Source organism: Mesorhizobium sp. ArgA1, assembly GCF_053714375.1.
Map to the genome: position 1 here is coordinate 1 of NZ_JBSKBQ010000008.1, position 57671 is coordinate 57671.

The following is a 57671-nucleotide window of genomic DNA, read 5'->3' on the forward strand; positions in this document are numbered from 1 at the left end:
CAACGCGGTTCCAATCCATGGCCTTGGCCTCCTTGGTTGCACACCAGTTGAAACGCCATATCGAGCGCGAGGTTCCGGAATTGAGGCCGTTGCGTCCACTATGGCCGAGGTTTTTGGCAGGCGCGCATCGACGCTGGCGATTGCAGCAAATTAGCGAAGCGTGATCCAGAGCTTCGCCTAAAATGAAACAGGCGGGGCATTCCCCCCGCGCGGCGCCACCTCTGGTGGGGACCGAAATCGCCTGCCGCGTCACGTTGTTGAAATTGCTGGTACGCCCAAGGGGAATCGAACCCCTGTTACCGCCGTGAAAGGGCGATTTTTTCGCCTTATGAGAGGCCTTGGCCGTCTACACGTGTCTATCAGCGTTTAGCATAAGCGCTTGTGTTTGTTAGATAATTAGACAGCTTGATCCAAGCTTGTCTTCACGCGTCCGCAGGTGTATTTCGGTACCGATTTCGGGTCCATTTCGCTGAGAGGGGGACACGCCAGATGGCGCGAACCAGGACAGATGCAGCAATAACGACGCGCAATGCCCGCAAGCAGCTCAAGCCGCGCAAGAAGCCGTATTGCCGATCACTCGGCCCGACTGCTGCCATCGGCTACCAGCGGAAACCGCGGGGAGGGGTCTGGCAGGCCATAGAGTCGCTCGGTGACAAACGCTATCGCGTTGAGCAGGTTGGCATCGCTGACGATTTCTTGGACGCAGACGGTGTCAATGTTTTCGACTATGAGCAGGCAAAAAGCGCCGCGCTGGTGAAAATTTCCTCGTGGCATGCAGAGGAAATTGCGTCCGCAGAGGGTCCATCGCCAACGGTCCATTCGGCCGTAAAGAGCTACATTGAATCGCAGGCGGCACGGGAACGCGCGGTAATGGGCAAAGGAAGGGTGCGGGCAGACGCAAGGCTAAGGCTTTCACGACATGTGCTATCTGACCCACTCGCTGAGATCGCGCTCCACGAACTGAAAGAGACACATTTCGACCAATGGAGAACCCGTCGATCGTCCGATCTTTCGGTATCGACTGTTCGCCGTGTGATTAACGATCTCAAAGCAGCGCTCAACGCGGCCGCCGTCAAAAATCGCTCCCGCCTTCCGGCTGAAGTCGCAATCATTATCAAGAATGGATTGTCGGCAGGCGAGGCGGCGGCGCCGATTGCTCGCGACCAGGCCGCACTGCCCGACGCCGATGTCCGCCGGATTATCGAAGCGGCGAGGGCAGTTGATATCGACCAGGGCTGGGATGGTGACCTTCTGCGCATGGTATTAGTGTTGTCCGCAACCGGGGCTCGCTTTTCGCAGGTAGCTCGCATGGCCGTGGGCGACGTCCAGATACCACAAAGCCGATTGATGGTGCCGACGAGTCGCAAAGGGAGAGGCACGAAGAACACGACGCACATTGGGATCAGAGTTGGCACGGACGTCATTGATCAGTTTCGCGCTGCGATTGCAGGAAAGCAGCGGGGTGAAGCGTTGCTTCAACGGTGGCGCCATGTTCAAACGAAGGCCACTGACACTCGGCCACCCCAGTGGGTTCGCGATGCTCGTGGTCCGTGGATTGCAGCGAGCGAACTCGCCCGGCCTTGGCTCGACATCATCACCCGTGCTGGCCTTTCGCGCGAAGTCGTGCCTTACTCATTGAGGCATTCTTCCATTGTTCGCCAGCTTCGAGCAGGTCTTCCTGTTCGGCTCGTGGCCGCCCTGCATGATACCAGCACTACGATGATTGAACGCCACTATGCGTCGGCTATTGTCGACCTGCTCGACGAGCTATCTGCAAGCGCAATCATTCCTCTGATGGCTAACCAACCGGGAACGAACGTGGTGCCGCCTCACGCTGCCCAGCAATAAGCTACATCAATTTCGACATGCGCGAACGTGACCGGCCTGCTTGTCAATCGTGCAAGGCTGGCACCGGCAATTGACGAGAATTTCACGTGTCAAGGGTTCGTCAATAACGAAGTTGTCAAGTTGCTGCAGATCGAACCGTGAACGCCTGTGTATATCGGGGAAAATGTTTGGAAAGAAATGACACGATTATTAGACACAATTGAACGCGAATGAACGAACCGAGGATTCGTGGAAGCCGTAAAAGGTGGCTTTTCACCCGGCCTCGGTATCGAATTATGTAGAATTTTGTCTTGTTTACACCCGTCTAAGCGTGGGCATAAGTGGCTGTTGGCTCAATTTTCAGATGAGGCAACATCATGTCGTTCCAGAACTTCACGAACAACGAGTCTGCCAGCCAAGCACCAACCCGCCCTCAACTCGCGACCGACGTCAAGGGCGCGGTGATCTACACCGGGCTGTGCCGCGCGCAGCTCTACAAGGACATGCGCGCCGGCCTGCTCGTTGCTCGCAAAAAGGGCTCCCGCACGATACTGCTTTACGAGGAGTTGGATCGCTACCTCAAAGCCATGCCTGAGGCGAAGTTCAAGCCCCTGAGCAATGACGCCTTGAACTCGTAATTCGCAACCTCCCCAACAGACAATCTGGACCAAGATCGTGCTGAAGAGCCCGATCTGTGGAAGGACTTTGCCATGGGACGCCGCTCCGACTTCCCCCGCATCGCCAAAGATCTCTACAGCACGCCCGCGATGGCGCTTCCGCCCCTGTTGTTCCACCTTCCTCGCCCTGTTTCCTACCTTGAGCCAACGGCAGGCGATGGCGCTCTGATCCGCGGACTGGCCGAGCACGGCCATATCTGCCAGCTCGCGGTCGACCTGGATCCTGGCGGTCCACATATCGCCCGACGCGACGCGCTGTCTCTGACGCCGGCTGATCTCCTGGACATAGATATGATCATCGGCAACTTGCCGTGGTCGTGGTCGTCGTTCCAGCCCCTCGCAGAGCATCTGCTGGCTCTCGGTCGTCCAATGTGGATGCTGCGCGACACAGCATGGCTATTCAATCTCCGCTCCGCATCGCTGGTTGATCGCTGCGCGCTTGTGCAGCCGACGCGGCGTCTGCGCTGGATCCCGGACACGAAAGACTGCGCGAAGGACGATTGCGCCTGGCACTTCTTCCCGCCTGGTCACCGCGGAGGACCAAAGATCCTTCCCCGTATCGAGGTGCCGAGGCTCACGTGGTGCCTGCCGTGATAGGCAATAGCGACAAGGGCAAGAGGTGCCGCCGCGCTACCGCGGAACTGCCCGCGTACCAGTCGGTGCCTGGCCCGGCGATGGCATCAGCCAGGATGGCTTGCAGATGCCTGCTCGATGCGCAATCGCGTCTGAAAAACCAAGGATACTATTGCAGACTTCTCGACGATGCGTGTGGCGCTGCCAGCACCCTGCTGACCGGCCGGGTTGGCACATGCCAGCCCGCCTGCGACGTCCCGAAATACATTGCGGAGTCGGCCAAAGAATACCGACGCGCGGCCGGGAGAAGCTACTGATGGCCAAGCCGCAGCCGCTTCACATTCTCTCCTACGCCGAGATGCGCGAGCTGCCTGAACCCGAATGGCTCATCGAGGGGCTAATTCAGAAAAACGCAGCCGCTCTCATGTTCGGCAAATCGAACTCGTTCAAGTCGTTTCTCGCAATAGACATAGGCCTCTCCGTGGCTTCTCGACGTCCGTGGCACGGACATGAAGTAAAGCCTGGCTCCTCCACACCCGACATTCTGCCAGCAGTGCTGTTTGTTGCAACCGAGGGCGGAAATGGCATCGGCCGCCGGCGCATTCCTGCCTGGTATGAGCACCACGGCATAACCGAAAAAGAGCGCACAGCATTTCTCTATCCCCAAGAAATCCGGCTCGATCAACCCGATGACGTCTCCGGCTTGATCGCTGCAATCGCCAACGTCGAATTACACGCTCGACCAACCTTGAAATTCGCGTTGGTCGTCATCGACATCTTCGGTGGCTCGATGGCTGGATCTGAGATCGAAGACAGAACGGCCAGGGCTTGGGTGCATGGGGTTCAGCGGATCATGCGCGAAGCCGGTGTCGCGGTGCTAACCGTCGCGCATACCGGCTGGCAGGACGATAGCCGCGCCCGCATGCACACGCATTTCTGGGGCAGCTTTGATACGCGTCTGAAGGTCGTAGGCGATAAGGAGGCCATGACGGCAAGCTTGACCGTCGACAGGCACAAGGACGCCGACAGCAGCGGAGCCTGGGGAGTGAAGCTGGTGAGGGCCGGTGAGAGCCTGGTTCCCGAACTGGATGCCACCGTGAAGATTGGCCCGAGGAAGCCCATACTCTCGGCCAAGAATCGCGTCGCGCTGAATGCGCTCGATGACGCCTTGGTCGAGGCCGGCGTGCGCAAAGTCGGCTCCGATTGGCCGCCGTGCAAGGTCGTACCTATCGACGTCTGGCGCCAGCACTTCTACCGCCATTCCGCCGACGACGAACCAGGAGCCAAGAAAAAGGCATTCCAGCGAGCCCGCGAAGCATTGAGGGAGCGTGGTGATGTCGAGTTCTATGACGACCATGCATGGCGCTGTCATGGGTAGATCCGCGACCGGGGCCGGGACAACGGGACATACCTATAGGTATATGTCCCGTTTTGTCCCGTCTCCCTGCCCCTCGGGACGCCCCGGGACGTGTCCCGCAATGTCCCGCTATGTCCCGCTGTCCCGCGTTGGTCGGAACAAAATCGTAACCGACGCCCGGCGGATCCTGGCAAACCATGGAGGTAGCAAAGATGTCAGATAACACGAGTTCTGAAATGAGCGGGTTTATGCGGAAAATACGAGCCAAGCCGCCAGTATGGAGCGATTCAGCACATGGCAGGGCGCCAGATGTTCTGCCAAACCTGCCGCAAGAGATTGAGCCATTGCTCCGCGCAATCGAGAAATATCGCGCCACAATACAGGTGCTCGACCAAGAAGAATTGGACGAGTTATGCTCACACTTAGTCGGCCAGATGCTGAACTGGCGCTATGGCGAAGACTGGAGATGCACCGCGATGGCCTTGTACCATTTGGTGAATGACGAGTCGTTTCGCCGCGCTGATGAAGGCGAATAGCTAGAAACTAGGGGCTCCCCACGAGAGCAGTCGCAGGTAGCAGCGCCCAAAGCCGCTACCTGCTTTCGATAGAAGCGATGACACTGGCGGGCAAATTCTTGAGCGCTACCGAGCTTGAACGCATCGAGCCTCTTAATTTTGAGCTTCTCACCATAGTCTGGTGCAAACCAACCGAGCGGTATTATAATACCTCCATGCCGAACGCCAAATTGAACATGCGCCAAGAACGCTTCTGCCTCGCCCTTGCCGAGGGCCTCCCTCAATCCCGAGCCTATATCGAGGCCGGCTATATGGCGCGCGGCAATGCGGCTGAGGTGAGCGCTTCGCAGCTTCTAAGGAATCCTAAGGTGGCCATCCGTGTCGCTCAGTTGCAGGCTGCTGCTGCGAGGCGGTCGGAGATCACCGTCGACGATTTGGTTGCCGAACTCGAAGACATGCGAAAGCTTGCAATCGCATGCAAGAACCCGGCCGCTGGCGTCGCGGCAGTCATGGGCAAGGCCAAGCTGCTCGGTCTGATCGTTGACAAAGCCGAAGTCGCAACGACGCCGCGCAAGCCTCTCCGCGAGCCCAGCGATACTGAGCAGATGAGCCTTGACGAGTGGCAAGCCAAATTCGCGCCAGGATCGCTGCAGTAGGCCTGTTCTCGCCCTGGCGACCGGGCCACTTCTTCCAAATCCCACGTTGACTTTCCGGCTCAAAATTATCAAATGCTGAAGCAAATGATAATGCCAATGGGTTCTAAGGCATGAACGGCAAGGCCCTCAGGAAAGTTGTGGCTTATCTTCGCACCTCGTCTGCAGCCAACGTGGGTGCCGACAGAGATAGCGAGAGGCGACAGCGCGAGGCAGTCGACTGCTACGCTCGATCCGCTGGCCTAGAAATTGTCGAAACATACTATGACGCGGCCGTCAGCGGCGCAGACCCAATCACCGCCCGACCTGGCTTTTCGGCAATGTTGGAGCGTCTGCTGTCGAACGGGCTGCGTGCCATTCTGGTTGAGACGGCTTCTCGGTTCGCACGTGATCTCATCGTCCAAGAGACGGGATACGAGATGCTCAAGGCGCGTGGCATCGATTTGATCGCCGTCGACAGCCCTGAAAGCTTTGTGACGGACACGCCCACGGCGAACCTAATCAGGCAGGTGTTGGGTGCCGTTGCCGAGTTCGAGAAGGCGATGCTCGTCGAGAAGCTGCGAGGCGCGCGCGAACGCAAGCGCATAACAACCGGTATGAAAGTTGGCGGTCGGAAGAACTATTCGGAAATCGAGGGCGGCGTGGAAATGATTGCGCTTGCAAAGAAGCTGCACCGTTATCCGGTCAATGGCAGACGCCGAACATTGGCTGAGATCGCGGAAGCATTGGAAAACGGAGGATTCCTATCGAGTGCCGGAACGCGATTTACGCCGACGGCGATTTCCAGAATGGTGGCATCCAAAGGCAATGCAGTCACGAAACAAGAGCAGGTCGAGCCCATGCCGGGAGCAACTGCCACCGCTCCCAATGTCATTATCGACGAAGCCATCCCCCCGATCCGCACTCCGCTCGGTTCGCGTTGGTAGCGAGGTGGACTATGGCGGAAATAGTCCTTCAGCGGGGTGGCGATTATCTGGAGGCGTTCAACGAGGATGCAATAATCGTGGGCGATGTCCTCGGCCTGGCGGTGACGCGGGCACCGGAGGACGGCGCCGATATGGTCGGCATACCCATCCACGCCCAAACCGAGAGCTTCGCGGCTTTGCACTCCGCCGGCTATAAGTCGCATCTTATCGCGAAGCCCGAAGCGCTCGACGAGGTGTGGCAGCGCACCCACGCCGAATTTAAGGGCACAGTCGACGGCAGGCGGACGTTGATTGTGGTTCGTCACGACGGCCCGACGCTCGTTCTGCTGGTCGATCTCACGCCAGCCGAGATGGCGCGGCTCTATCCGAGGAGCGAGTTATGACGCGCCCGGTATCCTGTACTCCGGGGTTTGTCGACACGGGGGTGGGGTGGCCTTGTGGGGCCCCGCGCATTGCACCTTCCAAGTATGCAGAGATTGGTGAGCCATCAGCGTCGATGTAAACTCGTAATCGTCAGGGGTGCTTTTGATCCGACCTCGGCCTGTGCCGAGGCGCGAGCCAAATTCCCTGGAAAAACTCGCTTCCCCCTTCGGGATGAAAGGGGAGCGACGATTTGAAAAAAAGCAATGCGTTCTGTCGGCCCGGGAGGGAAAGAGGAGGGGAAGATATGAAATCCGCGGGGAGAGACCCAGAATGCGGAGGTGACAGCCGGGTGATGTGCTCCGCCAAGCAGGCCTGCCCCAGATATGACCGGGCTAATTAGTACCCATCGAGACAAGAGCAAAGCGCCTACAGTTCGCAGTATCTATCCCGACAAGCGGCTCGATCAGACCATCGCTCCCGGGATATTGGTATAACGTTCAATGGAGCTGCTGCCTTCAGTACCAAGAAGGAAAATTCTAGACCACAACTGCTGACCAAGCTCCAGTCGCGCCTAAGAAATCATAATTTTGCAAAGGTATTTACTCGCCCATCCTAATTTCTAGAGGCTCCATATTGTAAGGATCCATCAACTGCTCATGGGTTTTCACGATGCGGTCCCATATGCGGAAGGGTGAGATAGCAATGCCGGCTGAAAATTGGCGTCCAATATAGGCATGGGCACCAAAACCTTCCCCCTCTATTCCCGCGCTTTTCTCTACAAACCTCGCCAAGTTATTCGGCGATGGTGACGCGCCGACTTCTTGATCAGAAACATTCACGGCGAGTCCATAGGAGGGACCAAATCCGGCATTCCCGCCGACTTCTGTATTGGAGCCGCCCGCGAATCCATAGCCATACTTTCCTAGCGGATCATTTGGGGACAGAGGCTTCGTCAGACTAGTCCCTCCTGTGCCTCCGACGCCTAAGTATGCCCCAGCGCCTCCACCCAGCATGAACTGACCTTTCACGGCTAGGGTGAATGTAGAGAGATTCAACTCCATGGCGCCACCCAGACTTACGGTAACGCCTGGCCCGAACAATAGCATTCCGACCGCTAACGTCCCACTTAACCCAGCAGAAATCACAACTTGTCCTTCGTCGGAGGTTGGATTGGTCACGGGCTCACTCAATAACCCGTCCTGATCATGGAATCCCAATGGGTTCGACCATCCAAACCCGTAACCGTTCAGATTTTTTGGCCTGAAGATACCTCCGAAGTGCTTACCTTCCAGATACGTTGGTAGGGCCGGATCGGCCGATAGCCAAAGCGCGGTTCTGTTGTCGAAATAACGGACACCGAAATAGGTCAGACCGGTATTCCGGTCGAGTTCCTTGCCGTTGAAGCGCCATTGCGGGGCATTCGCCAACCCCGTCGCCGATTGCGGAGCCTGGGACTTCAGTGCGCCCGATGCTGTACGCGAATTTAGGATCTCGCCGTAAGCCGCATAGCCAAACTGCTGATAAACCCTCGTATGCCCACCATGGTCGCGGTCGCCATAGACGATGTCGGTAGTGTTCTGGTTCCCCAATGTCGGGTGATAGGTGAAGAGACCGGTCTGTCCGGCCCATTGCGAGGCGAGGCGATAGTTACCGGCGTAGAAATGCCACATCGCCCCAGGCTGGCCATTCTTCGGAAAATAGACGCTGAGATTTTCGTCCGCGTAGAGAACGCTGTTCTGCAGGCTCGAGGCGCCTTTTTTGGAGACGTAGTAATTGGACTGACTGTTGCGCCGGCTTTGGCGATCGTAGGTCATCTCGGCGCGCAGATGCTCCTCACTGACGGTGCTGTCGGTGACGTCAAGCGCGGTCTTTACCTCACGCATGGTGTTGTCGCCGTTCCAATTATACGTCTGGAGCGAGCAGCTTCGGCAGTGTTGCTCCGTCAGCCGGCCAAGCTCGTCATAATCCGACGTGCGCGATAGGTCGCCATCGCCTTGCAGGTCGATGCCTTTTGGCGCGTGCGTGAGCGTGTTCTGGTAGCTGTAGATCGCGCTTGTCACTTGTCGCGGCGAAACCGGGGTCTTGTCGAGTATGCGCAGCCATTGGCCCATCTCGTTCAGCGAGGTGTAGGCGAACTTCTCCGTCAGCGTCATGACAACGGACTTTGCGCCGCTGATGTCGCCATCCAGGGTCTGATCGGACGCGAAGGGTTTCTTGTAGGCCAGTGAAGCCGTCGTTTGCGATTGGACGAGGCGGTTTAGTTCATCATAAGCGAAGCCGGCATCGCTGTGGTTGACCATGATCCCCCATTTGCCGGGTTCGACCGCGTCTACGCCGCTCGCCGCATCGCGCGAAGCGTTGAGATAGTGAACCACGTTGCCCGCCGGATCGTAGGTGTAGGCGACGTCCTGAAAATTGACGGGCGGCGCCGGGTCGGGACAGAACGATCCCAGCGGCGCGCACCACTGGCCGATCATCGATTGCAGCTTGGTAAGGCGATTGGAGGCGTCATCGAAGCGCTGGAGGGTGGTTACCCCGCTTCCGAGTACAGAAACCACATTGTTGCCGCGCTCGTCGAAACCGGAGCCGACAAGAACTGCGGCTTTGTCCGGCGATTGGCGATCGGGACCGGTTCGCACCGACCTGATCTCGCCGGTGGGGCCGTAGCTATAGGCAATCGCGATCTTCGCCTGCAGCGGGGCTCCGCCAGCAAGCGGCGTGAAGGCGCCATCGAGTTCCTTTATATGCAACATGCCCCAGGCGTCACGCTCGAATGAGGTGGTAAGTTTTTGGTCGCGGTTGCCGAGTAGGTAATCGCTGACGATCTGTCGCGGCTGACCAAGTGGACCGTAGGTGATCGATTGGCTTCCCGCTCCGTCGCTGACTTTGACGATCCGCGCGCGGCTGTTGTTGCCGATGGCGTCTCCCGGCCCGCCATATTGAAGCAGCACATCGGGCGCGCTCGGCTGGTATTTCGTGCTGGTCATCAGGTTGAAGAGGAAGGTCGCCTTGACAATCGGCTGACCGGCCCGTTGTCCAACAGCGGCTTGTCGCTTTTGCAGCGCGTTTCAAGTGCTTGGGTGTCAACCGCGCCGACACCCCGATAGGCGCTCGAAAGTGTGCATATGGCATTCGAGACAAGGTCGAGAAGGTTGAAGCTGAAGCCGTGATCGGGGTCGTCTAGCCAGGTCCGGCGACCGAAGGCGTCGTAACCGACTCGCGTCGTGGATCTTTCGCTCGTCGCTTGGCCCGGCGCGCAAAGAGTGATCGCGCTCGAGGAAGAGAAATTGCACCGCGCCGGCCGGTAGATGGCAACAAGCTGGCCAAGCGAATCGTAGTCATAACGGGTGACCGCGGCATAGATCTCACTTGTTTCGGGATGCTGGAGAGATGCGACAACCTCGCCAAGCGAGTACGCGCAGGTCGCGACCTGCTGGGCCTTGCCGGCAACCGCCGCGATCCAGGGCGAGTGCATGCCGGCCTGGTCTCGGCCCGAACTGCCAACCTGCACGGCGGCAAGCAGATCGCCCGTCTTGCCGGTCTGATGCCAGTATTCGCTCACGGAGACGATATTGCCGCGTATGTTCCGAGCCACGCGCGTGGGCACGCAATCGGCGTCGCGTGCATAGACTTCCTGCAGTGGTGCGCCGTTTTTTAGCGCGATCCGATAACTGAAATCATAGGCGTTGCCATCGGGATTGGCGATGTGGGCAGGCCGATCGAAACCGTCATAGCCTGCCTGAAGCGACTTGCTTCCCGGATCCTGCTCGACCTTCAGGTCCGAAACCGCCGGCCGCGTTTCGACCCCGACCGGGTAGCTTGTGACCGCGGCCCTGCCCAAGCGGTCCTTCTTGACCAGTCCCGAAGCAATCGAGGCGAAATGGCGCTGGCAAAGCGTTGTCGGCCTGGTTTGCTCAAGCACCTTGCAGGCATCGCCGTCGGATATCGTCTGCACAGGCGATCCGATCTGGTCGAAGAGGAAGTTCGTGAGGATGGTTCGTTTGCCGCTGGCATCGTTCGTCGCCTCGAACACCGTCGGATCGACATATTGCTGCAGCCGCGCGATCAAGCCCGAGAAATTGGCGCTGTTGGCCTGCGGATAGTCGAACAAGGCCATCATGCCGAAGTCAGGCTTCTCATTGGGTACGGCACTATCGTCACCGCCACCGCCGAACCCATAGTCCGACCATTGCGACTTGCTGTCCTTGTCGCTGGCCCAGGAGGCTCTGATCGTTTGCGGTCGGCCAAAACCATCCCATTCGGTCATGGTCATGTTCCGGTTTGCGTCGATACTAACCGCCATCCTGGCGAGACGATAATCAAGGCCGTAATTGTCGGTTATGAACGCGTCCATCACCGGTCCCGCATCCGAACCGATCTTGATGTTCGGTGCCGGGCTGCTGCCGGCCAGACATGCGCCCGCAAGCGTGTTGGCGGCGAATTGGACGCTGCCGCTGAGCAGGTTGGCGGCCTTGAAATAGTTCAACTGCGCCGGTTTCGGGTATTTTGCCTGGCGCGCCTGCGCTTTCGTGTTGGCTTCGATGCCAAGTGCCAGCTTCGACAGTTCAAGTGCGAAGCCGGCATTGTCGATGCGACAGAAGACTGTGCTCTCCTGCGCAACGACCTGGTCAAGGTATTTATCGTAAACGTAATGCTTATGGACATAGTCGCTGGCGGCGCTCAGTGGGCTGATCATGTCCTTGACGTTGCCGCGATCGTCATAAGCGAAGTAGGTTTCGGATATTGAATTCACCAGCGGCCGCGCCTGTAGCATTGCCTCGGTGTTTCGCGGGAACGTCTGCTCGTCCTCGCATGGGTTCTCATCGCCGCTGTTGTCGGGCAAGTATTTGTAGCCGATCGCCTGCGGCTTGATGAAATTGCAGGTCTTGACCAGCTTGCCGGTTGAACTGTCATACGACGCGGTGGCGGCGCGGACGATGGACGCCTTGCCTTTGCCGGCCGGTCCCTTCTCACGCAGTTCTTCAATCGTCGTGGCGGCCACCAGGCCGAGCGCCCGCGTGCTGCTTTGCAGCGTCGCTGCGGCATCGAACTTCGCCGTTACCGTCACGTGATCGGCGTACTGCATGTTGGAACAAAGATCGTCCTCGACTTGGTCGAGCGCGCCATAATCGCAAGCCAGGACTGGGCGACCAAGAAAATCAGGCCGGTAAGCGAGAGCTGTCACAATCTCGACACTGTCGTCTTGGTCCTCGCGCACACTCTTTTGCGTGACCAGCAGGAACGGCTGCAAAGAACGGCTGGCCGCGTCGAAGGTGGTTTGTGCCGGATCCGATAGCGCGACCTTGAACTCCGTACAGGTGGGTCCTTCGAAGCGCCGCATCTCCTTTGGGATCGCGTCAAAGGATGATGTCGCCGGATAGTCGTGGCCGGGCAGGGTAAAGCAAACGATGTCGCCGGCGATGTCGCCGGAGTTCGGTGCGGATGCCGCCAGGTCTATCAGCACATAGCGGTTGGTGGTCGTGCGAACGGCCCGGCTATTGAAACCGGATACCTTCTCCTCGAGCAACAACCCATTTTCATAAATCGACCAGTTGGCGTAGGTGCGATCGATCTTGCGGTCCCATGACGATCCGTTGTCGCGGCAGCCTTGGAGGATATCGACGTGCTGGAATCCCAGGAACCGCCGTTCATACCGGTCAAACCGGCCCCCGCCATAGGTTATGCAGGTGCGGCGGGTATTGTCGGCGACGTCGACGTCATCCTCGGCAACGCCGTCCCGCTCGGCGAACGCGCTCAACACCCAATGGTTCGACGGATCGTCATTGCTGAGCCCAACCCGGTCGAAGTCGAATTCGAGATTGGCCTCGACGCCTGGATTCGTGGCCTGAAAGACTTTGCGCAACAGATTGCGCGTTCCCAGACCGTTGTAGAAGATGGTTGCTTCCTTGTTGCTGAAACCGAGCTTGCCTGAGGCGATGGCGCCGCCATCGGCGATGTCGGGCAGGCCGTCGCCGTTGAAGTCACGCAACGCAATTGTCTGACGCGACAGGCTATTGGACTGCTGGACGCCCGGATTGAGCACAACCGACAGCGGTGTGAAAGGAATCCAGAAGCCAAAGGTCACATAGGCGCCAATCCAACTATTGTCCGATTCGCTCGCGCCCATGCCAAACAAGTTGGTCCCGACCGTTCCGATATCGAGGGTGCCGGTGAAGCCATGGCCGTTGTTCAGCTTGGCGCGGATGGTGCCCTTGTCGTTTGAGACGAGGTCTGGAAGTCCATCGCCATTAATGTCGGACAGGACCTGAAAACCGCGTGAGGCCCCGACATCAGCGCCCACGCCGCCGGCATAGTCCAGCCGATTATCGCTACCGCCATAGCCAGCCTGGATACCAACGCCGAAGTTCTGGCTTTTTTCTGATGGAACCGCGTCACCGCCAGTTGACCATTGCCTCGGTGCGCTCAGCTCATAGCCGTGATTGAGTTCCACGCTAAGCACGCAGGACCCGCTAATTTCTAGGCTCTTGCCATTAGAGGGGAACCGCTGGAGAGCGCAATCTTTGCCAGATCCGGCGGATTGTTCGGTGCTTATGCGATCGGGCAATCCGTCGCCGTTCATGTCGATAAATTCATAAGACCGCAAAGAGGTGTTGGCCCCAAATGACAGGCCGGGCGGCGAGAAGGCGAAATTCGGCTCGAGGCTGGTATTGCCGAATCGCGCCGGTGCCCCAGTCTGATTGCCGCCAATAAGGCCGATGCTCGAGGCCACGACCTTGGTCAGGGATTTGACGGTGCTGAAGGAAATATTGAATTGCGAGGTTGCGCCGATGCTCCTGCGAGGATTGTTGCGCCCCGCCATGAGCATGTCCGCCTTCACATTTCCGACGTCGTTCCACGCATTTCCGGGCGTCTTTCGGTAGAGGCCAAGCGGGCCGGTCAGGATCACCTTGTCGCCGGATATTTGGTCGGGGTAGCCATCGCCGTTCAGGTCGAGCAGGTCGGTAGACGCCTGGGTATGCGCGCTTGAAACCGTGCCGCCGGCGCCAAACCCGCCGATTGAAATGGACTGGCTATCGGTTTTGGAACTTCGCGGCAGTGCCCGCAGTCCGATTGTCGCCATTGGCGCCAGATGGACGGGCGGACCGAGGTAGCCCGGATCACAACTGTTTGGATCGCCACCGATGAGGTTCTGGACGCTTTCACAGCGCCGGTTCGTCAGGTCCTTCAATCCAACCCGTGAGGCACTCATAAGCTTGCCGCGGATCCAAATGCTCGGGTCAGGCCCATTGCCGCAGGCGGGATTGTAAGGAAAAGACGCCTCGCCATCGTCGAGTTTTTGCGTCTGGCATGACGCCGTCATGTCCTCCACATCGCGAGCGCTTGTTTTGCTGTCGACTAACGAACTCTGTAATGGCAGCGATTCAAGGCCTGGGTGCTGGTTGGCGGCTCCCCCCGTCCCGTCGGCGACCTCGTGCTTCGAACCTATGCTTCCACAGCCGCCGATCGCCAAACAGAGCCCATTTTGTGCGCCGGCAACCCCGTTTGTCAGATCGGCCGGTAGCCGAACCAGTTTGAGCAGCGCGGCGACATCGTCGCTCTTGACGGCCCTGTCACCGACCTCGGCCTTAGCCGAGAGCCATGATGCGCCGCGCGGCGAGTGGCTATCGAAGCGCGCGTAGCGCGGAAGGTAGACTGAACTGCTGGCTGTCTGCATCCCGTCTGCGCCTTGGAAGCCAAGAAGAAGGGCACCGCCGGTGATGCGGCATGCACTGTTGCCGCCGCCAGGTGCGTCGGCCTGGCATTCATCGGCCGTCCAAAGCTTCTCGAAACGGGTAATTGCTTGCACGTTTTCCTGATCCGAAGGCTTTTGCGGCGCTGCCGCGGCGGTTTCGATCGCGATGGTCGCGCCTGGAGATGCACAAAAACGTAAGCCGATCGTCTGCGATTGGGCCCAGTCATACCCGCCAGTGCCGGAAGAAAACCGGCTCACGACATCCGTGCCGGCCTTGTCTGCTGTCGCCGTGACCTGCTGCAGGAGCGTCACGGCCAAGGCAGGCGTGCTGCCCGCAAACTGGCGATCATCGACCTGCCGTTCGCCAGCCTGCGGATAGAGACCACTGCCCTGTGCCAAAGCTCGAACCTTGAATTGCCCAGGCATGCCGGGCACCGGCTGCTCGATGCGGTAGCGAGCAAATGGCACCAACGCACGGGTCACCGTTTGCTTCGATCCATCCGAAACCGTCGATCGCAAAACGATCGAGCTGAGGATGTCACCAATGCTCGATACCCCGCTATTAGGTGTCGGCACTGGCCCCCTTGTGTAGAAGGGGACAGCCAGTCGGTACTCATTTTGACCTGGATTGTCTCCCGGCAAAGAGCAGGCTTCCGAACTCTGTGGCAGGACGATCTCCTCGACCCGCTGGTGCAGCCGCACGGCCGCATCCTTACTGCCGGGATCGGCGTTTGCCTCATTGCGCACTACCCGGCCGAAACTCATGTTGATCGACGGCGCAAGCGGGAAACGCGCGACGGGACCGTTGTCCTTCCTGTCGATCCTGATCAGCATCAACGATCCGACCGACGGTGCCGATTCGGTCGGCGTGTCGACACCCTTACCGGCGATGTAGCTGGCGGTCTCGGCCTTGTCCGGACAAGTCTCGACGGATGGATTTGGGCTGCAGGCTACCGGATCGTGGCCTTGCTCTTCCGGTCTCAGAAAGATGTCGGGCTTCGTGCCGTCGGGCGTTTGATCGTATTCCACATATTTGGAGGAATAGTTCACCGAAAGAGGATCGACCCAATGGAATCTGGAAAGATCCTCGTGCCAGGCCGTCAAGGTTGGCGGGTCACGCACCCAATCGACGTTGACAGCCATCGTGAGCTCCGCGCAAATCAACGATCCCTCATAGACGGGCAGATCTCGATCATGCGGGAAACCGACGTCATATTGACCCGCTGCCGCTGGCAGCGTCAGCACCCGGTCGGCTTCGACCCTGTTGCGACAGGCTCTGAGCAAATCTTCTTCGGGGTTGGTTGAGGCGGTGAAGATGCTGGGGTGCGCGACGCTGATCCGTAGTATCACCGGAAACAGGGTCTTTGGCTTCTCGATCTTGCCCAAGAACGTGACGGTCCCGCGCATAGGGGAGGAAAAAACGCCTTGCGCGTCGGCAAACAAATTGGCGTCTAGACCGGGGCTGTAGCGAACGTAACTGTCGCCATTTGGGTCGCACAGGCCGAACCTATTTTCGGGGACTTGCATTTTGCTGAGCCCGTCAGACGGGTCGGTTACTGTCAGCGTGCCGCACGGTCGCGGATCGGGAAACGCCAGGTGGTTCAGCGAGCTGAAAACGGCATCGAGGCCGGGTTCACCCGGTCGGCTGAGCTTATATCCGAACAGTGCCTTGGGGGTGGCCGTTCCGTTCGGCGCCCATTCATCTTCCAAAAGGCTCACGTAAGAGATCGTAGGATTCCACTCAACCACGTCCTGTTCAGCATTGAAATTTGGATGGACGGCAAAATAAACCTCGTCGCCTTTTTGAACGCTTAGAGGCACGAAGCGCTTTTTGGGGTAGTTTTTCGCCAAGTAGTATGAGATGGAATCCAACGCAGATTTATCCATCGTCGAACACTGATCGACCGCGGAAACAAGCTGCGTCGCTGCGGCCGGACGCAACTCTGCCAGATCGCATATTGCCACTGTGTTCGGGGTCGCTTGCGCGCGATGCTGGATCGAAACAAGGACACCATCAGCCTTCTGCGCCTGGTCTTTGTGGAGTAGCAACCTCGCGCTTGCATCAACCACGACGTCGCCGTCAAATGGCGCAACCCACCTTCGAACGACCTGAACTCTTGGATGGTCGCTCGAGACAAGTGGGATGTCGTCCGCCATAAGGTCTGTGGCAACGTCGGTGCTGGGCAGTGGCAGACCGGCGCTTTGCACGGAGAAGGGCGCTAGAGCACCCATCACCGGGATCTTTGGCCCGAAATAGCTATCGCCAGGGTTCGTGGTAAACCTTATCGCATCGGCGGTCGAGCGATTGTAGAAAATCGTTCCACCATAGACGACGTCGACCCGGCGATCTCCATCGATGTCAGCAAGATAGACGTCCTGCATTGCGCTCGACGTGACTTGTCCAGTCGCAAGATAGATCCCGGCAGGCAGATGCCCTTCAAACGCGCTGTGCCTAGTCGCCGCCACCGGCTCCCTTTGCAGGTCGCTCGGCAGCCCATTGGGCTGCACCGGATCGTCGAAGCTCAGGACACCGTGATCGAGCTGGCCCTTCTGCACGCGGAACGCGCCAGGGCCGTCGCGGATCACCCGGTCCGGGACTCCGTCTCCACTGAGATCGACGAGACTGGTCAGTTCCTGGTAGCTGTTGCGCTGCTGAAAACCCACCTTGACGCCAAACGAGCCGGTCTTCTGCGGCCCCATGAACCCAATGCCGCCGTAGAAGCTGCCGCCAGATTCCGCGACCTGCGTCGAGCCCAACAGATTGGCCGAGTAGGGTCCGCGATCGCCCGATCCTAGCAAGGCTTTCACCGCGCTGGCGATACCTTGCGCATTGGGCAGGTTCTGGTTGGATTCCAGCTTTGCCGCTGCCCACGCGGCGCTGTCGTCATACTCAAAGCGCGTCGGCTGATGGCCGGCCAATTCGGCATCGGTCTTGACCGCGGGCTCGCCGCACTGGCCGGCACTGAAGGTCGCGAAACCATAGATCGGCTCCGGATGCGTCACCGTCGTCGCGGTGGACAAAAGCTGACGTCCAGTGGCTGCGCCAAACGCCTCCTGTCGGTAGCCGAACGTCTGCGTCACCAGCGCCGGCGAGCAGGCCCAGGCCGGTTGTTGAACGGGTCCGCCCTGGTTGCGGATCATGCGGGTGGAGATCTGCCGCAAGACACGCCCGCCGGCGATCGTGCCGCCGCTGCGGCTATCGGATCGGATATAGTCGCCGGGTCCTGGCTGAGACCAGGCGAAGATCGTTTCATACCTCAGGGCCGGATTGACCGGCTTGGCGCAACTTGGGGAACTCGGGTTCTTTTGGCAGGACGCAACCAGGGTCTCCTCGCGCTCAGATCCGTAATACACCATGCGGCGCAGATAGATTTCGTTGCTAGCGACGTTGCCGCTACCGGCACCGCCGCATTGATCGGAGATATTTGCAGTTGCGACCGGGTCTTTGTTGCAGTCGTGCGCCCAGTCGTAGTCGATGATGTTGCCGCTGCTGTCGATCTCGCGCGTCAACACCCAGCGCACGATCGGTCGCTGTCCAGGTGCCGCGTCGCGCGTCTCGGTTCCGACGTCGAGGTAAGGTTGACTGTGTTGGCCGCTGCTGAAAACGTCCGCCGGCAGATAGCCTGGCTGCTGGGTCGGGGCGTTGCCAAAATAGTAAAAGCGAACCTCGCCGCTTTGCGGATTGCTCTGCGACGCTTCCCAGAAGTAGTTTTCCGGGCGTTCCTTATGCCGGATGAAAGTCCACAGGCCGTCGGATCGCTTCAACACGAATTTGAGATCGGAAGGTGCGCGATCCTGCAGGCCTTCGGTGCGATGCGGCGCGTCGGTGACCTTGAAATTCGTGTTGCCCTCGCCCGGCGTTGCGGTGCGCTCCTGGACGAGTTGCTGGCCGTTGAACAGGTAGGTTTCGGTTTCTTTTTCCTCATCGAACGCTGGCACACCCCAGCGTATTTCCACAGTGATTTGCGGGAGCGAAAGCGACCAGCCCTCGCCAAGCGTTCCATAGCCGCCAGTGGAACTGTAGCCGATCGAGACCGATGGTCGAAAACTGTCGCGCAAACCGCGCAAGTCGATCGGATAGTCGAGCGCGAGGTCGCCATTTGGACCTGGCTTGGGCGCGGCAACCATTGAAAGCAGGCCCGTGATGTCGGGCTTTTTCATGCTTTCGAAAAGCGATGGCGTAAAATTGCTTGGCGCACGGGCGGACGGCTCGCCGGTCTTGACGATGCCATTCATGTATTTGACGACGGCCTCGCCAACTGTGGTGATTGTGCGCTTGTTCTCAACGTCCAGATAGGCGTCGACCGGCCGGATGACCGACTGCGCCGAAGCCACTTGTTGCACCTTGAACAGCTGGACCGCTTCGTTCGCGATGTCCTGATGGATCCGCAGATCGAATGGAATTTCCACGACAAACGGTCCGTCGGATCTCAGCGTGAAGCCGGCACAGGATTTCGTCACATTGACGACCTCCGCGCTTTGCAGTCCCTCCCAGTCACGGTCACATTCAATGCCGATGGTTGTCTTTTCGCGCGCCGCTACGGACGTTGCGGCACGAACAGTTATGCCGAGCACCTGTTCAGATCGGTTGCCGGCGGAGATCTGCACGATGCGGAAGTTAGGGCTTTCGGACGTCGAAAACGCAATTTGGGGAAATGAACCGGTATCTTTCGCAAATACGCTAGTAGGCCACGTACTCGCTATCAGGCATGAGGAGGCAAAGATTCTAAAAAAGAGCGAAAACAGAAATACCGCCGATGATCTTTTCATCGTCAGCGCCCCCCACCGGCCCTTCATTGTTAACGAAAGTTGTTACTTCGGCGTTCTGCTGTCAAGCTGATTCTGGCTGGAGATATTTGCCATTTTTAGTCTTGTTTTTCTGTTTTGGATGTAAGGAGATGAATTCTCAAGATATTGTCTTTTGCTCGCTAGCGCGGCAACTGTCGCCTGCCTAACAGAGCTACGACCGCTGTCGGGATTTCGCGTTTAGACTGTGAACGATCGCTATGGCGTTGGCAGCGGTCGCACTGGTCGCAGGACGGCCAATGGTAGCTATCCTGGAGCGCTGTAGAATTAGATAAACATGCTGATCTGACTACCGCCACACTTGACCATCCCACGATCGTCCGGCCTATTCGCCAAGCGGGAGGGATTTTCCATGGGGAGCTTGGATCCGACGCTGGACGAACTTCATCCTCGTCAATTCGAAGAGCATAGATCGAGATCGAAGGTGCTTGGGCGAGAGCGAGTGTCGTCCGATGGCTAGTATTGGTCCTGTCGTCGGCTGGTTCATGCTATCGGAAGCCGACCGCGATGCTGCGACCCGCTATCTGTCGAAGATCGCGTCGGACGGGACTCGCGATGAGCTTGGGTTCGCGCCAATACACTTCGCATTTGCTGATCGGTTCTTTCCTGGGACGTCGGTCCAGCACGCGCAACTTCGCTACGTATTCTTCGTGGCTTGGGCCTACCAGGAGCTGCTCGCGTCGACCGCCGGCGAGCGTTTCAGCCGCGACCGTCTGTTCGAGATCGAGCGCCGCTACTCGAGGCGGTTGATGGATACGGTTCGCGAGCTGCAGAACTCGGGGATCTCAGGATGGATGAAGTATCAGACGGGCGAGCGTCCGGTGGTCCGTGCGAGCACGATCTACTGGACCGCGCTCAGATCATGGCGGATGGCAAACCCCGTAGCTGGCATCACCGGCGCCCCAACTGAAGTGCAGCTGCAAGGTCTTTGGCCCCGCCTGCTCACTCGTGACGACGGCGACGGCGGAAAGGTTCGGACTGCCACGCTGTTCGAAGATCTCCCCGGACCACCACCGGGCTGGGCGAATAAGTCGGGGCAACTGGACTTCGCCCTTCGGCGCTCGGAGGCCGACTACATCCGCTGCAAGTGGCGGGGGGCTGGCGAGGGAGGGACCCAGCCGCTTCTCAGCAGACTGGCCGAGGCCGGGGTGACGACGCAGTCGCTCTGGTCCGCGAAGATCTGGAACGTGGCGACCGTTCAGGAGCGGAAGGATCTGCTGCTGGCGGAAAGGGCCGCCTCGGTCGCTTGCATCGCGCGTGCCGCCTACGCCGCCCTCGTCGAGGCCAAGCGCAATCAGGACCGCGGCACCGATGATCGTACCCACGCGGAGGCGCTTCCGCTACTCCGGGCGGAGCACCAGGATGCAGCCCTGGCGCTCGACGTCGCTGAACTGCGCAAGGCGACCCACATCGACGGGCGTCTGGCCAGCTTCGTCGAAGCAGTCATCGAATGGGTGCGCGCCGACAAGCCGCTCGAGGCGATCATACGGATTTTGGAGACGCGCGAGCGCGACCTCAAGGATGGCCGCGCCTACCTCTTGAACCAAAAGCGGCGCGCCGACTGGCGCAAGGGGATCGCGATACCACTCGACTACCGGTGGCCCGTGGTCCGCAACATGATCGAGTGCGTGCGGAGCGTCGGATGAGCTTCCGGAAAGATGACCGCGTGTCGATCTTCGGCGCGCTGCGGCCGGATGAAGACCAGACCGTCTCCCGCGCAGTGGTCGCGACATATTCGCTCGATCTGATCGCCATGCTGGGGCTTGTGCTCGCGCTCGGCGGGGACGCGGAGGTCGAGTTCGAGACCTCGCCGCTCGGTCTCGTCCAGGCGTTCGACCGCGTGCGGGGCAAGCTCCAGGTGATCCACCAGCTCGGCCGGATCGTAGCGCCGCGCGCGCACCGCTCCGTCCTCCCGCTGCTCGACACGATGGTCTCCGCGATCGCCTCGAACGAACGCGAGCAGAGCTGGCATCCCAAGGTCGCGCTCATCCGCTACGAGGGTGACGCGGTCCAATGGCGGTTCTGGATCGGAAGCCGCAACCTCACGGGATCCTCCGACCTCGACGCCGGTCTGCTCCTGGTCAGCTCGCGCGACAAGTCAGCGCGGTCCGTCCCGGATATCTCCAGCCTCGCGCGGGATCTCCTCCGGGAGGCCAGCCTTACGCCGGACGAACTCGAGGAGCTCCGGATGGCGCGATGGGTGGCGCCGCCAGGCGTCACAGTGCGCAGCCTCCTCTGGCGCCGACCGGGCGAGACGCGCAGGTTCGTCGGGGCGCCGCTCCTCGGTCGCGGCGAGCGGGCGAGCGCGGTCAGCCCATTCATCGACCGTACTGGCTTGGCTGAGGTTCTTAAGGCTGGATGCGCCAAGGTTACGCTGCTCACCACCGACATGGCGGCCTGCGACTGCTCTCCAGTCAGCGGCGTCGCCTTCCGCACTGCTACAGTGCCGGAACCCGAGACGGAGGTCTCGGTCGAGCAGCAGATCGACGACAAGGTCGGGGAGTTCACTGAGCTGCTTCCGGCAGGCGTCCACGCGAAGCTCCTCGCCGTCACCAAAGGGGACAGGACCGCGCTCATGCTGGGCAGCGCCAACTTGACGGAGCGCGGGCTGATCGGGCCGAACGCCGAGGCGGTCGCCATCCTCGACTTGAGGAATCCCGTGCTCGCCGACACCCTGCACGAGTTCGTCCATTCGGGTTTCGAGTTCCGCAAGGTTGAGATCGATGAGGAGCTCGCTGAGCACGAGCGCGCGAGGCGAAAGCTCGACGAGCAGATCTCGATGCTACTCGAATGCGATTTCAGTCTCGCGTACGACGAGGAAGGGCTGCTGCTGCGGATCGGGGGAAGTGCCGACAAGGCGCTCGCGTCTGCCCGCTTCGAGGCGTCGCCCTTCCTCGAGCCGGATGACTGGGTGGATCTGGGCAGTGGCGTCCGGACAGTCCGTTTGCTCAAGGGCGTGGTGACGCTGAGCGAGCAGACATCGCTTGTCGCTTTCCGGGCGAGCAGCCTCGGCGATCCAGCGATCCAGCGGAGCTGGGTGCTCTCGCTGCCGGTCGAGGGCATGGACGAAGAGCGCCGCGACCGGGCGCTGCTCGTACGCTACGTCGGGGCGAGCAGGTTCCGCGACTGGCTCAGATCGCTGCTCGACGGTGTGGACGGGACGGCGGGACAGCGATGGTCGGAGCCGCGCCCGGGCAGGGAGCCCGGAGTTGCCCCACGGCTTTCCGAAATGTTCACCCTTGAAACCATGCTCTCCGCTTGGGCCCGCGATCCGCGGGCGTTTGAGGGCCGCATCACGAGCATGATGGCGATGCTCGAATCCTTCCGGGAGGCCTTTCAGGCGCTCCCAGACGAGGAGGAAAGGCGGGCGGCGCTCGACGACCTCGACGACGTCCAACCTTTCCTCCAGGCGGTCCATGGCGCCGTGCATGGAGTGGGCTGATGGACTTGGCAGCCTTCCAACGGCGCACGGTGGAGGTGGCGCGCCAGACCCTGGAGGCCAGCGGCCCAAGGCGCTTCTTGGTCGCGGACGAGGTCGGCCTCGGCAAGACCGTAATCGCGCGTACCATCGCTAAGGAATTGCGCACGAGCCGCAAGCGACTGAACGTGATGTACATGTGCCCCAGTCTGGAGATCGCGGGGCAAAACAGACCGAAGTTTGTCTCGCTCACCGACATCGATGAGAAGGAGTATGACGCCGGCGAGGACCGGCTCGCCCTGGTACCCGGAGCCCCGCCCCAGGAAGGGAAGGGCTTCCGCATCTTCACCTTCACGCCGGAGACGAGCCTTCCAGGCTGGAAGCCGGGGCCGAGGACGGGGCGAAAGGCGGAGCGAGAGCTGATCCGGTCTGCGCTCGACCGTTTCCCGTTGCTCCGCTCCGTCGTGCTGAAACTCGACCGCGACCGTCCGGGGAATGGGCGCCGGCTACTCCAGGAGCGCGGAAACCTGAAGGGTTACACCGCCATCGGCATCGAACGCGCAATGCGCGACATCTTCGGCTGCCCGACCGGCAAGGTCGAGAGGGCCGTCCTCGCTTGGCTGGACCGCGACGACGTCGATGTGGTCGAGTTCGTCGCCCGCTTCCGCTCCGTCCTCGCACTCGCGGCGCTCCGGTCCAGAACGGTGAAGCCCGATCTGGTGATCCTCGACGAGTTCCACCGCTACGCCGACCTCATACTTCCGAGGCCGGAGCAATCGGACGTGCGGCTGAAGTACGAGCGTGCCCGAGTGCACCGACTACTCGTCGAGGCGCTCATCGGAGGTGAAGACCGTCCGGCGGTGCTGCTGCTTTCGGCCACGCCCTACCGGTTGCGCCGGCTCGACGGCGAGGAGATCCATCCCGTCGACCACTATCGCTCCCTAATCGACCTAGTCGGGTTCCTTGCGGACGACGGAGACCACAAGGCCTTGGTCGAGGGCGCGTTCCGCGAATATCACGACGCGCTCCGCACCGGCGGGACTGCCCACGGAATACGCCAGTCGGTCCATGCGGCGAAGCTGCGCCTGGAGGGGCTGCTCCGACCCTTGATGGCGCGCACGGAGCGCGCGCTGGTTCACGAGGAGGACTTGTTCGAGCGTAGGAGCCGGCAGGTGGAGATCGAAGCGCAAGACCTCGTCCTGTTCAAGCACTTCGCGGAGACATCGGGCAGCGAGTTCGCCGGCTGGGCTCCGGCGATGTGGAGCTCGATCCCTTATCCCGCTCAGACGATGCACGGCTACAAGGTGTGGGACGTCCTGACCGCTGCGAAGCCGGCCCCGATCGAGGCGGGATCCGGCCGCGGTGCCTTCGCACATCCTCAGCTCCGACAACTCTCCGAGATGGCCGGCGACGCGGCGCACCTGTCGCTGCCATGGCAGCCGCCGACCGTGGGTTGGTGGAAGCTCGAGGGGCCGTGGTCCACCAAGAGGCTGCTGCCGGGCAAGACGCTGCTCTTTAGCAAGTGGCGCGGTGCGCCCACCGCGATCTCCGCCCTGCTGTCGATCCACCTCGCCGGCGGGCTGCGCAAGCAGAAGGAGAAGGCGCCCACACCGCTCCTCCGTCCAGGGGGCAGCGAGACTGGGGCGCTCGTCGGCCTGTTCATGCCATGGCCGAATCTTTCCCTCGCGGTCGAGCCTCTAAAATCGGTAGATGCATCGGTCGCTACGGTACGTGCGGACGCGCGAAGGCAGCTCGAGGATTATCTGCGCGGCAGAGGCATCAAGCTTGACGGTCGCGAGAAGCGACCGACGTGGATCGTGGCCGCCGGCGTCGAGCGCGCCCTCTCCATGTCCTCCTACCAACGCGTCTCTTCGCTAGCCTCTAGGGCGAGCCGGGGTGCCAAGGCGAAGGACTGGCAAACGCTGGGTCAGATCTTCCGTATCTCCCACGCCGAACTCGCCGCGCTGGCGGAGTATCTCCTCTCGTCCCCGGGCTCGATCATCGCGCGATGCGTCGCCCGACACCGCGTGCCGCAGGACACCTCTCGCAAGAGACAGCGAGTTTTTGCCTTCGCGTGGGACAACCTGAGGCCATATCTCGGTCACCGGACCTTCGCCGAGCTGATAATTGCTGCCAGCAAGCGCAAGCGCTATCCAGACGCACTTGGCGAAGCGATGCTGAAGGGAGGCTTCGAGGCGGTCCTCGACGAGCAGATGGGACTGCTTGGCCAGTTCGGCGACGCGAAGGGAATCAAGATCATTGATCAGCTCTCCGCGAGCTTGCTCGATCGTCCAGGCTTGGTGCAGTTCCGCCGCGGCAGGACGAAGCATCGCGTGCCGGTCCAAGCAGTGTCGCCCTTCGCCGGCGGAGATCAGAGCCGTGGCGGCAAGAAGAAAGGCAAGCGCGTTCGTAGCGACACGCTGCGCCTCGCGTTCAACTCGCCCTTCTGGCCGCACATGCTTTGTACGACCTCGATCGGTCAGGAAGGACTGGACTTTCACCTATGGTGCAGCCGGATCGTTCACTGGGACCTCCCCAGCGACCCGGTTGACTTCGAGCAGCGCGAGGGACGAATCGCGCGCTACGGCAGTCTCGCGGTGCGCCAGTCCCTGGCACGCAGGCACGGCGAGGAGGCCCTATCGCGGGCTGACACCGGGAGTCCCTTCGGCAGCCTTATCGAGCTCGCCCGTCAGGTGAAGGATGGCCGGACCGGTCTGGAACGCTGGTGGCTGCCTGAGAGCGGGCGGCCGACTAGCGTCAGCTTCGACTGGCGCTTCAGCCTGAGGGCGGCACGTCGCGAGAGAATGCTTCAGGACCTGCTCTACTACCGGCTCGCACTCGGACAGCCGGATCCGGATGCGTTCGTAGGCATGCTCCGGCGCTTGGGCGCCGACGAGACCGATGTCCGAAGTCTCGCTATCGACCTATCGGCGATCTCGCGCTTTTCCGCTCCATCAGCCTGATGCGAACGCTAGGCGTCGGGAGAGACGTGAGAAATGGAGCAGCTGGCGGGGGCCGAACCTCCAACCTCTGACTGGCACCGCCGTCCATAGACGAAGGTCCCTTGGAACGCTTGCTTTCGCTAGCCTCGAGTTCGTGTCCAATCACCTCGGTGCTGACGTTCTGCATCCGGCCGTCGATGTCGTCGGGTCAAACATTCAACCGCCAACTAGCGTTGCTCCAAGGAATTGCCCCAGTCGTCGCTTCACGGCATCGATATCGTCCAACTCGCACTCCCAAACCACCATTGTTCGCCAGCCCCGGACTCCAAGCTCGGTGACGGCAACCGCATCCCTTCTTGCGTTCCGCTCAAGCTTCGGCTTCCAGTATTCGGTTCTCGATTTCGGCATTCGGGCGCGTTTGCACGCCGGATCTGAATGAGAGTGCCAGAAGCAGCCGTGCACGAAGACTACCGCCCGATGCTTGGGCAAAACGATGTCGGGTTTTCCTGGGAGATCCGAACGGTGCAATCTGAAGCGGTATCCGGATCGATGCAGAAGCGACCGAACAAGGCGCTCTGGCGAGGTGTCCTTTGCTCGCACGGCGCGCATCACCGAGCTTCGCTTTTCGGAAGAGATATTGTCAGCCATGCCGAATAAGTTGGTTACGATTGATAGATGTGCAACTGCCGTTTCGGCAACTTGCCGCAAAACAACGGCGTCGCCAAACGGGCTATCGAGGCTTGCGGGAATCGTTAGCTGTTTCTAAACCTGCATCAACAAGTCACATCCAAGTCAAAGCTAATTGTGAAGAATAGCAGAAATCGCTTCGCAGGCTGTGAGGAGAATGCTAGTCGTTGATGTTAGGGGGCAGTCTTGGGGGCAAATTTCAAGTATTACGAATTTTTCGCGGGCGCGGGCATGGCCCGGGCGGGGCTCGGCGATGGCTGGAAGTGCTTGTACGCGAATGACTGCGACAAGCTGAAGCAAATATCCTACGCGGAAAACTGGGGCAAAGAAGACTTCGATGGACGCGACGTGGCGGTTGTCCAGACCAGCGACCTCAAGGGAATGGTCGATCTGGCTTGGGCATCCTTCCCCTGTCAAGATTTGTCCCAGGCTGGAGCCAAGCGCGGTATCGGCGAGGCGCATGGCTATACGGCGACCCGTTCGGGGGCGGTATGGCCGTTCCTAGGACTCATCCGATCCCTTGCGGGGGAGGGGCGTCACCCTATTTTGCTCGCGCTCGAGAATGTCGTCGGCCTTCTCTATGCGAACGGGGGCGCAGATTTTAAGGCTATCTGCGCAGCATTGAGCGAGATCGGCTACCGTTTCGGAGCGCTGATGGCCGATGCCTCCCATTTCGTGCCGCAGTCACGCCCGCGCGTGTTCATTGTCGCGATGCGTCGCGACGTTCCACTGCCAGCCGGAGTCCACGCTGACCTTCCTATGAACCCTTGGCACACGCAGATCCTTCTGCGCGCCCGCGCCGGGCTTGGACCTGCCGAGGCGGCCGACTGGGTGTGGTGGAACCCGGGCGATCCCCCAACAGGAAACAACGTCCAGCTAACTGACATCATTGACCTCAGCGACGATGCCGAATGGAACGCCGACGATGCCACAAATCGGCTGCTAGGCATGATGTCCGAAGCCCAGCTGACCCGGCTCGCAGAGGCGAAGGCTGTCGGCGAACCTGTGATTGGCAGTCTCTATCTTAGGATGCGCCCCAACGGTAAGGACGGAAATGTCCAGCGAGCGGAGGTCGCCTTCGGCAAGACACTGGGCTGCCTCCGCACCCCAAAGGGCGGCGCCTCCAGGCCAAGGATCATTGTGGTCGAGGGCGAGAGAGTGCGGACGCGGCTGCTTTCGGAGCGCGAGGCCGCTTCACTGATGGGCCTCGCCGAGGACTTCATACTCCCCAACACCTACAGCGAGTGCTTCCGACTGATTGGCGACGGGGTTGTCCCAGCGGTAGTTCGTTTCCTGGCGGACACTCTGCTCGAGCCGCTAGCTAGCCACGCCAAGGGTGTCGTCGGCCTGTCCCCCGACAAAAAAGCCTTCGCATGAATGCGGCAGCGCCGACATCGGACTTCCCAGCAACGCTGCGCGACTGGGAACACACCCTCACGAGAGCGCTCTTGCGCGCAGACAGCGGGAATGCGGATCCGATCCGATCATTTGAGATCACACCTGAAGCTCTCGCGAAGCATTGCGGTCACACGCCCGACCGGGCGGACGAAGCCGAGCTCGCCTTCAAACAGGCGCTGGTCGACGACCGGCGTCTTTACTGGTGCCTTCAGTATGGCAGGTACTGGCCAACCACCTCTGAGGTGCCCAACTGCATGGCTATCCTGGCGCTTAGCCTACTCGTCGACAGCCTGCTCGACGGCGAATATGAGGGGCAGGGCCAATACCGGGCCAAGCTTGCGCAATGGCTCGGCACCCATCGGTCTCTCATGAATCTGCGCGGTATAGCCGCGATGTGGGTGGGGCTCGCTGCATGGCTCGACGGCAGGGTCGAGTCAGGCGCGCCCTTCCGTCGACTTGTGCTCCCCGACATTCCGAAGACTTGGACCCATATTGGGTACACGCGATACCTGTCATTCCCGACCAAGCGCGATGTCACCTTGCTCCGCAGGCAGGTCGAGCGAAACCCCGATGTAGCCGAGGATCCGGGGATGCTCGTGCGCGTCCTTGATCCCTTGGTGCGCAGCAACGCCGTCTCATACGGTTTGAAGGGCGCGTTCGAAGACTTCAGGGGAGCACTTCGAGCGGGTGCCGCCTCAATAGACCATAGGTTCTGGCGCCTAGTCACCTTCGCTAGCCAACTCGCAGGTCATAACGAGACGACGCAGGCCTCGTTGTTCATGGAGTTCAACGAAGATGGCGAGCGCCACTACTGGGTCAAGACCATCGGCGCATCGAACCAGTCGTTTCCGCCAGATCTTGGAGATGCCGTAGTATCGCAGATCCTCGGGGGCAGCCAGAACCTGGGGCCATCAATCAGGCGCGGCATCCTGTTCTTTCGTTCGAGTGGCCTCGCCAGCTGGTCCGCGGTCGGCGAGCCTCCAATGGGCAGCGGTCCGTTCCATCTCGCGATTGCCGATCGCCATATCCGTTCCGCTTCGAGCACAGGAGTGCGCTTCGAGCGCTCCGGCACATGGCACGTCACCAGCTCACCTGTTGCGCAGGGCGTAATAGCTGATGTTTTGAGCAAGCTCGGGATCCGCAATGCGGAGCAAATCGTGCGCGCGATCGACCTGGCTGGCGGCGTGCGCGTGGGCAAGGCCTGGCTTGGTTGGCCACGCTACCTCCCCCTTGTCGAGGGCGCGGCCGGAGATGTCGAAGTCAGGCCGCTTTCCGGCGACAACGCCTCAACCCTCGCCTGCATTGACGGAGCGCTTAGGGCCGACCATCTGGTCGATGGTGACTTCGCGATCGGCGACAGCGAAGGCCGCTGGTCTCGCCGCGCAAGCTTCGTACCCATGGCTGAGGCCCACGCCAGCCTGGAGGCGGCTGCCTATTCGCAGCCGCGCCAGGCGGAATGGCGCCTGGCATCTGGTCGGTCCGATTACCCCTTGCAACTGGCAGATATCACGTGGGCCGACCATCAGTACGAGCACCAGGACATGCTCGAGGCGCTCTACGCATCCGGCAGGAGCGGGATCCCTGAAGGCGAAGCTGTGGCGATCGTCGACCGCGCCGTCCGGCGGCGTACTTGGGATATGTTGCGCGCCCTTCAAGAATCCTCGTTTCTTGATGGCAGACTGCGCGAGCGATGGCGCGGACGGGTGTTTACGCTTGGGCATCCCACTCTGGCCGAGATCAAGATCGATGCCCTTCCGGCAGTGGTGGTCTCCGGCGCATTGCCCTCGCGCCTCGAGCAGGAATTTCGCGCGACCGTGGCGCTGCAAGGTGGCACTCCGTTCCGTAGGTTGCTGGAGAGATCGCAGGCACCGGCGCTTGTCGGCGCGCTCCATGTGAATGCAACGAAGCTCGCCGATGCGTTGGGTTGGACGGTCGCCAAGGCGCCGCCGATTCCAGATGGAAACGCCGCCGCAAGGCTTATCGAGACTGCGGTGGTCGGAAAGAGCTACGTTGCCGCCGGCGCTTGGGACTGGTCGCTTGGTCGCTTCCGCGCGGGCGCTTCATCGGCAGGAACAGTGTCGCTAGTCAGGTTCGTTCACCCGGGCCGGCGGGACCACGACTTGTACCGGGTTACTGGCGCAAGGCAGCGCACCTTCACCTCTCGCCACGCGGCGGTCCTTGATGCTCACCTACAAGCGGGCCTGCCGCTCTTTCGCCTTGATGGGGACAGGATCAGGCGCATCCCGGCTGAGGGAGCGTTGCCGCTGGAGGTCGCCGTGGCGCTGCGACTGAAATGCCTGAACAACGGCGGGATTTCCACCGACGGCTGGGATTATGCAGTTTCGCCCGATGAAAGCCGATGGCTGGTCGGGCTGATGCCGGGGTTGATAGAGGGGGTGCGTCTTTCGGGCGATGCGGACCCCGCGCGAGGCTACCGCCGCGGCCGCGGCTCGCGTCGGCCGCTATGGATCGGAGGGAGCATCGAGGTATGAAAGCCGACAGCGATCTGTCCCAATCGACACTTTCGGCCTCGGAATCGAAGCTGTATGTGGGTCAGTTTGCGCGCCGCCTAGGCAACTATGGCACGGTGTCCGTCGTAGGCCGCGTGGGGGAACGAGGCATCGATGTTATTGAGGAGCCTAAGCGGCTTTTTCCCCGCGATGGAGTTGTCGAGACTGTTGGCCTCGCCCATGCGGGTCTCGCTGCCGGCGACTGGGTCGAGTTCGAGGTGGCGCGGAACCAGCGGCCGCGCGGACCGGAGTACAAAGCTGCCCACCTAAAACGTATCCCCCGGTTCGGGATTCTGCCTGATGCCGAAGACGCGACCTATCGCGCCATGCTGACTGTCGAAGGCTGGAGAGGCAACAAGCGCGCCGGGCTATGGGCACTGCGCATTTCCGGGAGTCGGGTGCTAGTCGTCGAGCTCGAGGCCAGGAAGGACGGCGCTCTGCGCATATCAGGCAAGTCGGCGCGCGAGGTGCGGTGGTATGGCTATGACGAGCGCCTCGTCGTACGTGTGCCAGTCGACGGAGAGGATATTTACTTTCCGGCTACGGGCGAACCTACGGGCACCTTCGACTGGTCCAGTGAGGCCGACCACGTAGCGCGAGTTATCCGCTCGCTGTCCGATGCCAATGATCCACACATCGCTGACCTGATCTCGTGGCTTGAAATGCACCACGAGGAGCAGACCGGCCGCGTTTTTGCGGGAGCGATGGACCACGATGCGGCCGAGGCATCGCTTCGGTCGGGAGAGTTGGCCCAGCGCCTCCGCGCCGATCGTGATCTCATGAAGGCCTATCTCGACGCTGCGCTTCACGATGACGACGTGCGCGAGGCCGTGGCGGAATGGGCGCGCGAGGGCCACGGAGCCGAAGCGGATCGATTGCGGAGGGAACTTGCGCGCGAGATCGCCGACGAGCGGACCCGACTGATCGAAGATCTGGGCAAGGAGATAGAGCGGAACAAGAAGGAGGCGCTTGAGCGGGTCGCAACCGAGGCCGCCGCGCTTGCCCATCAACGCCGCCAAGCGCTTGCCGCCCGCGAACGCGAGGCCAACGACGCTGTCGAAGCGAAGCTGAAGGAACTCGACGGCCGTTTCAGCGAGCGCAAATCCGAACTGGAACGCGAGATCGCCCGACAGGGGGACGCGCTGGCGGCGGTTCGCGACGCGACGCTTGCGGCGGCTGGCGAACTGGACTTAGTGAAGGCGGACACCGAGGAAGCACGTTCGCGGCTGCGCGAAGCTTCCGCTGAGGTCGACCGTCTGCTTGCGATCGCGGAGAGGCTGGGCGCGCCTGCCGCAACGGCGATGCCAGAGGCGAAGGCAGCCGCCGCGAACGGCATCCGGCCGCGGTTCCCCGAGCGGCCGATCGTGCCCGCCCACGACAAGGGCCGCGCCATCGCTCAGAACCTCCTCCTCACCGACAACGGGAAGGATCAGCTCCGTCGATTGGCAGTGCTGACCCTGGCGGGCGAGGTCCCCATTCTCACTGGCTCGGACGCAGCGGACTTCCTGCAGATCGCGGAGGCGGCGCTCTGTCCCGGCCGTTTCGCCGTGGTCGATGCCGATCCGACACTCATCTCGCTGGACGACCTCTGGTCCCGCCCGGGCAGCGGCGCTCCGACGCTCGTAGCGGCTGCGGCTGCTGCCGCATCATTCGGCGCAGTGTTGGTTGTCATAAGGGACATCGAGCGCTCAGGAGCCAGATTCTGGCTGCCCACGCTGCGCGACACGGTACGCGGCGGAGGGCTGCCTCGGGGGCTCCTCGTTTGCTGCACCGTTTCCGACCGCAACCATGAAGAGGTCGCGGCGCTGCCTGACGACGTCCCATGGATCGATGCAGAAGGCATGCTCGTAGAGGGCGCCGCCTTTGCCGCGCCTATGGCGCTTGATCCGGCGATACTCGACGTAGCCGCGCTGGATGCAGGCGCCGTGCCCAAAGACTTTTCGGGGGCCGCCCAGATCGTCCCCAAGCTAGGCTTCAAGCCTAGTGTCGGCCAAGCGATGCGGGCTGCGCGGATATTCGCGGAGGCCAGGACGCTTCTTAGCGACGACGGCGAGGCGCGCCGGCTCGCCATCGACCTCGCCCGCTCGATCTTCGGGCAGGCGGGCTAAAGACAGCATAACGGGGGGATATTGTGCTTGATCCGATCGGCGGCTTTGACCGCATCAGGGATTTCTTTATCTCGTATATTGAAACCAGCTTTCGCATCGCTGACCGATCTGTCGCTGAAGAACGGCGGCGGCTGCTCAAGAAGGCAAACGTCTTCGCTACTGCGTCGTTTATCGAGCCAGTGTTGCGATACCGGACGCATGTGCTCACCATCGACAAGATGGTCGGCGTGGCGGATGGCCCGCTCGCCGGCCTTCCACGCTCGGTGCAGGTGGCGTTCGCCGAGCTCGCTCTTTCCGGCCTTTTCGACGGCAAGGACGCGACCGGCGAGGTGCGGCGGGCGGGGCTGTATGAGCCGTATAAGCATCAGATAGAGATGCTGGAGCGTGGCATTAAGCCCGGGCACCCTGGAATCGTAACCTCGGGCACGGGCTCGGGCAAAACGGAAAGCTTCATGCTGCCGATCCTTGCTGCCATGTCGCGCGAGGCGGTCGGCTGGTCCAGGCCAACAGCAGGCTACTTGGCCAGCCCTTGGTGGGAGCGGGACCGGACTCGGTGGAGCCCGCAGCGCCAGGGCGAGAACCGACCGGCGGCGATGCGGGCCTTGGTGCTTTATCCGATGAACGCGCTTGTCGAGGACCAGATGGTGCGACTGCGCCGCACGCTCGATTCCAACGAGGCCAGGAAGGTCATGGACGAGCGATTTGAAGGCAATCGCATTTTCTTTGGTCAGTACACGTCGTCGACGCGGGTTACGGGTTATGAAGCCCATCCGCGCCTATCCGCATTCGAACCTGAGAGGAAGCGTCGACAACGCCGCGGACGCGAGCTGCGGGCCGCCATGCGTAAGGCGGCCGCTGACCAGGCGGCGGCGCGCATCCACGACGATTTCGAGCGGGCCAAGGCTGAGGCGGAGGGCCGACGGCCGCCCGACAAGACGCGGTTCATCTTTCCTTCGCTCGATGGAGGCGAGATGCTCTCTCGGTGGGATATGCAGGCGACGCCGCCTGACCTGCTCGTCACGAACGCTTCGATGCTTGGAGCAATGCTGTCGCGCGAAGTTGAGGAGTCCATCTTCGAGAAAACGAAGGTCTGGCTGCAGGAGAACGACGACGCCTACTTTTACTTGGTGTTCGACGAACTGCACCTGATCCGCGGATCGGCCGGAACCGAGGTATCGTTCCTCGTGAAGTCGCTTATCCAGCGGCTTGGCCTCGACCAGCCTGACCACCGTCACAAATTGCGGATCCTCGCCTCGTCAGCGTCGCTCCCGATGGATGGCGAGCCTGGCGTGCAATCCAAGCGGTACCTGCGCGATCTGTTCGCTCCGTTTGGGACAAGCGTTGGCCCGGGAGATCCCGGAAGTACTGGCGAGAGCATTTGGACGGAGTGCGTAATCAAGGGCGAGCCGGACATCCCGGATTGGGATGGTGGCGATGTCGATCCTCAGCCGTTCGTCCGGCTCCTCCAGGCGGCGCGGCCCGATGGAACGGGTTTCGTCGCCAGGGTGTCCGGATCCAGCGAGCTAGATGCTGCGATCGACGAGGTAGGCCAAGCTCTCGGTGTCACGGAGACCGGCGACCGGCGCGTGGCGCGCATTGCCGAAGCGGCGGCCGCGTTCATTACCAGCGCCTGCAGGCAAGGCGAGGCGGTGCGCGCGACCAGTATCGAACAGGTGGCGACCAGGCTGTTCGGCGGACAGGGCGGAGAGTATGCTGTCCGAGGGCTGATGCTGGCCCGCGCGTTGCCGGAGAGCGCTCAATGGCAGGGCGGTGTCAAGCAGGGCACTCCTTCTTTCAGGATCCATTCTTTTGTCAGGAACGTGGAGGGACTCTTCGGCGCTCCTGTTGTAGATGACGGGAAGGTAAGGTTCGTAGACCTTAGCGTCGAGCGAGGGCTTTCCCATGGGCAGCCCGAGGCTGGACAGGTCCGCGGCCGACGACTGTTTGAGTTGCTGTATTGCGAGGCCTGCGGCGACCTGCTGCTTGGCGGCCAACGTGGCCGTCAGGTCGGAACGCACAGCGCCACGGAATTGCTGCCGTCGACGGCTGAGCTCGAGAACCTGCCAGAAAGAGCGGCGGCCGAGTATTACGACAAGATGTCGTTCGATCAGTTCGCGGTCTTCTGGCCTAGCCGCGAGGCGCCACAGGTCGACGGTCGGGGTTGGGACTGCTGGGAGGTGGCGCACCTCGACCCGGCATCAGGCGTCGTCGCGCTTGGGGAGAACGTCCCCGCTGGTCGCATCGAGGGGCGGCTATATCACCAGAATGCTGCTGCGGCGCCCAATGGCCGACGCAGCGCGCAACCGTTCTGTTGCCCAAATTGCGGGACTGACTACTCTAACCGCCCGACGGCATCACGCTCGCGCTCGCCGATCCGCGCGTTCCGCACTGGTGTCAGCAAGGCATCGCAGCTCGTCGCCACCGAGCTGTTCGAACTGCTATACGCAGTTGGCGCAGAGGCCAAGAGCATCGTTTTCTCGGACAGCCGGCAGGATGCCGCAAACCAGTCTCTCGAAATCGAGCGGTTGCATTTGCGCGACCTGAGGCGAGAGATCCTCGTAACCGTGGCTCGCGACTATCTGGCCCGGGTGGCGGCCGGCGCGCTTGACACGGAGGCGGCCCTCGAGGAGGCAAGAAGGCTGATGCAGGCGGGAGATCACGCAGGCGCCGCAAAGATTTTCGCTCAACTCGGCAGCCAGGCTCACGACCCGCAGGTCTCGACCGACAACCACAAGGTCCAGCTTGAACGCCTATTCAGTTACAAGGATGCGTCCAAGGGCGTAGGCGCCCTCATTGAGGAATACGTCAACCTCGGCATCCATCCCTTCGACGAGGTCGGCCGCAAGCCGTATCAGCGGCGGCCCTGGTACGAGGCGTTCGAGAAGTCGGACGATGTCGTGACTTACGCTCCGTGGCTGGATGACACCCAGCAAAGGGAGCTTGGCATATTGATCGAGCGCGAGCTTATGGAGCTCGTCGACGATGTCATATTCGCTAACACGTTCTTCGCGCTTGAAGAGACCGGGCTAGCCTATCCATCCATCAGCCGGGATACCGGTCCTGCAATCGACAAGCTAGACGCTTGGCTGCGAGTGTTCGCCAGCGCAACGCGCGTCAAAGAGAACAAGTTCTTCGACGACACCCGGGCCACCGAATGGGATAGGGGCTCGAAGGTGCCCCCGACGAACCGGGTGCGGCGCTTCGCAAACGCGCTGCACGGGCCCAATGCCCTACCCGAACTCGACGACGTGCTGACGGAGTTCGGAAAATGCGGACACGTCAACGGCATCGTGCAGGTGGGCCGCGTCTTCCTGAGAATCGCGCAGCCGGGCGATCCCTACTGGCGTTGCGCATCGTGCGAACGCGTCCACCTCCACCGCGGGGTCGGCAAATGCACACGGTGCTACAAGGACTTGTCCAGCGAAAGGACTGGGCCTGTCGAGGAGCTTTGGGAGGCGAATTTCCTGGGGCGGCGCATCGTGCGCGGGAAGCAAGATGAGGTCGCCCGGTTCCGCTTGAGGTGCGAGGAGCTGACGGGACAGACGGACGACTTCTCGGATCGGTTGCGCAAATTCAAGGGCATTTTCGTCGACAAGCTGGGTCAGGTGGCACGGCTCGCCCGCGAAATCGACATGTTGTCGGTCACCACCACCATGGAGGTGGGTATCGACATCGGCTCGCTGCAGACCGTCTACCAGGCGAACATGCCACCGCAACGGTTCAACTACCAGCAGAGGGTCGGACGCGCCGGCCGTCGCGGCCAAGCCTTCTCATTCGTCATTACATTCTGCCGAGGGCGGAGCCACGATGCTTACTATTACGCCCACCCGGCCGCGATTACTGGCGACCCGCCGCCGCCGCCGTTCTTGGCGACCGGGCACGATCCGATCCCGGAGCGCCTTCTGACGAAGGTCTGGATGCGCTCGGCCTTCCAGAAGGTGCGCGACGATTACGTCGATGCCGGAGGAACATACCCTGGGGACCTGCTGGTGCCGCCCGACGTGCATGGCGAGTACGTCCCGACAGACGACTACTACGACGACCCTGAAAGCGCCGATTGGAAAGGTAGGCTCCGCGCTGCGCTCAACGCGACCGTCGGGGTGCGTGATGCGTTCGTCGAAGCGGCCTGCATCGATGTGGCCCAGCGCGAGAGGATACGCGCCAAGGTCACCTCCGACTACTTAATCGACGAGATCGAAAGCCAGAGGCGGTTCAAGCCAGCGAACCGTCAAGGGTTGGCGCAGTTCCTCGCCGAGCGCGGCCTACTGCCCATGTATGGGATGCCAACGCGCGTGCGGCAGCTGTACCTCGGCCTGCGTCCTGAGTCCGACGAAAAGGACACCGACTATGACTGGTCCACCATGGACCGCGATCTGGATACCGCCGTCTTCGAGTTCGCTCCCGGGTCGGTGCTTACCAAGGACAAGCAGCGGCACAAGGTCATTGGGTTTTCTGGAACGCTCGCGCCGCCGGAACGACGCGGCAAGGACATGTCGCTGGCGGGCCTCTCCCATTGGAAAGAGTCGGAGCATCGGGTGGCGCTGTGCCCGGCATGCGGATCGGCAAAATACAGTCAGGAGCGGCCGGGCAGCCCAGAGCCGTGCGATGACTGCGGTGTCGACATCGAACCGGACCAGTTCAATGATTACGTTACGCCCGCGGCGTTCAGGACGGACTTCCATCCTTCAGGTGCCGACCTTGACGCGGTCGGCCGCATGGCGGTGCGAACTGTCGCGACGGTGCTGCACAACGGCGAGCCCGTGGATGCTGGACACTTGCGCCTTAGGCGCGGTGCCGGTGTGACCATCATGCAGCTGAACGACGGCGTCGACGATGATGTCGGCCAGCCGACGCGTTTTACGGTGCAGGAGGCCGAGGATCTCGTTGTCCGAGTCCCCAGGATGGCACTGACCACGCTCGCTGCATCGCAGGCGATCGAGATTGGACAGCTGACTCCGCCAGGTCGGTGGGTGCCGGATCCGACCAGTGAGCGAACTTTCGGCCTCATCGCCAAAAAGGAGACGCACGCGCTCTATCTTGAACTGATGGCTTTTGACAGGCGCCTCACGCTGGACCGCGTTGCAAGGAAGGGCGGCCATAGCCATTTGCCCACGCGGGCCGCCGCGATCAGCGCCACCCAAATTCTTGTCCAGAAGGCGGCGCTCGACCTCGATGTCGCGTCCGACGAGTTCGAGGCGCTCGAACCGCGCCTGCGCGAAGGTAGGCCGATGCTGCAGATGGCGGACTCGCTGATCAACGGCTCCGGCTTGTGTCGGCGCCTCGGCGAAGACCGAAGCGATGGAATCCCGCACATCGTGCACCTGGTTCACGAAATCCTCTCAGATGGCGCCAAATGGCCGCTTGTGGACTTCCTCAGGCATAACGATGAAGGTGAGCATGCCGCGCGGTGCCAGACATCGTGCTATCGATGCATCCAGCGGTACGGGAACCGCTCCTACCATGGCTTACTCGACTGGCGGCTTGGCCTCGCATATCTGCGCGCGTTGGTGGTGCCGGGCTATACCGTTGGCCTGGATCCGAAGGACCAGGAGCTTCCTGAGACGAAGGGCTGGCATGCCCGCGCGTTGGCGCTTGCTGATGCGGTGGCGGGCATGCGCCCGGACTCACTTGTCGGCGAGCTCCACCAGCCCTCCGGTCTGCCGGCGCTTCGGGAGCGGCATCCGGGCGGGAACACCTTCTTGATAGTCAATCCGCTATGGCGGACCGATGGCGATTTCGGTCGCAGGCTAAGCGGAGGGGCGGCAGTGCGCTTCGTCGACAGCTTTAACCTTGAGCGGCGCCCTTTGCGCGCTATCGAGCTCGCGCTCGTGGACTAACCTGTTTGCGGCTAGAGGGGCGATGAGCTGAGTTAGCTAGCCGCCCTGCGGGTGCGTCAGGCTGTTGCGAACTAAGGATCTGGCGGCCACGGTGGCGACCCGAGTGGTGAAGCCTATTTTCGGTCGTCGCCCAGTCGGTCTCATCAACTACTTGATTTTAGGGAGGAAATTGATGGTTGGCGATGCGGGGATTGGACCTGCAAGGCCTCCCGTGTGAAGGTTGATCCCCGGCCGGGGGAAACACGGCGCCTCGGTAGGAGCGTGCGGAGCGCACTCAACCGTGGGCTATTCCTCTGCGGGGTCAGTCGTTTGCAAGCTGACGCTTCGAACCCAGCGCTTACGGCCCTTTTTGAACTCGTGGATCGCTAGGAACAGTTGTCGCCCGTTGCGCAGCAAAGCGAGAGCGTCGCTCGTATAGTGTGGGGAAACTCGAAGCCACGCAGTCCAGCGTGGCTCGCCGCGGATCTTGTCAATGAGCCCGATGCCCGGCGGTGGGTTGTAAATCGGGATCTGCCTGCCGCGGTAGTGGCGGTATTTGGGCGATCCGTGCTTATCCCGCTCCTGCACATCTTTGAGGGTCGCGCGAATATCGCCCGAGCCAAGGTTGTCGCCATAGATTGTGACCTCGTAGGTCTCGCCCGCCCGCTCCTCTGGATAGCTGGACACTCCCGCGATGGTTAGTCTCGAAACGCACCGATACAGTGGGTCGTCATCGTCCGAGTTCCAAGCCGTTTCCGGCGCGTAGACGTTGTAATTGACAGCGGCTTCGACGCTCGCGTCACAGCGCTCCACTCTGATGGCAAGTTGTGTGTATTCTTCTCCGGGCTTCTTCGGGCGCTTTGTTCTGCGGGCCATTGGATTATCCGCTTGCCTGCCGTTTCTGGTTAATCGGCATAGCGGTGGCTTGGGGCAAGATTTCAGTCGAACCCTGTCCTTCTACTGAAAACATCAGTTTGATTCGGACGACGATGGCAGCTGGTTTTCGGGTCTCTTATCGGGACCAAACTTTGCTGAAAAGGCTAACTCATTGAAAAGACTGGTACGCCCAAGGGGAATCGAACCCCTGTTACCGCCGTGAAAGGGCGGTGTCCTAACCGCTAGACGATGGGCGCGCTCAGACGAAGCGGCTTATAATTGCGTTGGTGCCAACCGGCAACCCATCAGCGGCCACATGCGACAACTTTTTTCAAACACTGGGTAAGAGCGGAGAAAAACTTACCCGCGCCGGCGGCAGCGCCAGTTCCAGTCGCGCTCGGGGCCGACATCGACGTGGACGGATTCGGTGTGGCAGTAGGTGCCGACGCCGCCACGGCCGGGCATGGTCCTGATGTAGCTCGCCAGCTCCCACTTCGAGACGCCCGGCACCTGGATGTCGGCGGCGGCGCAATACATGTGCAACGAATTTTTCGCACCGTTGGCGCGGCGGTTGCGGGCGGGATCGCGGTAGCCGGAGGTGACCATCATCTTGCGGCCGTAATGGCCCTCGATGGTCTTCAGCACGCGCACCAGGGACGGCTTCAGGCAGGCGACGTCGACGCTTTCGTTCTGCTTCAAGAGGCCGTTGGGCGCCAGCCGGGCGAGGCCGGCGGCGGAAGCCACCTGATAGGCGCCGCCCGAACCCTCGTCTTCGTTCAAATCGACGTCGCTTTCATCATCGATGCCGGATTTGCGCTTGATCTCGAACAGTGCCGTCTGGCGCACGCCGGGCAGCGCATCGCTGCCGGTGATGTGGTTGCTGCTGTCGTCGCCGAGCGAAGCAAGCTGCACCGGCTTGTCGGCCGAACTGGCCGAAGCCAGCGTGACGATCGGTTTTGCCGGCGCTGCCTTGGGCTGCGCAGCAACCGCCGGCTGTTCGCCCGATCGGGAGCTGATCAACGGAGCGGGTGCAGCCGAGGCTGGTGCGGTGCTGAACAGCGAAGCGAGGAAACCCTTCTTCGGCGCGTCGACCTGCTGGGGTGCGGCGGCCGTCACGTAGACCTCGTTGGTCGCAGGGGCTGCGGCCGCCGGTTTCGGTGCGGTCACGCCGGCATCGGCGGCCGCAACCTTCTGCGCCACGCCGTCCGTTGCGGCCGCGGTCTGCGCCGGCTGTTGCAGCGCCTGCGGCGTCTGGCCGACGATGGTTTCGGCGCTGGCGGGAACGTTGACCGGGAAGCTGGTGCCGGGCTTGGCTATCGGCACATAGGCGACCTGCTCGGGCAGCGTAGCATCGCCCGCGGCCGTCATCATCATTTGCGGCCCTGCCGATGTGACCTGCGCAGTCGATGTGACCTGCGCGGTCGAATCGCCCGGAGCTGCAGGGCTGGTGGCGGAAGCCGCCGCGATGTCGGAAGCAGTGGAGTTGTAGCCGGGCATGCCGACGGACATTGTCGGGTCGCCGGCGGAGGTGCAGGACGCCAGAAGCACGGAGAAAAGCGCTGCCGCAACGGTGCGACCCTCTCTCCCCGCGAGACGCGAACCTACTGATTTCAAAACTAAATTCCCCCTCGGTGTCCGGTCTGCCGGCTATTGGTGCGGCGTCGAAACGTTCACGTCCAATACCCTAGTGTTCCCAAACCGGAAACGAGACTTGTGTCAATTCTGCAAGCCTCTGAATTAATCGCTCGTTGGAGGCGAATTGAGGCGTCTTGATGGTTGACGACACCATTTCGCCCCGTTTTGGCGGCCCGTCAACTCACCAGACATTACATTCCGTTACAGAAGGGCACCTTCAACAGGCGCCGCCGTTACACACGCACCTTAACATAGGTGCCGGGGGCATCACCCAGGGTTTTCATATGCTTGCCCGGTTTACGGGCCGGAACGAGGGTGTCGTCCTGGGTCTCGATCCAGTGCTGCCAGTGCGTCCACCAGGAGCCGGGATGCTCCACCGCCGAGGCAAACCACTGGCCAAAATCGCCCATTGGCTTGCCGCCGGTCCAGTACTGGTACTTCTTGGCTGCCGGCGGGTTGACGACACCGGCAATGTGGCCGGAGCCGGCCATCACATACTCGACGTCGCCGCCGAAATATTGCGAACCGAGGAACACCGACAGCGCCGGCGCGATGTGATCTTCCTTCGACGCAAGGTTGTAGACCGGGATGGTGACGTCGGCCAACGACACAGTACGGCCGGCGAGCTCCATCACGCCGCGCGTGAGGTTGTTCTCGAGATAGCAGTTGCGCAGATAGAAGGAATGGTTGGCGGCCGCCATGCGGGTGGAATCGGCGTTCCAGTAGAGCAGGTCGAAGGGCAGGGGATCCTTGCCGCGCATGTAGTTGTTGATGACATAGGGCCAGATCAGGTCGCCCGAGCGCAGCATGTTGAAGGCGGTCGCCATCTTTGTGCCGTCGAGGTAGCCCTTCTCGTTCATCGATTTCTCGACAGCCGCAACCTGGTCCTCGTCGACGAACACTTTGAGGTCGCCGGCGTGGGTGAAGTCGACCTGCGTGGTGAAGAAGGTCGCGGATTTGATGCGGTTGTCGCCTTCCTGCGCGAGGAGCGCGAGGGCTGCCGCCAAAAGCGTACCACCGACGCAATAGCCGATGGCGTTGACGTCCTTTTCGCCGGTGGCTTTCTCGACCATGTCGAGGCCGTATTGCAGACCCTCCCGGATATAGGCCTCCCAGCCCTTGGCGCCGTGGCGCTCGTCGGGGTTGATCCAGGAAATGACGAACACGGTGTGGCCCTGCTCGATAGCCCAGCGGATGAAGGATTTTTGGGGGTTGAGATCGAGGATGTAGTATTTGTTGATCCAGGGCGGGCAGATCAGCAGCGGGCGTTTGAGCACCGTTTCGGTCGTCGGATCGTACTGGATGATCTCGGCGACATCGCTACGCCCGACCACCTTGCCGGGTGATGTCGCGACATTCTTGCCGATCTCGAAGGGCGAATAGTCGGCCTGCCTCAGCTTCAGGTCGCCCTTGCCGGCGGCGATGTCCTCGGCCAGCATCTTCATGCCGCGTACCAGGTTTTCGCCATTGGAGGCGACGGTTTCGCGAAACAGCTCCGGATTGGTCAGGATGAAGTTCGACGGCGAGATGGCGTTGGACACCTGCTTGACGTAGAAGCTGGCCTTGTGGCGGGTGTGCTCGTCGAGCCCTTCCGCGTGGTCGACCAGGTCGGATGCCCAGCGCGAGGTGACGAGATAGGCCTGTTTAAGGAAATCGAAGAAAGCGTTGCGGCCCCATTCAGGGTCCTGGAAGCGCTTGTCGCCGCGCTCGGGCTTGACCGCATCGTCCGGCGCCTCGGCGTTCGGACTGACCTTCTGGATGGCGTTGCCCCAGACGGTCATGTAGCCGGCGAACAGCCGCGTCTGCGCTTCCAGCGCGCGCTGCGGGTCGGCAAGCCAGTATTCCGAGAGCTTGGAAAAGGTTTTGACCATGTCGACCACGGGCTCGGCGACGTGATCGCGCACCTCACCCTTTTCGCGCGGCTCGGCCCAGGCGGAGGCCGCCTTGCCGGCCTGCTCGACCATGCGCGCCATGTTCAACGCGAAGCGTTCCGGGTCTTTCACCAGATATTGCTCGACGGTCGAAGATTGATCATCTTCCGCTTTGCTCGAATCAGGTGCTTGGGACATGGCTCGCGGGGTTCCTCCCGAGGCGTTTTCTTGACATATTATCATGGGACATCTGACCGGGTCCAATGTGCTGTACCCCGGCTGCCAGGAAAACAATATGACGATTAACACCGGCAAGACCATTTATTCGGGAGCAGGTCGCTCTTGCCGCATCGCTGTTGCGATCGCGTGTCTGGCGCCGGGTCTGCTGGCAGCAGGCGGTTGCACGAGCGCCAACACCGGCAACGGGATGAATGTCGGCCTGACCCAGGGCGCCCAGGACACCGGCTCCTATCCCAATCTCAACATCCCACCGCAGGTGGCGGCAAAGCAGCTCACGCCTGAGGAGACCCAGGCCAAGCTTGCCCTGTTAAAGGGCGAACAGCAGGGGCAAGCGGCCAAGGGCGGCGGCGGTGTCCCGTCCACAAGCCCGGCGGCCCTGAACTCGCTGGCGAAGAACCATGGCAAGGACACGCTGAAGCAGATCGAAGCCAAATGCGACCCCGCCCTCGACCCTACCTGCAAATAGAGCTATATGGCGCGCCGAAAGCCGCCTTTTCCAAGGTCCGCTTAGCCAAGCCAACTCTGCCAAAGCCAATTCTAATCGTCTGGAACTGACATGGAAGAATTTCACAAGGTCCGCCGGCTTCCGCCTTACGTGTTCGAGCAGGTCAACCGGCTGAAGGCCAGTGCCCGTTCGCGCGGCGCCGACATTATCGACCTTGGCATGGGCAATCCGGACCTTCCGACGCCGAAGGCGATCGTCGACAAATTGTGCGAAGTGGTGCGCGATCCGCGCACGCATCGCTATTCCTCCTCGCGCGGCATTCCCGGTCTGCGCCGCGCCCAGGCGGCCTATTACCAGCGTCGCTTCGGCGTGAAGCTCAATCCCGATACGCAAGTGGTGGCCACGCTCGGCTCGAAGGAAGGCTTCGCCAACATGGCGCAGGCGATCACCGCGCCCGGCGATGTGATCCTGTGCCCGAACCCGACCTATCCGATCCATGCTTTCGGCTTCATCATGTCTGGCGGCGTCATCCGCTCGCTGCAGGTCGAGCCGGATGACGGATTCATTCCGGCGCTCGAGCGCGGTGTCCGTCACTCGATCCCAAAGCCGCTGGCGCTGATCCTCAACTATCCGTCGAACCCGACGGCGTTGGTCGCATCGCTCGATTTCTACAAGGACGTCGTCGCCTTCGCCAAGAAGAACGACATCATCATCCTGTCGGATCTTGCGTATTCGGAGATCTATTTCGACGGCAATCCGCCGCCTTCGGTGCTGCAGGTGCCGGGCGCCATCGATGTCTGCGTCGAGTTCACCTCGATGTCGAAGACCTTTTCCATGCCGGGCTGGCGCATGGGCTTTGCCGTCGGCAATGAGCGGCTGATCTCGGCGCTGACCCGGGTGAAGTCTTATCTCGACTACGGCGCCTTCACGCCAATTCAGGTCGCGGCGGCTCATGCGCTGAATGGCGATGGCGCCGACATCGCCGAAGTGCGTGAGGTCTATCTGAAGCGCCGCGACGTCATGGTCGACGCCTTCAGTCGCGCCGGCTGGACCATTCCCGCACCAGCGGCCTCGATGTTCGCCTGGGCGCCGATCCCAGAGCCGTTCAAGCATCTCGGTTCGCTTGAGTTTTCCAAGCTCCTGATCGAGCACGCCGACGTGGCGGTGGCGCCGGGCATCGGCTTTGGCGAGCATGGCGACGATCATGTGCGCATCGCATTGGTCGAAAACGAGCACCGGATCCGGCAGGCGGCGCGCAACATCAAGCGGTTCCTGGCGTCCAGTGCCAAGCAGCCGAACAATGTGGTGCCGCTCGCCGCGCATCGCTAAGCCTGCGGCACATCCTATTTGAGCAGATTTTGAGGGGCGTCGCCGGACATGGCTGAAGCGTTGCGTGTTGGAATTGCGGGTCTCGGCACCGTCGGCGCGTCGGTCGTGCGCGTGCTGCGCGACAAGGGGGCCGAACTGACCCGGCAATGTGGCCGCGATGTTGTTGTCACCGCCGTTTCGGCCCGCGACCCCAGGCGCGATCGCGGCGTCGATCTCGGCGCAGCCAAATGGTTCGACGATCCGGTCAAGATGGCGCAGACCGCCGATATCGACGTTTTCGTCGAACTGATCGGCGGCGACGAAGGGGCGGCGCGCTCGTCGGTCAAGGCAGCACTTGAGGCTGGGCGTCATGTCGTCACCGCCAATAAGGCGCTGTTGGCCAAGCATGGCGTGGCGCTCGCCGAAATCGCCGAGAAGAAGGGCGTGCTGCTCAACTATGAAGCGGCGGTGGCCGGCGGCATTCCGGTCATCAAGACGATGCGCGAGGCGATGGCCGGTAATTCGGTCACCCGCGTCTTCGGCATCTTGAACGGCACCTGCAACTACATCCTGACCCGCATGGAAGCCGAGGGTATTTCCTTCGACGAGTGCCTTAAGGACGCGCAGCGGCTGGGCTATGCCGAGGCTGACCCGACCTTCGACATTGAGGGCCATGACACCGCGCACAAGCTGTCGATCCTGACCAGCCTGGCCTTCGGCACCAAAATTGCCGCCAACGACATCTACATGGAAGGCATTTCCAACATCAGCCAGGCCGACATCCGTGCCGCCGGCGACCTCGGCTACCGGATAAAACTGCTCGGCGTGGCCCAGCGCACCGACAGCGGCATCGAGCAGCGCGTGCACCCGACCATGGTACCGACCGCTTCGGTTATCGCGCAGGTGCATGGCGTGACCAATGCGGTGGCGATCGAAACCGACATTTTGGGCGAGCTTCTGCTCTCCGGCCCCGGCGCCGGCGGCAACGCCACCGCCTCGGCGGTGGTCGGCGACATCGCCGACATCGCCAAGAGCCGGCCGGGTTTCCAGCACGGTCCGGTTTTCGGCCTGCCGGCCAAGGAATTGCGCCCCTACAAGAAGGCTCAGATGCGCAGCCATGCCGGTGGTTATTTCATCCGGCTCACAGTGCATGACCGCATCGGCGTCTTTGCCGCGATCGCCAAGCGCATGGCCGACAACGACATTTCGCTGGAGTCGATCGTCCAGCACGCGGCCGGGTCGGAAACCGACGCGCAGAAGACAGTGATCCTGGTCACCCACGAGACGACGGAAGCGGCAGTGCGCAAGGCTGTCGACGGCATCACCAAGGACGGCCATCTGACCGACAAGCCGCAGGTCATCCGTATCGAGCGGGCAGGGTGAAGGGAAGTCATCTTTCCCTTAATCGATTGATATTGCTGCAATTTCGAAAAATTGACACGGCAAGTCTTGCCCTTGTCATGGAGCTTTGACACAAGAAGCGCGCCCCCGGAGCATGATGCCGAAAAGTGTGAAGCGGTTTTCGGACGACATCATGCTCTATCTCTTTTGATTTGGAGCCGGATTCAGATTTCAGGTCGAACAGCCCTGAAATCATCCGGCTCTAGCGGAGGCGGGTTGTGAACGAGGATTTCTCCCGATGAATGTGGCCCAGAACATTGTCGCCGGTCTCGACAGGATACTCACCATGGAAGTCGTGCATGTCACCGAACGCGCCGCGGTCGCGGCCGCCAGGCTGCGCGGGCGCGGCGATGAAAAGGCCGCCGACCAGGCCGCCGTCGACGCCATGCGGGAGGAACTCAATCGGCTGGCCATCAAGGGTACGGTGGTGATCGGCGAGGGCGAGCGCGACGAGGCGCCGATGCTCTATATCGGCGAGGAGGTCGGCAACGGCAAAGGCCCGGCGGTCGATATCGCGCTCGATCCGCTCGAAGGCACGACGATCTGCGCCAAGAACCTGCCCAATGCGCTGGCCGTCATCGCCATTGCCGAAAAGGGCAGCCTGTTGTTTGCGCCCGATGTCTACATGGACAAGATCGCCATCGGTCCGGGCTATGCCGAAGGCGTCATCGACATCGATGCCTCCCCGGCACAAAACATCGCCAGCCTGGCCAAGGCCAAGGGTGTCGCGGTGGCCGAGATCACCGCCTGCATCCTCGACCGGCCGCGCCATGAAAAGCTCATCGAAGCGGTGCGCGCGACGGGTGCCGCTATCCGGCTGATCGGCGACGGCGATGTCGCCGGCGTCATCCACACCACCGATCCGAAGGAGACCGGCATCGACATCTATCTCGGCATCGGCGGCGCGCCGGAAGGCGTGCTGGCGGCGGCGGCACTGCGGTGTACCGGCGGCCAGATGCAGGGCCGGCTGATCCTCGACACGCAGGAAAAGGTGGCGCGCGCGGCCAAGATGGGCATTGTCGAGCCGAAGCGGGTCTATCGCGCCGAGGACATGGCGCGCGGCGATGTGTTGTTTGCCGCGACCGGCGTCACCGACGGCAACATGCTGGCCGGCGTCCAGTTCGGCAGCAATTCCATCACCACCCACACCGTCGTGCTGCGCTCGTCGTCGCGCACCGTGCGCGAGATCAAGGCGCGTCACCAGGATCTGGAAAAGTTTTGAGACTTTCCTGTTTAGCCGTCGCATATTGCCGGAAATGACAATCTGCAGACGACGCGTCCTATGACGGGCGACAAACGCCTCTTCCTCGATGTCAGGCAGTCGGCGACCGGTGTTTCCTGGGAACATCGGTTGAGCGAACGGCAGGACATGATTGCGCTTGCCATCGCGCAGGGCCATGGCGTTCCCGACATCGTCGCGCGTGTGCTGGCCGGGCGCGGCGTCACCGCCGACCAGGCCGAGCGCTTCCTCGATCCGACGATCCGCAACCTGTTGCCCGACCCGGCCTCGCTGACCGACATGGACAAGGCAACGACCCGTATTGCCGAGGCGGTCATCGCCAAGGAGAAGGTGGCGATCTTCGGCGACTACGATGTCGACGGCGCCGCCTCGTCGGCACTGCTCAAACGCTTCCTGACGCATTTCTCGGTGCCGTCGGAGATTTACATTCCAGATCGCATTTTCGAGGGCTATGGCCCCAATCCGGAGGCCATGCGCGAATTGGTCTCGCGTGGTGCGACGCTGATTGTCACCGCTGATTGCGGCACCAACAGCGCTGTCTCCATCGATGCGGCCAAGGCGGCCGGCGCCGATGTGGTGGTGCTCGACCACCATCAGGTCGGCGGTGCGCTGCCGGAAGCGACCGCGGTCGTTAATCCCAACCGCGAGGATGATCTGTCGGGACAGGGCCATCTGTGCGCGGCCGGTGTCGTCTTCCTCGCTCTGGTGCAGACGGCGAGGATACTGCGCAGCCGATTGCCCGACGCAGCGCAGCCGGACCTGCTGTCGCTGCTTGATCTCGCGGCATTGGCCACCGTTTGCGACGTGGTGCCGCTCATCGGCGTCAACCGCGCCTTCGTGGTCAAAGGACTGCAGATGGCGCGGCAGCAGAAGAATGAGGGGCTGTCCGCGCTGGCGCGGGTGTCGCGCATCGGCGAGCCGATCAGCACCTTTCATCTGGCCTATCTGATCGGCCCGCGCATCAATGCCGGCGGGCGCATCGGCGATGCCGCACTCGGCAGCCGGCTGCTTGCCACCGACGATCCGGTCGAGGCAGGCACGATTGCCGAGACGCTCGACCGGCTCAACCAGGAACGCCAGCAGATGGAGCTGGAGATGCTGGCCGCGGCGCGCGCCGAAGCCGATGCCGAGCTTGCCGGCGGCAGTGGCCCGGCCGTCATCGTCACGGCCAGTACCCACTGGCATCCCGGCATTGTCGGGCTGATTGCGTCGCGACTGAAGGACCACGCGCGCCGTCCCGCCTTCGCCATCGCCTTCAACGCCAATGGCATCGGCACCGGCTCGGGCCGTTCGGTGTCGGGTTTCGACCTCGGACGGCTGGTGCGTGACGCCGCCGATGCCGGGCTGATCGTCAAGGGCGGCGGCCATGGCATGGCCGCCGGCATCACGGTGGAACGCGCGAAACTGGGCGAACTGCGGGCCTTCTTCGAGGAGCGCGCAGCGGCCGAAGTGTTCCGGCTGCAGGACGAGGAAAGCCTGGCCATAGACGGCGCACTCGCCGCCGAAGGGGCGACGCTTGCACTGTTGGATGCGCTGGAAAAGGCCGGCCCGTTCGGCGCCGGCCATGTCTCGCCGGTGTTCGCGCTGCCGCGCCACCGGCTGGCCGACGCGCGCGCCGTCGGCACCAACCACATTCGCGCCGACCTGCAGTCGGAAAGCGGCGGCCGCATCCAGGCGATCGCCTTTCGCGCCGTCGATACCGCGCTCGGCGAGTTCCTGTTCAAGAACCGGGGCAAGACCGTGCATGTCGCCGGTTCGCTGTCGGGCAATTACTGGAACGGCAACCGCACGGTGCAGTTCCGCATCATCGACGCGGCAAGGGCCTGAGATTGCCGAATTGGTTCAAGCCAGAACCGTCTGCAGCCGCCTCAACTCGCTGATCTGCGCCATCGTCGCCTGGTAGCCGAGGCTGATGGCCTCGTCGGCGCGGTGGAATTCGGTCAGGCCGATATGGCTGAGCTTCGGCTGCAGCGACATATCAGGCGGATCGCCGGCAAGCCTTGCGCGCGAAATCCGGTCCTGGATGATGTTGAAGGCTTCGACCATGACGCCGGTGATGCCGAGGCGCGTCTGGTGCGCCTGGTGGTCGGGGTCGGCCTGGCCTGGCCGGGGCGCATCCTTCTCGATCAGCAGTTCGCCGGCGCTGTGCTTGATGACGGCGGCGCGGCCGAACAGATCGTAGTGAAGGTTGACCGCGACGACCAACGGCTGCTCGTAGGCGCGGCAGACCGAAACCGGAACCGGGTTGACCAGCGCGCCGTCGACCAGCACGCGGCCGTTGCAATTCACCGGCTCGAACACGCCGGGCAGCGCATAGGAGGCGCGCATGGCGGTGATCAGCGAGCCGCTCGACAACCAGATCTCATGGCCGGTGCGGATTTCGGCGCCCACGGCGACGAAGGGTTTCGTCAGATCTTCGAAGCGGATGCCGGCCATGTGCTCGCGCAAGCGTGCGTCGAGTTTCATGCCGCCGAACAGTCCGCTGCCGCGCAGATTGAGATCGAGCAGGCCGAAGATGCGTCGCTTGGTCAGGCTGCGGGCGAATTCCTCGAGCTCATCCAGCTTGCCGGAGAGATAGCAGCCGCCAACCAGCGCGCCGATCGAGGTGCCGGCGATCATCGATATCTCGATGCCGGCCTCGTCGAGCGCGCGCAGCACGCCGATATGCGCCCAGCCGCGTGCGCAGCCGCCGCCCAGCGCGAGCGAAATGCCTGTCTTGCCCGCAGGTAGCGGGTCAGGCACGCCGCCGGACGATGAGGGGCCATTGGCCTCCCGCATATCCGGCCTGTTACGCAATGACGCCCACTCGAGCATCATGATCTCCCTTGTCTCGCGTCCGTTCTACACTAAGGACGTTTGAGAATAGTGAATATGAGTGGTTTGCGACTGTTGAATGGTTCACGCAGGCTTCCGATACGTTTTTTCCGCATCGAACTGCGGCGTGCTGCCGTCGTCGGCAAGCATTGCCTTGCCGTCGTTGAACCCCACCGTCCGATAAAAGCATGAACGCCGGCCCGTGTGACAGGTTGCCTCGTGGCCCAACACTTTCACCCGAAGCCATATGGCGTCCTGGTCGCAGTCGATCCGCGTCTCGACGACGCTCTGAAAATTGCCGGAGGTTTCGCCCTTCTTCCACAGCGCGTTGCGCGAGCGCGACCAGTAATGGGCGATGCCGGTCTCCAGCGTCAGCGCCAGCGCCTCGGCATTCATATGCGCGACCATCAACAGCATGCCGTCTTCAGCATCGGTGACGACGACGGTGACGAGACCGCTGGCGTCAAAGCGCGGTGAAAGGACGGAGCCTTCCTCAAGCGCCCTCTTGTCTGCTGGAGCCTCGGGAAATTGCAGTGCCGGCATCGGCGGTCCTTGTTCGGTCTAAAGATGTGCTGATTTGGGAGGCCGGCCTGCACAATGGCAGCTTCCTGCGCCTCCGCTGCTCACGTATTTCAATACGCTCCGCTCTGGATCTCGGAAATCACCGTTTTCGGCTAAGTCTACGCCTTTGGAAGGTGACGGCAGACGATTACCCGCGCACCATGGTGACAAAACGGACCTGTTCCTCAGGCGTGTCCTTGAAGACACCGGTGAACGTCGAGGTCAGCGTGGTGGAGCCCTGTTTGCGGATGCCGCGCATGGCCATGCACATATGCTCGGCCTCGATCATGACGGCGACGCCGCGCGGGTTGAGCACGTCCTGGATGACGCCGGCGATCTGCGCCGTCATGGCCTCCTGGGTCTGCAGGCGGTGGGCGAAGATGTCGACGACGCGGGCGATCTTGGACAGGCCGACGACCTTACCGTCCGGCAGGTAGCCGACATGCGCCTTGCCGATGATCGGCACCATGTGGTGCTCGCAGTGCGAGTGGAACTTGATGTCCTTGACGATGACGAGATCGTCATAGCCGGCGACTTCCTCGAAGGTGCGGCCGAGCTCCTCGGCGGGGCACATGTCGTAGCCGTTGAACATTTCGAGGAATGCCTTGGTGACGCGCTTGGGCGTGTCGATCAGGCCCTCGCGCTCCGGATTGTCACCGGTCCAGCGCAGCAGCGTGCGCACGGCGGCCTCGACCTCGGCTTCGCTCGGCCTGTCGGTGACCGGCTTCTCCAGATAGTCGGAAGGGGGCATGATCTTCTTGATGACGGCATCCATAAAGGCGTCTCCCGTAGTCCCCCTCTCAGGAGGGACGAGTTGAACGGACCACGACCTTTCGGGTGTTGGAAACTCGCCCGGTTTCCAGCCCGCAAGCGGCGTGAACGAAAAGGGCAAGGACGGCGGCTTTGCGTTGCCTTGTCGATACCCGACTGCCAGCATTATATATGGTCGTGCCCGGCGAATGAAAGACGCTACAGCGGCAATCGCTGTTCGCTTGGCGGCGACGGATTGGAAAAATATGATTGATGATGTCTACAATGCGAAAATTCTGAGTTTTGCCGGAAACATCGCACGCATCGGCCGGCTCGATCATCCGGACGCGACGGCGCGCGCCCATTCCAAATTGTGCGGCTCGACGGTCACCGTCGACCTCAAGATGGACGATGGCGTCGTCACCGATTTCGCTCATGACGTGAAGGCCTGCGCGCTCGGCCAGGCCTCGTCATCGATCATGGCTCAGCATGTCATCGGCGCCAGCGCCGACGAATTGCGCGCGGTGCGCGATACCATGGTGAAGATGCTGAAGGAAAACGGCGCGCCGCCTGAGGGACGCTTTGGCGACCTTAAATATCTGGAGCCGGTGCGCGACTACAAGGCGCGGCATGCTTCCACCATGCTGACCTTCGATGCCGTGGTCGATGCCATTGGCCAGATCGAGAAGAAGCGCGCCGAAGAAGCAGCCTGACCTATATAACCATGCCCTGGGTTGTGGCTTCTGGCGGTCGTCTGCTTTGGGCAAATTCGCCACGGATCCAGTCGGCAAAGGCTTTGGCCGGCTCCGGCAGTTTCTTCAAACTTTTGGCAACCAGAAAATAGGCCCCGGAGGCGACGTCAATGTCGAAGGGCTTGACCAGCGCGCCCGACGCGATCTCCTCGCCGACCTGCAGGAGGTCGCCGAGCGCCACGCCATGGCCGAGCAGGGCTGCCTGCTTCGACAGCGACACATCCGCCAGCATCGGGCCGCGCGCCGGAATGACGTCAGCGGCCACGCCGGCCGCCTCGAACCAGCGCGCCCAGCCCTGACGGTTCTCCTCATGCAACAGCGTGTAGCGGGCGAGGTCGAGCGGCGTTTCAAGCGCCGGGCCCGACGCCAGCAAGGCCGGAGACAGGACCGGTGAATCCACCGTCGAGGCGAGCCATTCGGCCTCACTGCGCGGCCATGAGGTGGCACGCGCGCTGAAGCGCAGGGCAAGTTCGGGCTGATCGCTGCGGAACTCGATCGGCCTTGGGTCGACTTCGAGGGAGACGTCGATATCGGGCCGCAACTGGCTGAAGCGGTTGAGCCGCGGCAACAGCCATACCGAGGCCAGCGATGGCTCGACGCTGACGCGAACCACAGACTGCACCGGGGCCGCCACCAGGTCCGAAAGCAGCCTGTCGATGTCGTCGAAACTTCTGACCAGCTGATCGAGCAGACGCTGGCCCGCCTCGGTCAGCTCGACGCGGCGGTGATGGCGGTGGAACAAGGGTCGGCGCAGGAACTGCTCGAGCTCGCGGATCTGCCGGCTGATGGCGGCCTGCGAGACGAACAGCTCCTCGGCAGCCCGGCTGAAGCTCAATTGCCGGCCGGCTGCCTCGAAACTTCGCAACGCCGTCAGAGGCAGCCGCCCGCGCTTCATTCGCATAACCCAAAGTTATCCGAAGCGCAAATTATACTCGTTTGAAGGCGAGGACCAGTGGGCGTCTAATTCGCTCTCAAAGGAGATACGGACATGATCCAGTTTCTGGAAATCTTTGGCGATGTGATGCGGATCGTGACGTTTCAATGGCATGGCGACAGACGGCAGGACCGGTGTGAGCAGCGGCCGGCGAGCGTCAGTCGCTGGGCGACGCCGGCCGAGCGGCACCCGTTTCGCCGCTCGCGACCATGAAGCCGACAAAGAGGCGAGCACGTGAATGGGATTGCGTTTGCCAGCCGAAACTCACATCTATCGGCTTGGAAACGCGATACGGAGCAAATGGTGGGCGACGAGCATCGGCATGCGCATGTCGCTGGGCCGGTCCGGCGCGGGCGCAACTGGCCCGGGCCTTGGCGCAGGACGCCCGGTCGCATTCTTGGCACGTCGCTGGTGCGCCTGTACCAGCTGACGCTGTCCGGTTTTGTCGGCAATTCCTGCCGGCATCTGCCAACCTGTTCCGAATACGCGCATGAGGCAATCGCCCGCCACGGCCTTTGGGCCGGCAGTTGGATGGGCCTTTTCCGCGTGCTGCGCTGCGGGCCATTCGGGACGCACGGTATCGACCGCGTGCCGGAGGCGCTCGCCCCGCGCTATGTCTGGTTCATGCCGTGGCGTTACTGGCAGATCGGCAGGAAGCGCGGCGAAGCGGAGGCCTGACGGCAGACGCGTTTACGATCAGGTAGGGTTAACAACGGCCTGCACAAAGACTGCGCATTTGAGTCAAAATCGAGCCAAGACACTTCGCTAAGCGCCTCATGGTCATTCCCCAGGAGAGCTCGTATGCGCCGTATCGAAACCCATCCCTTCATCATTGCCGCGGTCCTGTTCCTGCTGGCCTGGTTCTTGGGATTTCCCATGCGGGCGCAATCGGCGCCGCTCGGCGATGTTCAATGCACGCTGATCCAGGACGCGACGAGCGGCGCGACGCTTTATCAGAACGGCGTCTGCGACCAGCGCGTCAGCCCGGCGTCGACCTTCAAGGTGCCGCTGGCGCTGATCGGTTACGACAGCGGCATCCTGAGCGACGCGCATACGCCGAGCTGGGGCTACAAGCCCGAGTTCAAGGCCGTGAAGCGCGACCACAAAACCGTCGACCCGACGATCTGGGAGCGCGATTCGATCGTGTGGTATTCGCGCGAGATCGTGCGCCGGCTCGGCGCTGGGAAATTTGCCGGTTATGTCTCGAAATTCGGCTACGGCAATTCGGATGTCTCGGGCGACGCCGGCAAGGACAACGGGCTCACGCAATCCTGGGTAAATTCCTCGCTCGAGATATCGCCGGTAGAGCAGACAACTTTCCTGCGCCGGTTGCTTGCCGACAAAATGCCGGTTTCTGCCAAGGCGCATGAGATGACCCGCGCCATCCTGCCGAGTTTCCAGGCCGGCGACTGGACCGTCCAGGGCAAGACAGGCAGCACCAGGCTCGGCAAGGACGGCAAGCGCTCGCTCGGCTGGTTCGTGGGCTGGGCGCAAAAGGACCGCCGCCGGATCGTCTTTGCCCGGCTTGTGGTCGATACCAAGCCGATCGACACGCCGAAAGGTCCTGCAACGCGCGCAGCGTTCCTGAAGGACCTGCCGCAGTTGGTGAGGTGAGCGATTTCAGCTGTTTCGGCGGCCACGCATGAGGTGACCGCCGGAACTCCTCGTGTCTGTCTTCGGCGCCTTGGAAAAGCGGGCGAAAATATCACGGCTTTCCAAATCCTCGATCTCATCGAAACCGAGCTCGCGAAGAGATTTGGCCAGTGCGCTGGGGACGAAGAAGCTGATCCACGGCTCGCCGACAGCGGCGACGCGCGCCGCATGGAAGGACAGGGCTGCCTGTCCCGCCGTATCGCGGTTCTCTGCCGGCTCGCTGTAGTCGAAGACGACCTCCGACCCGGGAATGCCGGCAATCCAGGATAGCGTGCCGAAGATCGCTTCCCGCGTCAGGTAGGGCACGACGCCCAGCCAGATAAAGAAACACGGCTCGGTCGGCCTCAGGCCGGCCAATGCCAGTTCGTCGGCCAGGCGCTGGCGCTCGAAATTGACCGGCACGAATGTGGTGGTGGGCGGCTCGGCAAGGCCGGCCTCGGCGAAGCATTTGCGTTTCCAGGCCTGCGTCGCCGGATGATCGACTTCGAACACAGTGAGGTCGGGGTAGGGATTGCGTAGCGCAAACGTGTCGAGACCGGCGCCAAGCACCACCAGTTGATTGATACCGCGGCGCACCGCCGCAGCCAGCCAGTCTTCGGCAAGGCGGGCACGTGCGGCCACGAACAGGCGCATGCGCCGGCCGTGGTCGTCTTCCTGCTCAAATTCCTGCGCTGCAGGCGCGGCTTCCCCCAGAATCGCGATCGCGTAGGGATCGCGAAACAGTCCTGCCTGCGGTGATATCTGGTTAAGAGCCCTCAGGCGCGCGACGCGCAGGGCGGTTCGACTGGGTAATGCGTCTTCCATTTCTATGATTTCAACCTGTGCCGGGAAAATTCGCAAGCCTTCGCGACCTGACTGCGACATCAGTGGCGACATTTCCTGACGGCTGCGCCAACGACGGCTCTTTACCTCTTACCGTGCTGCCTCTAAAACCCGCCCGCTGTTGTCGTCAGTCCAATTGGCGCCTCCGGCTCATTTTACCACCCGCGCTCGTTTGCGGGACTGGATAGGAGATACCTGATGCTGAATTCCGTTTCCCTGACATTTCCCGATGGCTCCGTCCGCGACTACGACGCCGCGATGACCGGTGCTGGCTTGGCCGAATCGATCTCGAAGTCGCTGGCCAAGAAAGCCGTCGCCTATGCCATCGATGGCACCGTGCGCGACCTCTCCGATCCGCTCGGCAAGTCCGGCAAGGTAGAGATCATCACCCGCACCGATCCGCGCGCGTTGGAGCTCATCCGCCATGATGCGGCGCATGTGCTGGCGGAAGCCGTGCAGGAACTGTGGCCGGGAACGCAGGTGACCATCGGGCCGGTGATCGAGAACGGATTCTACTACGACTTCGCCCGCAACGAGCCATTCACGCCTGACGATTTCCCGGTGATCGAAAAGAAAATGCGGGAGATCATCGCGCGCAACAAGCCGTTCATCAAGGAAGTCTGGTCGCGCGACAAGGCGAAAAAGGTCTTTGCCGACAAGGGCGAGAGCTACAAGCTGGAGCTGATCGACGCCATTCCCGAGGACCAGGACCTCAAGATCTACGCCCAGGGCGACTGGTTCGACCTCTGCCGCGGTCCGCACATGGCCTCGACCGGGCAGATCGGCAACGCCTTCAAACTGATGAAGGTGGCCGGCGCCTATTGGCGCGGCGATTCGAACAACCCGATGCTGACCCGCATCTATGGTACGGCCTGGGCCGAGCAGGCTGAGCTCGACGCCTACCAGACGATGCTGGAAGAGGCCGAGAAGCGCGACCATAGGAAACTCGGCCGCGAGATGGACCTGTTTCATTTCCAGGAAGAGGGACCGGGCGTCGTCTTCTGGCACGCCAAGGGCTGGAAGATGTTCCAGAACCTGGTCAACTACATGCGCCGCCGCCTCGATGAGCAGGGCTACCAGGAGGTCAACGCGCCACAGGTTCTGGACAAGAGCCTGTGGGAGACATCGGGCCATTGGGGCTGGTATCGCGACGCCATGTTCAAGGTGACGGTGGCCGGCGACGATACTGACGACGACCGCGTGTTCGCGCTCAAGCCGATGAACTGTCCGGGCCATGTGCAGATATTCAAGCATGGGTTGAAATCCTATCGCGATCTGCCCGTAAAGCTTGCGGAATTCGGCAATGTCCATCGCTACGAACCGTCCGGCGCGCTGCACGGGCTGATGCGCGTGCGCGGTTTCACGCAGGACGATGCGCATATCTTCTGCACCGAGGAGCAGCTGGCCTCGGAATGCCTGCGCATCAACGAGCTGATCCTGTCGACCTATGCCGATTTCGGCTTCGACCACGTCAGCGTCAAACTGTCGACGCGCCCCGACAAGCGCGTCGGCACCGACGAGGCCTGGGATCATGCCGAGGCGATCATGAGCGGCGTGCTGGACACGATCAGGACACGGTCGGGCAACCGCATCCAGACCTCGATCAATCCGGGCGAGGGCGCTTTCTACGGGCCGAAATTCGAATATGTGCTGAAGGACGCCATCGGCCGCGAATGGCAGTGCGGCACCACGCAGGTCGACTTCAACCTGCCGGAGCGCTTTGGCGCTTTCTACATCGGCTCGGATTCGGAAAAGAAGCAGCCGGTGATGGTGCACCGCGCCATCTGCGGCTCGATGGAGCGCTTCCTCGGCATCCTGACCGAGCACTATTCCGGCCATTTCCCGCTGTGGTTCGCGCCGCTGCAGGTGGTGGTGGCGACGATCACCTCGGACGCCGACGACTACGCGACGAAGGTCGTGGCGCAGCTGAAGGCGGCGGGGCTTATCGCCGAAGCCGATCTGCGCAACGAGAAGATCAACTACAAGGTCCGCGAGCATTCGCTGGCCAAGGTTCCGGTCATCCTCGTCTGCGGCAAGCGCGAGGCGGAAGAAGAGACGGTCAACATCCGCCGGCTCGGCTCCCGCGACCAGCAATCGCTC

Annotated in this window: 36 protein-coding genes and 2 tRNA genes (1 of these 38 running past the window's edge); 25 read left to right on the forward strand and 13 right to left on the reverse strand. The window is 61.8% G+C overall.

The window, feature by feature from the left end; genetic code table 11:
* Nucleotides 1–267: 267 nt before the first annotated feature.
* Nucleotides 268–339 (reverse strand) — tRNA-Ser (locus tag ACWGTI_RS18320).
* Nucleotides 340–489: 150 nt separating this feature from the next.
* On the opposite strand from ACWGTI_RS18320, the gene ACWGTI_RS18325 reads away from it, so the two are divergent.
* From ACWGTI_RS18325 to ACWGTI_RS18360, 8 genes are all read left to right on the forward strand, one after another.
* Nucleotides 490–1848 carry a tyrosine-type recombinase/integrase gene (locus tag ACWGTI_RS18325; RefSeq protein WP_454588412.1) on the forward strand — a complete coding sequence of 453 codons (1359 nt, stop codon included), beginning with the start codon at nucleotides 490–492 and terminating at the stop codon, nucleotides 1846–1848.
* Nucleotides 1849–2204: 356 nt separating this feature from the next.
* Nucleotides 2205–2465 carry a hypothetical protein gene (locus ACWGTI_RS18330; protein ID WP_454588413.1) on the forward strand — a complete coding sequence of 87 codons (261 nt, stop codon included), beginning with the start codon at nucleotides 2205–2207 and terminating at the stop codon, nucleotides 2463–2465.
* 72 nt (nucleotides 2466–2537) lie between these two features.
* Nucleotides 2538–3098 (forward strand): hypothetical protein, encoded by a 561-nt coding sequence (locus ACWGTI_RS18335; protein ID WP_454588414.1) that lies wholly within the window; start codon nucleotides 2538–2540, stop codon nucleotides 3096–3098.
* Between the two features lie 295 nt (nucleotides 3099–3393).
* A complete protein-coding gene (locus ACWGTI_RS18340) occupies nucleotides 3394–4455 on the forward strand; it encodes an AAA family ATPase (protein WP_454588415.1) in 1062 nt (353 codons plus the stop codon).
* Nucleotides 4456–4646: 191 nt separating this feature from the next.
* Nucleotides 4647–4970 carry a hypothetical protein gene (locus ACWGTI_RS18345; RefSeq protein ID WP_454588416.1) on the forward strand — a complete coding sequence of 108 codons (324 nt, stop codon included), beginning with the start codon at nucleotides 4647–4649 and terminating at the stop codon, nucleotides 4968–4970.
* 77 nt (nucleotides 4971–5047) lie between these two features.
* Nucleotides 5048–5605, forward strand: a complete 558-nt coding sequence (locus tag ACWGTI_RS18350) for a terminase small subunit (RefSeq protein WP_454588417.1) — start codon at nucleotides 5048–5050, stop codon at nucleotides 5603–5605.
* A 110-nt stretch (nucleotides 5606–5715) separates the two neighbouring features.
* Nucleotides 5716–6528 carry a recombinase family protein gene (locus tag ACWGTI_RS18355; protein WP_454588418.1) on the forward strand — a complete coding sequence of 271 codons (813 nt, stop codon included), beginning with the start codon at nucleotides 5716–5718 and terminating at the stop codon, nucleotides 6526–6528.
* 11 nt (nucleotides 6529–6539) lie between these two features.
* On the forward strand, nucleotides 6540–6911 hold the full coding sequence (locus tag ACWGTI_RS18360) for a MutS N-terminal domain-containing protein (protein WP_454588419.1): 372 nt from the start codon (nucleotides 6540–6542) through the stop codon (nucleotides 6909–6911).
* A 579-nt stretch (nucleotides 6912–7490) separates the two neighbouring features.
* Here the strand turns inward: ACWGTI_RS18360 and ACWGTI_RS18365 are convergent.
* Nucleotides 7491–9878, reverse strand: a complete 2388-nt coding sequence (locus tag ACWGTI_RS18365) for an RHS repeat-associated core domain-containing protein (protein WP_454588420.1) — start codon at nucleotides 9876–9878, stop codon at nucleotides 7491–7493.
* On the reverse strand, nucleotides 9878–19354 hold the full coding sequence (locus ACWGTI_RS18370) for a SpvB/TcaC N-terminal domain-containing protein (protein ID WP_454588421.1): 9477 nt from the start codon (nucleotides 19352–19354) through the stop codon (nucleotides 9878–9880). The genes ACWGTI_RS18365 and ACWGTI_RS18370 overlap by 1 nt, the downstream gene beginning before the upstream one ends.
* Before the next feature lie 488 nt (nucleotides 19355–19842).
* Between ACWGTI_RS18370 and ACWGTI_RS18375 the strand changes: the two genes are divergently transcribed.
* Genes ACWGTI_RS18375 through ACWGTI_RS18385 form a run of 3 tightly spaced genes read left to right on the forward strand, consistent with a single transcriptional unit; the run spans nucleotide 19843 to nucleotide 25771 of the window.
* Entirely contained in the window at nucleotides 19843–21036 is a 1194-nt protein-coding gene (locus ACWGTI_RS18375) for a DUF6361 family protein (RefSeq protein ID WP_454588422.1), read from the forward strand.
* On the forward strand, nucleotides 21033–22832 hold the full coding sequence (locus ACWGTI_RS18380; protein WP_454588423.1) for a phospholipase D family protein: 1800 nt from the start codon (nucleotides 21033–21035) through the stop codon (nucleotides 22830–22832). The genes ACWGTI_RS18375 and ACWGTI_RS18380 overlap by 4 nt, the downstream gene beginning before the upstream one ends.
* Nucleotides 22832–25771: a DEAD/DEAH box helicase family protein gene (locus tag ACWGTI_RS18385; protein ID WP_454588424.1), complete on the forward strand. Its 2940-nt coding sequence runs from the start codon at nucleotides 22832–22834 to the stop codon at nucleotides 25769–25771. Before ACWGTI_RS18380 ends, ACWGTI_RS18385 begins: the two co-directional genes overlap by 1 nt.
* A 195-nt stretch (nucleotides 25772–25966) precedes the next feature.
* On the opposite strand, the gene ACWGTI_RS18390 is transcribed toward ACWGTI_RS18385, so the two are convergent.
* Nucleotides 25967–26398 (reverse strand): very short patch repair endonuclease, encoded by a 432-nt coding sequence (locus ACWGTI_RS18390; RefSeq protein WP_454588425.1) that lies wholly within the window; start codon nucleotides 26396–26398, stop codon nucleotides 25967–25969.
* Nucleotides 26399–26623: 225 nt separating this feature from the next.
* On the opposite strand from ACWGTI_RS18390, the gene ACWGTI_RS18395 reads away from it, so the two are divergent.
* From ACWGTI_RS18395 to ACWGTI_RS18410, 4 genes are read left to right on the forward strand one after another with little or no spacing between them, the layout of a single operon-like run.
* A complete protein-coding gene (locus ACWGTI_RS18395) occupies nucleotides 26624–27814 on the forward strand; it encodes a DNA cytosine methyltransferase (protein ID WP_454588426.1) in 1191 nt (396 codons plus the stop codon).
* Nucleotides 27811–30327 carry a hypothetical protein gene (locus tag ACWGTI_RS18400; protein ID WP_454588427.1) on the forward strand — a complete coding sequence of 839 codons (2517 nt, stop codon included), beginning with the start codon at nucleotides 27811–27813 and terminating at the stop codon, nucleotides 30325–30327. Before ACWGTI_RS18395 ends, ACWGTI_RS18400 begins: the two co-directional genes overlap by 4 nt.
* Nucleotides 30324–32453, forward strand: coding sequence for a hypothetical protein (locus ACWGTI_RS18405; RefSeq protein WP_454588428.1), 2130 nt, complete (start codon nucleotides 30324–30326; stop codon nucleotides 32451–32453). The genes ACWGTI_RS18400 and ACWGTI_RS18405 overlap by 4 nt, the downstream gene beginning before the upstream one ends.
* A 23-nt stretch (nucleotides 32454–32476) precedes the next feature.
* Nucleotides 32477–38290, forward strand: a complete 5814-nt coding sequence (locus ACWGTI_RS18410; protein ID WP_454588429.1) for a DEAD/DEAH box helicase — start codon at nucleotides 32477–32479, stop codon at nucleotides 38288–38290.
* A gap of 285 nt (nucleotides 38291–38575) precedes the next feature.
* Here the strand turns inward: ACWGTI_RS18410 and ACWGTI_RS18415 are convergent, their stop codons facing one another.
* The 4 genes from ACWGTI_RS18415 to phaC all read right to left on the reverse strand — a co-directional run bounded on the left by ACWGTI_RS18415 (nucleotide 38576) and on the right by phaC (nucleotide 42849).
* A complete protein-coding gene (locus ACWGTI_RS18415) occupies nucleotides 38576–39145 on the reverse strand; it encodes a hypothetical protein (RefSeq protein ID WP_454588430.1) in 570 nt (189 codons plus the stop codon).
* A 182-nt stretch (nucleotides 39146–39327) separates the two neighbouring features.
* Nucleotides 39328–39402 (reverse strand) — tRNA-Glu (locus tag ACWGTI_RS18420).
* 103 nt (nucleotides 39403–39505) lie between these two features.
* The gene (locus ACWGTI_RS18425) at nucleotides 39506–40654 is read right to left on the reverse strand and encodes a YcbK family protein (RefSeq protein ID WP_454588431.1); all 1149 of its coding nucleotides are present in this window, start codon (nucleotides 40652–40654) and stop codon (nucleotides 39506–39508) included.
* A gap of 359 nt (nucleotides 40655–41013) precedes the next feature.
* Nucleotides 41014–42849: a class I poly(R)-hydroxyalkanoic acid synthase gene (gene phaC, locus ACWGTI_RS18430; protein WP_454588432.1), complete on the reverse strand. Its 1836-nt coding sequence runs from the start codon at nucleotides 42847–42849 to the stop codon at nucleotides 41014–41016.
* A 43-nt stretch (nucleotides 42850–42892) separates the two neighbouring features.
* Here phaC and ACWGTI_RS18435 point away from each other — a divergent pair, with 43 nt between their 5' ends.
* From ACWGTI_RS18435 to recJ, 5 genes are all read left to right on the forward strand, one after another.
* Entirely contained in the window at nucleotides 42893–43357 is a 465-nt protein-coding gene (locus tag ACWGTI_RS18435) for a hypothetical protein (RefSeq protein ID WP_454588433.1), read from the forward strand.
* Between the two features lie 90 nt (nucleotides 43358–43447).
* Complete coding sequence (locus ACWGTI_RS18440; RefSeq protein ID WP_023681615.1) at nucleotides 43448–44665, forward strand: LL-diaminopimelate aminotransferase; 1218 nt, start codon at nucleotides 43448–43450, stop codon at nucleotides 44663–44665.
* Between the two features lie 48 nt (nucleotides 44666–44713).
* Entirely contained in the window at nucleotides 44714–46027 is a 1314-nt protein-coding gene (locus ACWGTI_RS18445) for a homoserine dehydrogenase (protein WP_454588434.1), read from the forward strand.
* A 256-nt stretch (nucleotides 46028–46283) separates the two neighbouring features.
* A complete protein-coding gene (glpX, locus tag ACWGTI_RS18450) occupies nucleotides 46284–47267 on the forward strand; it encodes a class II fructose-bisphosphatase (RefSeq protein ID WP_454588435.1) in 984 nt (327 codons plus the stop codon).
* A 60-nt stretch (nucleotides 47268–47327) separates the two neighbouring features.
* Nucleotides 47328–49112, forward strand: a complete 1785-nt coding sequence (recJ, locus tag ACWGTI_RS18455) for a single-stranded-DNA-specific exonuclease RecJ (RefSeq protein ID WP_454588436.1) — start codon at nucleotides 47328–47330, stop codon at nucleotides 49110–49112.
* Between the two features lie 15 nt (nucleotides 49113–49127).
* On the opposite strand, the gene ACWGTI_RS18460 is transcribed toward recJ, so the two are convergent.
* The 3 genes from ACWGTI_RS18460 to folE all read right to left on the reverse strand — a co-directional run bounded on the left by ACWGTI_RS18460 (nucleotide 49128) and on the right by folE (nucleotide 51435).
* Nucleotides 49128–50099: a patatin family protein gene (locus ACWGTI_RS18460; RefSeq protein WP_454574166.1), complete on the reverse strand. Its 972-nt coding sequence runs from the start codon at nucleotides 50097–50099 to the stop codon at nucleotides 49128–49130.
* 84 nt (nucleotides 50100–50183) lie between these two features.
* Nucleotides 50184–50642 (reverse strand): phosphoribosyl-AMP cyclohydrolase, encoded by a 459-nt coding sequence (gene hisI, locus ACWGTI_RS18465; protein WP_454588437.1) that lies wholly within the window; start codon nucleotides 50640–50642, stop codon nucleotides 50184–50186.
* A 166-nt stretch (nucleotides 50643–50808) separates the two neighbouring features.
* Nucleotides 50809–51435, reverse strand: a complete 627-nt coding sequence (gene folE, locus ACWGTI_RS18470; RefSeq protein WP_454588438.1) for a GTP cyclohydrolase I FolE — start codon at nucleotides 51433–51435, stop codon at nucleotides 50809–50811.
* Nucleotides 51436–51676: 241 nt separating this feature from the next.
* Between folE and ACWGTI_RS18475 the strand changes: the two genes are divergently transcribed.
* Nucleotides 51677–52123, forward strand: a complete 447-nt coding sequence (locus tag ACWGTI_RS18475; protein ID WP_454588439.1) for an iron-sulfur cluster assembly scaffold protein — start codon at nucleotides 51677–51679, stop codon at nucleotides 52121–52123.
* Between the two features lies 1 nt (nucleotide 52124).
* On the opposite strand, the gene ACWGTI_RS18480 is transcribed toward ACWGTI_RS18475, so the two are convergent.
* Nucleotides 52125–53057, reverse strand: coding sequence for a LysR substrate-binding domain-containing protein (locus tag ACWGTI_RS18480; RefSeq protein ID WP_454588440.1), 933 nt, complete (start codon nucleotides 53055–53057; stop codon nucleotides 52125–52127).
* Nucleotides 53058–53150: 93 nt separating this feature from the next.
* Here ACWGTI_RS18480 and ACWGTI_RS18485 point away from each other — a divergent pair, with 93 nt between their 5' ends.
* The 3 genes from ACWGTI_RS18485 to blaOXA all read left to right on the forward strand — a co-directional run bounded on the left by ACWGTI_RS18485 (nucleotide 53151) and on the right by blaOXA (nucleotide 54710).
* Entirely contained in the window at nucleotides 53151–53309 is a 159-nt protein-coding gene (locus ACWGTI_RS18485) for a hypothetical protein (protein WP_454588441.1), read from the forward strand.
* 90 nt (nucleotides 53310–53399) lie between these two features.
* Entirely contained in the window at nucleotides 53400–53774 is a 375-nt protein-coding gene (gene yidD, locus ACWGTI_RS18490; RefSeq protein ID WP_454588611.1) for a membrane protein insertion efficiency factor YidD, read from the forward strand.
* 123 nt (nucleotides 53775–53897) lie between these two features.
* Nucleotides 53898–54710, forward strand: a complete 813-nt coding sequence (blaOXA, locus tag ACWGTI_RS18495; protein WP_454588442.1) for a class D beta-lactamase — start codon at nucleotides 53898–53900, stop codon at nucleotides 54708–54710.
* A gap of 6 nt (nucleotides 54711–54716) precedes the next feature.
* On the opposite strand, the gene ACWGTI_RS18500 is transcribed toward blaOXA, so the two are convergent.
* On the reverse strand, nucleotides 54717–55613 hold the full coding sequence (locus ACWGTI_RS18500) for an SAM-dependent methyltransferase (RefSeq protein WP_454588443.1): 897 nt from the start codon (nucleotides 55611–55613) through the stop codon (nucleotides 54717–54719).
* A gap of 156 nt (nucleotides 55614–55769) precedes the next feature.
* Here ACWGTI_RS18500 and thrS point away from each other — a divergent pair, with 156 nt between their 5' ends.
* On the forward strand, nucleotides 55770–57671 hold the 5' portion of the coding sequence (gene thrS / locus ACWGTI_RS18505; protein ID WP_454588444.1) for a threonine--tRNA ligase. The gene runs 72 nt beyond the window's last position; the window shows 1902 of its 1974 coding nt (coding positions 1–1902); it begins with the start codon at nucleotides 55770–55772; the stop codon falls past the right edge of the window.

Excerpts from the sequence above, each read along its gene's own strand:
- recJ (WP_454588436.1), top strand. The coding sequence starts at position 47,328 with ATGACGGGCGACAAACGCCTCTTCCTCGATGTCAGGCAGTCGGCGACC.
- ACWGTI_RS18445 (WP_454588434.1), top strand. The coding sequence starts at position 44,714 with ATGGCTGAAGCGTTGCGTGTTGGAATTGCGGGTCTCGGCACCGTCGGC.
- ACWGTI_RS18480 (WP_454588440.1), bottom strand. The coding sequence starts at position 53,057 with ATGAAGCGCGGGCGGCTGCCTCTGACGGCGTTGCGAAGTTTCGAGGCA.
- ACWGTI_RS18435 (WP_454588433.1), top strand. The coding sequence starts at position 42,893 with ATGGGACATCTGACCGGGTCCAATGTGCTGTACCCCGGCTGCCAGGAA.
- ACWGTI_RS18425 (WP_454588431.1), bottom strand. The coding sequence starts at position 40,654 with ATGTCCGTCGGCATGCCCGGCTACAACTCCACTGCTTCCGACATCGCG.
- ACWGTI_RS18365 (WP_454588420.1), bottom strand. The coding sequence starts at position 9,878 with ATGACCAGCACGAAATACCAGCCGAGCGCGCCCGATGTGCTGCTTCAA.
- ACWGTI_RS18485 (WP_454588441.1), top strand. The coding sequence starts at position 53,151 with ATGATCCAGTTTCTGGAAATCTTTGGCGATGTGATGCGGATCGTGACG.
- ACWGTI_RS18355 (WP_454588418.1), top strand. The coding sequence starts at position 5,716 with ATGAACGGCAAGGCCCTCAGGAAAGTTGTGGCTTATCTTCGCACCTCG.
- ACWGTI_RS18340 (WP_454588415.1), top strand. The coding sequence starts at position 3,394 with ATGGCCAAGCCGCAGCCGCTTCACATTCTCTCCTACGCCGAGATGCGC.
- ACWGTI_RS18390 (WP_454588425.1), bottom strand. The coding sequence starts at position 26,398 with ATGGCTGACAATATCTCTTCCGAAAAGCGAAGCTCGGTGATGCGCGCC.
- ACWGTI_RS18335 (WP_454588414.1), top strand. The coding sequence starts at position 2,538 with ATGGGACGCCGCTCCGACTTCCCCCGCATCGCCAAAGATCTCTACAGC.
- ACWGTI_RS18415 (WP_454588430.1), bottom strand. The coding sequence starts at position 39,145 with ATGGCCCGCAGAACAAAGCGCCCGAAGAAGCCCGGAGAAGAATACACA.
- hisI (WP_454588437.1), bottom strand. The coding sequence starts at position 50,642 with ATGCCGGCACTGCAATTTCCCGAGGCTCCAGCAGACAAGAGGGCGCTT.
- ACWGTI_RS18370 (WP_454588421.1), bottom strand. The coding sequence starts at position 19,354 with ATGAAAAGATCATCGGCGGTATTTCTGTTTTCGCTCTTTTTTAGAATC.
- ACWGTI_RS18385 (WP_454588424.1), top strand. The coding sequence starts at position 22,832 with ATGGACTTGGCAGCCTTCCAACGGCGCACGGTGGAGGTGGCGCGCCAG.
- glpX (WP_454588435.1), top strand. The coding sequence starts at position 46,284 with ATGAATGTGGCCCAGAACATTGTCGCCGGTCTCGACAGGATACTCACC.
- ACWGTI_RS18405 (WP_454588428.1), top strand. The coding sequence starts at position 30,324 with ATGAAAGCCGACAGCGATCTGTCCCAATCGACACTTTCGGCCTCGGAA.
- ACWGTI_RS18460 (WP_454574166.1), bottom strand. The coding sequence starts at position 50,099 with ATGCTCGAGTGGGCGTCATTGCGTAACAGGCCGGATATGCGGGAGGCC.
- ACWGTI_RS18475 (WP_454588439.1), top strand. The coding sequence starts at position 51,677 with ATGATTGATGATGTCTACAATGCGAAAATTCTGAGTTTTGCCGGAAAC.
- ACWGTI_RS18345 (WP_454588416.1), top strand. The coding sequence starts at position 4,647 with ATGTCAGATAACACGAGTTCTGAAATGAGCGGGTTTATGCGGAAAATA.
- phaC (WP_454588432.1), bottom strand. The coding sequence starts at position 42,849 with ATGTCCCAAGCACCTGATTCGAGCAAAGCGGAAGATGATCAATCTTCG.
- ACWGTI_RS18330 (WP_454588413.1), top strand. The coding sequence starts at position 2,205 with ATGTCGTTCCAGAACTTCACGAACAACGAGTCTGCCAGCCAAGCACCA.
- ACWGTI_RS18440 (WP_023681615.1), top strand. The coding sequence starts at position 43,448 with ATGGAAGAATTTCACAAGGTCCGCCGGCTTCCGCCTTACGTGTTCGAG.
- ACWGTI_RS18360 (WP_454588419.1), top strand. The coding sequence starts at position 6,540 with ATGGCGGAAATAGTCCTTCAGCGGGGTGGCGATTATCTGGAGGCGTTC.
- ACWGTI_RS18500 (WP_454588443.1), bottom strand. The coding sequence starts at position 55,613 with ATGTCGCAGTCAGGTCGCGAAGGCTTGCGAATTTTCCCGGCACAGGTT.
- ACWGTI_RS18380 (WP_454588423.1), top strand. The coding sequence starts at position 21,033 with ATGAGCTTCCGGAAAGATGACCGCGTGTCGATCTTCGGCGCGCTGCGG.
- ACWGTI_RS18350 (WP_454588417.1), top strand. The coding sequence starts at position 5,048 with ATGACACTGGCGGGCAAATTCTTGAGCGCTACCGAGCTTGAACGCATC.
- ACWGTI_RS18325 (WP_454588412.1), top strand. The coding sequence starts at position 490 with ATGGCGCGAACCAGGACAGATGCAGCAATAACGACGCGCAATGCCCGC.
- folE (WP_454588438.1), bottom strand. The coding sequence starts at position 51,435 with ATGGATGCCGTCATCAAGAAGATCATGCCCCCTTCCGACTATCTGGAG.
- blaOXA (WP_454588442.1), top strand. The coding sequence starts at position 53,898 with ATGCGCCGTATCGAAACCCATCCCTTCATCATTGCCGCGGTCCTGTTC.
- ACWGTI_RS18400 (WP_454588427.1), top strand. The coding sequence starts at position 27,811 with ATGAATGCGGCAGCGCCGACATCGGACTTCCCAGCAACGCTGCGCGAC.
- ACWGTI_RS18375 (WP_454588422.1), top strand. The coding sequence starts at position 19,843 with ATGGCTAGTATTGGTCCTGTCGTCGGCTGGTTCATGCTATCGGAAGCC.